The sequence below is a fragment of the Paenibacillus sp. Soil724D2 genome (assembly GCF_001427935.1).
Lineage (GTDB): Bacteria > Bacillota > Bacilli > Paenibacillales > NBRC-103111 > Paenibacillus_E.
Window position 1 is genome coordinate 1 of record NZ_LMRY01000024.1, and the last position, 57,671, is coordinate 57,671.

The following is a 57,671-nucleotide window of genomic DNA, read 5'->3' on the forward strand; positions in this document are numbered from 1 at the left end:
CCCTTGTAGACGACGAGGTTGATAGGTTCGAGGTGGAAGTGCAGCAATGCATGCAGCTGACGAATACTAATCGGTCGAGGGCTTAACCTAATATAGGGATCTTTAATCGTAGATTAAAGTCTCTCAGCTTGAAACCTAAAATTCTAACTTTACGCAAGTTTCGTATCTAGTTTTCAGGGTGCAAGACAGCCTGAACAGTTTTTCGATGTTTCCTGGCAGAAGCATCCCGTTTGGTGATGATGGCGGAGGGGACCCACGCGTTCCCATCTCGAACACGACCGTTAAGCCCTCCAGCGTCGATGGTACTTGAACCGCAGGGTTCTGGGNGTTTGGTGATGATGGCGGAGGGGACCCACGCGTTCCCATCTCGAACACGACCGTTAAGCCCTCCAGCGTCGATGGTACTTGAACCGCAGGGTTCTGGGAGAGTAGAACGTTGCCAAGCACACGAAAAAACCTTACAAGGAGAAATCCTAGTAAGGTTTTTTTCTATTTGTACCGATCGAGTAAGGCTAGAATAACTAAATCTCATTTGTCTAGCAAACTCCGGAATAGGAGTCCCTAAAGGCTTCTATTCCATTGCTTTTTGGCAAAATTAAGCAAATAGCATACGCTAAAGGCTTCTATTTTCAAAGAAATAGCGGGATTCAAACGGTTATCAACAAAATAGAAGCTCCTAAAGACCGCTATTCCACTATCGATCACTTTTTACAACAAATAAGAGCCCCTATAAGCTCTTATTCCATTTCAAGAACACTACTGCATGTAGCAAGACGTGTCCTTACCTGTGATCTTAATCAATCCAGCTTTGCGGTAAGGGCGAAATCGGAAAAGCATCCACAGCCGCGGCATGAGCATCCAAACATGAAAAATCGTAAGATGGATTAACCATTTGTCAGGTATCCAAGGGTAAAGAAGTGTAATCATAGCAAGGCCAATCCAAAATAAAGTCAGCTGTATTCTGGATACCAGTCGTATGGAGGCATTTCCCTCTGGTAAGAATCCACACCAAAAGAGCCCCCAACGGTAAGACCAGCCCCTCATAGCCATTCCAATTGTGAACTGAAAATAGATCCGGATGAGCAAAGAGTGAAAGATAAGAAGAAGCGGATAGCTGACTAAGAGCGGCAGCCAGTTTGTAGGGTCAAATTTGTAAAAAACCGCTAGTACCAGCAGCATAAAATAAACAATTATTTTATACAAGGAATGATATATTCGCTTCATTAGAGTATAGCTGTAAATGGTAGATTGTTTGGAAAGATTTGCTTCCTGTTTAGTAGACATGCTGATGACCTCCGCAAGGCGGTTAACCTGATATAAGTCTATATCGGCACATGACTTCCAAAATATGAGTGTTTAGCTAGTTTAGGAGAATTGCGATTCGGATATACTAATAGTAAAAGATCGTGGGGTGATCATATGGAGGAGAACCGAATAGGGGTATGTATGATTTGCGAGCAGCAGCGGGTTGGCGGAATTCATATTATTATGGCCTTTATCTGCGATGAGTGCAGCAGTGAAATGGTCAAAACGAATGTAAATGATCAGAAATATCCATTTTTCGTGAGGCAGATGAAGAAAGCTTTCTATATAGGCAATTCAAAACAATACATGAATTAATGGGAGAAGCTTCTTATGGAAGCTTTTTTTGTTTTTTTAGCGTCAATCCACTACTATAAGGGTATAAAATAGAAAGCTCAAGGAGCTCAAGGAGTCATGTCAACATGAGCAGCCAACATTCAAAACAGGCACGTACGCCGCTTTTTGAAGCAATGGTCGCCCATCACGATAAGAACCCTGCAAGTTTTCATGTACCTGGTCATAAATCCGGACAAGGCTTGCTAGATGAAGGGACAGGCTTCCTTAAGACGGTGATGTCTGTCGATTTTACAGAAATTACAGGTCTAGATGATTTACATAATGCAGAGGGTGTTATTCGTGAGGCCGAGCAGCTAGCGGCAGATTGCTTTGGCGCAGAGGAAACGTATTTTCTGATTGGTGGGAGTACGGTTGGTAATTTGGCCATGATTTCAGCTGTATGTGAGAAAGATGATATCATCCTTGTGCAGAGGAATGTACATAAGTCGGTCATTCATGGGCTTATGCTGGCCGGTGCCAAGGCGGTGTTCATAGCTCCTGCTATACATCCGGAAACAGGTGTGGCCACAAGTCTATATATCGAAGATGTAAAGCAAGCGCTTGTGTTGTATCCAGAGGCTAAGGGGATTTTTCTAACAAACCCGAATTATTACGGCATAGGTGTTAATCTCAAGCCTTTCGCTGAATTGATGCATGAACATGGGAAGCTGCTGCTGGTGGATGAAGCGCACGGTGCGCACTATGGATTTCATCATGAGATGCCAGCTTCCGCTTTATCGCAAGGGGCTGATGCTGTGGTACAATCCACACACAAGATGCTTACTGCAATGACCATGGGGGCTATGCTGCACGTCCAAGGACCTCGGATAGACCGAAGGGCTATTCAACGGCTGCTTGCTATGCTGCAGAGCTCAAGTCCCTCTTATCCAATTATGGCGTCACTAGATTTGGCGAGAAAGCGAATGCATACGGAAGGCAGAGACTGGCTAGAACAGGGACTTGTTGTTGTAAAAGAGTTCAGGTCGCTGCTTGATGAACTTACCGCATTCGGTTATCACCCACGAGAGTTTTCGGGAAATCAGAGTCAAGAGGTTCAAACTGAAGATCCATTTAAAATAGCGATCTATGATGGGACGAATACGATTTCTGGAACCGAACTCAAAGAAAGGTTGGAAGCCCAAGGCTGCTTTGTCGAAATGACGGATGGGCGTCAAGTGCTTCTTGTATTCACACCAGCTTCCACCAGAGCGGATATGTTAAGAGTTGTCCAAGCGTTAACTAACATTTGTTTAGACGTTCCTATACAAAAGAAGGAACTTCAAGCGCCAATCTCGAATATACTTAAATTACCCTACTATACTCCAATCTCTTCTCCTGTTGCCTTTGATATGAGAGATATCTCCAAAGCATCACGAGACAGCGCGTTTAGTCAGGTAAGTGTTCAGGGAGCGGTCGGGAAGCGTTCTGCGGATATGGTAATCCCTTATCCACCGGGAATTCCCTATTTATACCCTGGCGAAATCATTTCGGCTTCTGTGGCCGAAGCCTTATTGCAATTGGCCGCAAACGGAATCAAGTTTCAAGGAACCGAATTTGGGCAGACACAAAAGCTAAAGATATACACATAAACCATTCTATGATCTGGTAAAGCAGCATGCAGGAGGAAGCGTGAACGGAATATTTATAACGTTTGAAGGGCCGGACGGCGCTGGGAAAACAACACAGCTGAAGAAATTGGCTGAGGAGCTTAAGAAACAAGGACATGACGTCCTCGTTACGAGAGAACCGGGCGGAACGGCAATCAGTGATCAAATCCGCAGTATTATTCTTGACCCTGTGAACAAGGAGATGGTGGATCAAGCGGAAGTTTTGCTTTACGCATCATCCAGAGCACAGCATGTGCATCAGTTAATTCTTCCGGCACTCGCAGCTGGCCGAATAGTGCTATGTGATCGCTTCATTGATGCAAGTGTTGCTTATCAAGCTTACGGGCTTGGCGTAGATGTAGATATGGTAAAAGCCATCTCGCGTTATGCCAGTTCAGGACTGCAAGCAACCCGGACATACATCTTAGATGTGCCAGTGGAAGTAAGCTTGGCAAGACTTCACCATAGAGCATCGGGCACGGGCGTGAATGCCCAACAATTGGATCGCATTGAACAGAAAAACGTAGATTATCACAGCCGGGTACGGGAAGGTTTTCATCAGATTGCAGCTGATCATCCTGAACGGGTGCGAGTTGTTAATGCAAACCGTAGCGAAGATGAGATTGCAAAAGATATACGGACGGATTGTAATCAATTGCTGGAGGAACATATTTCCTGTTAAAGCAGAAAATCCATTCTTAGTTTATAATAAAAGGGAGGAATCACCCATGAAACTAGTCGTTGCCGTTGTACAAGATAAGGACAGTAACCGTCTCTCTAATGCTTTAATAAAAGAAGGGTTTCGCGCCACGAAGCTGGCAAGTACCGGTGGATTTTTACGTGCGGGAAACACGACTTTTATGATTGGTACGGAAGATGAGAGGGTGCAAGAGGTCATGCAGGTTATTCGCACCAATTGCAAAATTCGGGAACAGCTTGTTACACCGGTTTCTCCAATGGGAGGAACGACGGATTCCTATATTCCATTCCCTGTGGAAGTTCAAGTGGGTGGAGCCGCGGTTTTCGTATTGCCGGTAGAGCGCTTCGAGCATTACTAATCAGACATACACAAGGATGGATGCGTCTTGAAAATTAATCCGGGGTGGCAGCCCATCGGTAAGAACGTCAAAGTGAATGAGAACGTCCCGCCGCCACAGATGGCCCCCCGGAATTTCTCTGACATTATGCAGCAGCAGGATGAGAAATTTACGCAGGAGCAATTATCCAAGATGGTGCAGCAAATTACGCTGCAGGGCGATCGTCTGTCGCGGGCAATGACGGTGAGAGAGCTTCTGCAGTACAAACTGCTGATTAAACAGTTTCTAGAAGAAACCGCTCGCCGTGGTGTCAATTTAAGAGATACGAAGGGCTGGGATCGCCGCGGCCGTTCGAAGCGATATAAGCTTTTGGAAGAAATCGATCTAGAACTGCTTTCATTAGCAGATGAATTGCTGGAAAATGAGCAAGGTCGAATTGAAATTTTGCATAAAATCGGAGAAATCCGAGGGATGCTGATTAACTTACTATTTTAAAATATAAGAAAATAGTTGTTTAACGGTATATGATGTTAATATTTCTGGGTAAACACACTCGTCCTGGAAGGACAGTGTAGCCGTTTATCCTCGGGATGGAGCGTATTTCTAATGTCCTTTCAAGCCATACCGGGGCAAGCAGCGGCTAAGCAGCTTCTGCAGAACGGGCTGCGGCAAGACAAGCTGTCTCATGCGTATATATTTAGTGGGCCTGTAGGAACTGGACGCTCGGAGATGGCCATAGCTTTGGCTAAAGCTATCTACTGCCAGCACGGGACTGAAGAGGCATGCGGTGAATGTTTGGAATGTCGTAAGGTTGAGCATCGTAATCATCCGGATCTACACATCGTTACACCAGATGGAGCTTCGATTAAGATCGAGCAGATTCGTGAGCTGCAAAAGGAGTTTGCTTACCGCGCTACAGCCTCCGGAACCAAAATTTATATCCTGTATCATGCAGATAAAATGACGGTACAGGCTGCTAATAGTTTGTTGAAGTTTCTAGAAGAGCCGACCTCTCGTGTGGTCGCGATTCTCATAACTGAGAATGGCAATGCGCTGCTGCCGACGATTCAATCGCGGGCGCAGTGGATTAATTTCACGCCAATGCCGCGTGAGCAAATGGTCTTGACGCTTTTGCAAGAGGGTCATGCCGCATCGCTTGTTCAGCCCGCCGCACATTTAACGGCAGGATTGCAAGCGGCTAGGGATTTAATAGCTGCGAATTGGTTTGCAGAAATGAGAACCGTAGTGTTACAATTAGCTAAGGAGACGCTCACACGTTTCCCTACTTCCATGATTACGGTACAGCAACGGATTGTGAAAACGGAGCTAGCGGATCATATGTCGAGTCTTTTCGACTTGTTGATTCTCTGGTTTAAAGATATGGTGCAGTTGCGCCTGGAGCGCAGAGATAAGCTTGTTTATAATGATCAGCTGGACTGGATGAGCTCCCTCGCGTTCAGCCGGGATGTCTCAGTATGGGTGCGTATGATGGAGCAAGCCGTAGATTTACAAAAACGACTGCGTTTCAACGCCAATTCTCAGCTGGTTATAGAGAAAATGCTCGTGGAGATGCAGGGGGTGTAAGATGTATTCGGTAGTTGGCGTCCGCTTTAAGAAGGCGGGTAAAATATATTATTTTGATCCGATTGATTTGCCAATTGAGAAAGAAAGTGCCGTTATTGTTGAAACCGCTCGCGGAGTGGAATACGGCAAAGTTGTCGTTGGAAAGAAGACTGTCAAAGAAAATGACGTCGTTCTTCCTCTCAAAAAGGTGATTCGCATTGCGGATGACTCGGATGCTGATTTGGTTGAAGAAAATAAGAAAGCGGCCAAAGATGCGTTTCAAACATGCCACGAGAAAATTAAAGACCATAGTCTTAAGATGAAGCTCGTGGACGTAGAGTATACCTTTGATCGCAATAAAATTATTTTTTATTTTACGGCAGAAGGGCGCGTTGATTTCCGGGAGCTCGTGAAGGATTTGGCGAGTATTTTCCGGACCAGAATCGAGCTGCGTCAAATTGGTGTACGGGATGAAGCGAAGATGCTTGGAGGTATAGGTCCGTGTGGGCGAATTCTATGCTGTTCCTCGTTCTTAGGTGATTTCGAACCCGTATCCATTAAGATGGCGAAAGACCAGAACTTATCGCTTAACCCAACCAAGATTTCGGGATTATGCGGACGGTTAATGTGTTGTTTGAAATATGAACATGATAACTACGAGAGCGCGAAGGATTCACTGCCAACCGTAGGTAGACAAGTAATCACTTCTTTTGGTAATGGTAAGGTACTCGGATTGAATATCAAAGAACGTACAGCAAAGGTTCAATTGTTTGACCTTGGAAAAGCACTTGATTTACCTTTCGATGATGTAGTTGAACAAGAATAGAGGCAAAGTATCCAAGGAGGCGCTGGCCAGTAAGCATGCATGGCACTAGAGGTGAAAGCGTGGATAAACAAGATATTTTTGGACAAATAGATGGGATCGAAGAACGAATGGGTGCCACTTATGCCGAGTTGGGTGCCTTAAAGAAACAAATTATTAACCTCATCGAAGAAAATAAGAGATTAAGCATAGAAAATCAGCAGCTCCGCAAACTGATCAGACAAGAGGAAACCATTGTCGAGCAGCCAGTTGGAGAGGCGGAGGAACCTCTTCCGTTACCTGGAGCAGGTTATGATAATTTGACTCGCTTGTATAATGAAGGTTTTCATATATGCAATGTATATTATGGACACCTTCGGACCGAGGGAGATTGTTTGTTTTGCTTATCCTTTTTAAATAAATAAGTGATTTTGACCGTAGGGGTGTATGCCTTACGGTTTTTTTCCATAAAGTGCAGACTAGAGAGGAAATGACGGAGAATACGTATGAAGCAAGTACAGTTAAGACCTACCGAACGAATTGATGATTTATTGACGTATGATTTGAAAATTATACAGAGTGATGAAGTGTTCAGCTTTTCGCTAGATGCCGTCCTGTTAGGTCGGTTCTGCAGTGTGGCTCCCAAGGGGCGCATGATTGATTTATGTACGGGCAATGGGGTCATCCCTTTGCTCTTAACAACGCGGACACGAGCTGAGATTTGGGGCGTTGAAATTCAAGAACGGCTCGCGGATATGGCAGTTCGTAATAGCGAGATTAATGGATTGGAAGACCGGCTGCATATGCTCCAGGGAGATCTGAAAACCATTCACGAAACCTTAGGACATGGCCAATTTGATGTCGTTACGGTGAATCCTCCCTATCTGCCTGTGCCTAATGGTGAGCAGAACGCCAATGAGCATTTTGCTGCGGCTCGTCATGAAATATATTGCAACTTAGAAGATGTCATTGCGGCAAGCGCAAAGCTGGTGAAGGCTGGCGGTAAAGTAGCGATGGTCCACAGGGCTACTCGTTTAATTGATATCTGCTGCTTAATGAGGCAGTATCGACTTGAACCGAAGCGCATTCGCTATGTGCACGCACGTGCTGGTGAAGAGGCGATGATGGTGTTGGTCGAGGGAATGAAGGATGGAAAGCCAGAAATCCGTACTTTACCGCCGCTTATTGTTTATGACGACAATCAAGAGTACTGTAGAGAGCTGAAAGAAATTTACTACGGGGGCAGAAGCTCCTTAGAGTTTTCGTAAGAAAACTGGCTTCGTAAGCATAATCATAAAAAAGTGAAGAGGGACATAACAGTGAGCTTGAATGTGCAAAAGAGCTATCGTGAGGATGGGAGCGGCGTAGGCACGCTGTACCTGGTTGCCACACCGATAGGCAACCTAGAAGATATGACCTTCCGTGCGATTCGCACCCTGAAGGAAGTGAGCATGATTGCCGCTGAGGACACGCGGCAAACGCGCAAGCTGCTGACGCACTTCGAGGTCGCTACGCGACTCGTCAGCTATCACGAACACAACAAGCAAGCAAGCGGACCCGAACTCGTCCGCTTGCTGCTTGAAGGGCAGAGCATCGCGCTGGTCAGCGATGCAGGGCTGCCGGCCATCTCCGATCCAGGTTACGACCTGGTGAGGATGGCCGTAGAGCAGAGCGTGCCGGTGGTGCCTATCCCCGGCGCGAATGCGGCTCTGTCGGCGCTGATTGCATCAGGCTTGCCGACAGAGCGTTTCTGCTTCGTCGGTTTTCTCCCCAGGGAGAAAAAGGATCAGACGAAGGTGCTTGAAGGGCTGCAGCATACGCAGGATACGCTGCTGTTCTATGAATCGCCGCACCGTGTAGAGAAAACACTTACCCGCATGGCGGAAGTGTGGGGGGCGGAGCGTCGGGTGTGTCTCGCCCGCGAGCTGACGAAGCGGTACGAAGAGTTCCTGCGGGGCACCATCGCAGAGTGCCTCGCGCATTTAGAGCAGTACCCGCCGCAGGGCGAGTACTGCGTGATCGCCGAAGGCACATCGGAGAAGGCAGCCCGCGAAGCAGCCGATGGCTGGTGGGAGGCGATGACACTGGGCGAGCATGTTGAGCACTACGAGCAAAGCGGGAGCGATCGCAAGGATGCACTGAAGTTGGTCGCGAGCGACCGCGGACTTTCCAAGCGTGATGTGTACAATGCACTACTCGAGCGCTAAAGCGCGCGGGAAGTGCGGCGTTCCCGCCGCACTCGCCGCTATATCGTTCTCCCGGACAAAAAAAGATCTCTAATCCGTGGCCGAAGCCAACAAATTAGAGATTAGAGGAGATATGAAAAAGGTTAGAATTACCAATAGGATAAGTGCTACTTCTATTATATACTACTTTTCTTATTTTGTCACAGGTGTTGGCATTTCTGCTAAACAAATATGACAAACAATTTTTCCTTTGAAGTAGGATACGTTTTCAGCGTTTCCACAGAAGATACAAGCAGGCTCATATTTCTTCAACATGATGCGCTCGCCGTCTACATAAATCTCCAAAGCGTCTTTCTCACCAATTCCCAGCGTGCGGCGCAACTCGATTGGAATAACAACGCGACCCAATTCGTCAACTTTTCTTACAATTCCCGTAGATTTCATCATATATATAAACCCCTTTCGATTTTATCAAAAATTTATCAATATCGTCATGTTTCGACATATCTTCTTGCCTAATGATACCAACGATTCCCAAAATAGTCAACCATATTTTCGTCTATTTGAGGTTATAATTCAAAAAAATTTTTAATATTGTTTCTGTTTAAAATATGATAAAAACCAAGTAGAATAAGGGAATGTAAGCCATATATTACGTGTGACCTCCTTAAAAAGCTCAAAATTAAGAAGATAAAGGGTCTCCAAGTAAGACAGAGAAATTGGAATAAGTATTTCGACATAATGCGACAATTGTGTCGAAGTGACAAAGAGAATTGTCGAAATTATTTAAATTTGCTAAAGAGAGGTTGTGAATGAATGAAGGAAGAGAAGGTTTTTAAAGATCCGGTTCATAAATATATTTACGTGCAGGATAATACGATTTGGGATTTAATTAATACGCGAGAGTTTCAGAGACTGCGCCGCATAAGGCAGTTAGGAACTTCTTATTTAACTTTTCATGGTGCTGAGCATAGTAGATTCTCTCATTCACTAGGTGTCTATGAAATCACTCGGAAAATTATTTCACAATTCGAACGCAATCACTATGAGGATTGGCCTCAAGAGGAACGTCTGCTCTGCCTTTGTGCGGCCTTGCTCCATGATCTGGGTCACGGACCCTTCTCGCACTCCATTGAAAAAGCTTTCGGAACGAGACATGAAGACTGGTCATGCAGAATTGTCCTTGGAGATACGGAAGTGAATAAAATCCTCAGTCGAGTGTCACCCGATTTTCCGAAAAAAGTGGCAGGGGTTATTTGTAAATCGTATAGTGAAGAAATTGTGGTTAGCCTTGTATCCAGCCAGTTGGATGCAGATCGCATGGACTATTTACTGCGCGACGCCTATTTCACTGGTGTAAATTATGGCACGTTTGATCTGGAGCGGATTCTTCGTGTTATTAGGCCCTATAAGGGGCATATTGTTGTTAAAGAAAGCGGAATGCATGCCGTAGAAGACTATTTAATGTCTCGCTATCAAATGTATTGGCAGGTGTATTTCCATCCCGTGACACGTAGTGCGGAAATTTTGCTGCACAAAGTTTTTGCGCGGGCTAAACATTTATACGAAGAAAATTATACGTTTGGTTTTATGGTTGAGCCTATTTTGCATCTGATTCAGAATAAAATTACGCTGGAAGATTATTTACTATTGGATGAGTCTGTTATGCAGACGATGCTAACTTTCTGGAGTAATGAGAAAGATCCTATTTTAGGTGATATGTGTAAACGGTTTTTGGATCGTAAGTTGTACAAATACAGCACCTTTGATGAATCTAATCAACGTCAGATTAAGCTGATGGAAAAAGTGATGGCCGAGGTCGGATTCGATCCTACCTATTACATGGAAATTGACTTTCCATCGAATCAATCCTATGACGTGTATAGACCGGGGGAAACGGACGATAACTTGCCGATTTTTCTGCTGGATCATAAGGAGACCTTAACGGAGATTACGCATCGATCTGAGATTGTTCAGTCCATCAGTGGATTCCAAATGGGTAAGCATCATGTGTATTATCCGGAGGAGCTGTTGGAACGGTTGAACGCAACCAATTATCCTGATTTATGGGCACTGCTTGGCGAGCAAGATTAACTAGAAAAATAAGTGAAGCAGAATATTACAACTTAAGGGAGAACGAAGATGCTAACGGATTCACACACACATTTAAATGCTGAACAATTTAATGAAGATCAAGATGAAGTGATTGGGCGAGCGCTGGACGCCGGAGTGACAAGAATAGTGAATGTAGGCTTCAACCGGGAGACCATACCCAGTTCGATTGCCCTCGCTGAGAGGTACGATTTCATTTATTCTACCGTAGGTTGGCATCCTGTTGATGCAATTGATATGATGCCTGGCGACTTAGAATGGATTGAAGAGCTGTGCAAGCATGAGAAAGTTGTTGCCATCGGAGAAATTGGACTAGATTACTATTGGGATAAGTCACCGAAGGATGTACAGCAGCGGGTATTCCGGGAGCAAATTCGTCTAGCGCGTAAATTAGGGATGCCCATTGTCGTACATAATCGAGATGCCCATCATGATATTTTGCACATTTTAAAAGAAGAGAAGGCCGAGGAAGTGGGGGGAATCATGCACTGCTTCTCTGGAAGCTGGGAGACAGCGAAGCAGTGTCTGGATATGAATTTTCATATTTCTTTTGGAGGTCCAGTTACATTTAAGAACGCTAGGCAACCGAAGGAAGTACTGGCGCAAGTTCCGCTAGATCGTATATTAATTGAGACCGATGCTCCTTACTTGACCCCCCATCCTTTCCGCGGCAAGCGAAATGAAACCGGTTATGTTCGCTTGGTAGCTGAGATGGCCGCGGAAATTCGAGGTATGACTTTGGAAGAGATTGCGGAAATAACAACAAACAATGCCATTCGATTGCTAGGTCTCAAGTAAGGCATTTTTCTCGAACCTACGGCGAAGTACAATACCGCAGCTGAAAGAAATGAAGATGAGACTGATGAGTGGAACGAGCAGATAGATGGGTGAAGAGCGAATCATAAGAGGAATCGTCAAGATACATAGCTCAAGCAACAAGACTGACCAAATGATAATGGCCAATGAGCCGGCCTTCGAATTCTGATTGAGTGGGTACATCTCGAGCCAGAACGTATAGCGGTGGGCGCGTTCGAGCGACGATAACTGAACAAGGGAAATCACAAGTGAAATCATGAAGATTAAACTCCTTGCAGTACCGCTGCTTGAAACGGCTATAGCGAGCACCCCTAACAAGGTGATACGCAGTACGATAGCGAACAGCTCCGTACGCTGCAATGTCTTCATATATAGATATAAATAGGAAGCATCTTGTCTAAAAGGTATGAACCGTGTAAGCCCGCTGATCCAACTTCGGCGGGCTATTCGCGTTCCCATTTGAGGCACATCCACGAACCAGCTGAAAAAGGCATAAAGCCGAGCTTGCTGCTGACTTTCCTTGGTGATCAAGTAGTCCCAGCCGATGACGTATTTAGATACGAAATGAACAGCTGCTAACCATACGAAAATGAGAAGCAGCGCCGCGCCGCTTGCCCATAAAATGCTGGTTAGAAATTGCAGCGATATGAGAGCAGTTGTTGCAATCCAGCGAAAGCTAACCGAAGCTAATCTGGCACGCTCGTGAGCAAATCGGCTCTCCTGCCAGCTAGCTAATAAATTAGCTAGCTTTAATAGAAGAAGTAGTGCAAGCATTAATAAGAAATGCTGCTCTGAAGCGCCCAGACAGTGATGATAAAGCGGCCATAAAATAACCCAAGCAATAAATGTCCAAAAAGCTTGCAATGTCAAACTGTACATGAATCCGCTTCGGAAATAAGCGCCCATTTGATGTTCGATCCGTAACAAAAACATGCGGTCTGCTTTCCTTACCAATGTACGAATGGGGCTTGAAGATAGAATCGGAACGAGCAGCAGAAGCACGATCCACAGATAAGGATAATCTGTCGGAAGACGCTGTAGTATTTTTGCATAATAATAGGAAGAAATGATGACAAGAAACAACACGAGACCGATGAAATTACTACGCGCTGCGTATTGCCAATAGCCCATGGATTCCTTCATATAATGTTCGAATCTTTGCTGCCATAAGGTATGGGTGTTGATGTCCATATTTCTCATAACTAATCCCCTTGTACGAGCTTATAGAAAATGTCGTCTAGTGACGCTCCCGGAAGTTCGGTTTGCCCGCGTAATTCGACTAAATCACCCTGCGCAACCATGCGACCTCGATGAAGGACAACGTAGTTATCGCAATATTTTTCAATGGTTGACAAAATATGCGATGAGATGAGGAATGATGCTCCTTTATGTTTCATTTTGACCATTAATTCTAATAAGGAACGGATCGCTAAAGGGTCAAGGCCGAGAAAGGGTTCATCGATAATATATAACGAGGGTTCGATCAGAAATGCGTTCATAATCATGACTTTCTGTTTCATTCCTTTGGATAAATGGCTGGCGAAGCTGTTCAGCTTGTCCTTCATTTGAAACTGCTCCAAAAGGGAGCTAGATCGAGCCAAATAGTCGTCCTTCGACAAACCGTAGGCCATAGCGGTTAGCTCAAGGTGTTCTCGGATCGTAAGCTCTTCGTAGAGCTCAGGACTTTCGGGTACATAAGCGTAAGTTGCGCGATAGGACAAAGGATTTTCAGCTAAAGTGAGTCCGTTGATTCGAATCGATCCTTTTTGCGGTTGAAGAAGGCCGAGAATGTTTTTGATTGTCGTACTTTTACCCGCACCATTAAGTCCGATGAGTCCCATCATTTCACCTTGACGGATAGAAAAGGTTAGGTCATGAAGAACAGGTTTTTTTGGTAAATATCCCCCGTATAAAGAGTCAACTTGTAGAATGGAGCCCATCTCATTGCCTCCCTGATTAGCAAATTATTGGTATTTATGAATCACTTTCCTATACGATCATTATAAACAAATTTGTAATTTAAGCCTAGTTTAGGGGTGGAAAGTTGAAAAGAGTTAGTATACGTACGTGAAAGTGAGATATAAGTAGATATAAAGCTGTTTTATTGTTCATTTAAGCGAATTTTAGTTGATTTAGCCCTTTTTAGTAGGTGTTAATCCCTTTACAGGTTAAGATTAACAGCGTAATATACTTTTCATAATAACTTAATAACCAATTTGCCATTTTTCCATTCGCTGAGTTCCATTTATGGGAACGGGGGAACCACTGTAAGCTGAAGAAGCATGCTTCTTGAGTGAACAGAGTGAGTAACAGGGGTGAATCTTTGAGTATACTTCGTATGCTCTTAGTAGGGCGACTCTCACGTCCGAATCCGTCAGCTAACCTCGTAAGCGTAAGAGAGGTAACGATTGTCGTGCGTGCTATTTGTGTATTTTATTATACCAACTAAGCCAGCGAGAAGAGTCCTCTTCTTGCTGGCTTTTTGTCTTCATAAAGGGCTATACACATTTCGGACGACTAAAAATTGCCCGGAATTCATATGAATGTTGAATAGGCAAACTGGTGTGGGACGACCAGAAGGCAGCGGTATAGCACCGTACTGCTGATGGCGAACACGTTAAGTTAAACTAAAAAACCTTAGTCGCGTCAAATCTAATCATGCTGTAACCTGGCGGCGAGGCTTTGAAGGAGGACCGAAGAAGTGGGCAGTATCTCTATTAGCGAGACCCATGTAAAACGATCATCCAGCATGTCCTTCGCATTGCGATGGAAGCATGAAAACTTGCGTTTGATTTTAAGTCTAGCCATAATTTCAATCGCAATGACTTTCATGTTTTTGGTGTTGTTGTACGGTACGGCTACCAAGAGCGTATCCGTGGTTGTGAATGGACAAGAAACTGTTGTGCAAACGAAGCAATGGGTCCTGCAACGCCTACTGGATGAACAAGCCATAAAGATTGGTGAACACGATGAAATTTCTACTGCACCAACGACAACAATCAAGGGTGGAGACAAAATTGTCATCGAACATGCCTCACCGATTCAATTGACTGCTGATGGAAAGACCACCACTGTTTACACAACTGCAAGAACGGTAGAAAGTGCATTGCAACGTTTACATATTGCACTTGGGGAGCACGATCGTTTATCTCCCGAACCGACAGCCGCTCTGAGCTCAGGCGATGAAATCAAAATCGTCCGTGTGAAAAAAGAGACGGAGGAAGTAACTGAGCCGATTGCGTTCGATACGGAAAAGAAGAGCGACGCATCGCTGCTCAAAGGCAAAGAGCAAGTCGTCCAAGAAGGTAAAGAGGGCGTACTCTTGAAGAAGAAAGAAAAGACTTTCGAAGATGGTGTTTTAGTCGCGGAAGCAGTTGTGGGTGAAGAAGTACAAACAGAAAGTATTAATAAAGTCGTGTCCGTGGGCACGAAAAACCCTGTTGTTGTTCTCTCGTCTTCATCACCTAGTGTGGATGAGGTTTCGAAGAATGGTGTAACATTTGGGTACAAACAAATCCTGAAGAATGTGAAGTTGACTGCCTATTCGGCAGACGTGGCATCTACAGGTAAATCCGAAGGAACTCCTGGTTTCGGTAAAACCTATACAGGAACTACCGTGACAGAAGGCAGAACAATAGCTGTTGATCCTAAAGTTATCCCCCTAGGATGGTGGGTTTACATCGAGGGCATTGGCTTCCGCCGGGCTGAAGACATTGGCAGCGGTGTGAAAGGTCAAATGATTGATGTCTTCTTTGAAGATCATGGTTATGCCAATAAATTCGGAACGAAGCAAGGGTACACCGTGTATGTGGTAGGACCGAAAAAGCCATCTGAAAATTAACGTGTAAACGTCAGTTTCAGCGGGAAGAATGTCATATATACGTTGCCAAGTAACAACTTGGGCGAAAGAAGAGGGGACCCCTCTTCTTTTTCTGCGTTGAATATGAAAGTATAAGCTCTATACTTTAGCTCAACCTTGACAAACGCGCTCGTCCCAGAAGGACGACGGAGTCGTTTATCCTTGGTACTGGGAAGGGAACTGCTTATGATCAAAGAAGTAATTGTCGTCGAAGGCAAGGACGATACAGCTGCTATTCGCCGAGCGGTAGAGGCGGATACGATTGAAACAGGCGGCTCTGCAATTGGACAAGCCGTACTAAAGCGTATTGCACTTGCGCAGCAGCGAAGAGGCGTTATTATATTCACGGATCCGGACCACGCAGGTGAACGGATTCGGAAGATTGTAGCAGCCAAGGTGCCTGGCTGCAAGCATGCCTTCATTACGCAGGAGCAGGCCGAGTACAAGGGGGATATCGGCGTCGAGAATGCGACGCCTGAAACGATCCGTCAGGCCCTACAGAGCCTTCGCACGGAATATGATGGTGCGGTTTCACAGCTGACCATGGAGGATCTCATGGCCGCAGGTTTGATTGTTCATGCTGAGGCGGCTTCTCGCCGGCTGATTGTGGGTAAAGCATTAGGAATTGGCTATTGCAATGGCAAGCAGTTTTATAAGCGCTGTGCAATGTTTCAAATCTCGCGTGAGGAATTTGAGGCGGCTTTGGAGCATTTGGAAGTTGATAAGTAAAGAGTTGAAAACAATGCGTAAGTATTCACTTGTCACCACGTATTGAGGGTTTACAAAGGCGTTGATTAGAAAACGATAAATATCGTAGAGTCGTTTAGCAACTTTATGAACGTAGATGGACTCCAGTAGTTGCCATTGTTGTAGTTTCTACAACATCGCATTCCAATTGGCTATATCAAAGTTGAAGTGGTAGTTCTTACAATATTTTTGACCCATTTTTGGAAAAAAGTCTGGATTTAGTCCCAAGGGTTATATATATTAAGCAAGATGTAATAGTAAAGACGGAATTTGAGCAGCAATTGTTGCACTTCGAGACTGTTGATTCATTGTGCTCTACTCACAACTGGTAGGTATAACTCCAAAATTAGATTTTAGAGTCATTCAGCTTTTGTAAGGGTAGATGGAGTGGTTGCGAATGTTGTATTTTCTACAACAATTCACACGTACAAAGGCTATTTTCAACTTGAAGTTGTAGTTTGTACAACATTTTGAACCCATTTGGTGCGATATGGCCTGTATAGGACCAAATTGTTGTACATGATACAACAACAAAAGGAGAAAGGCGAGATTTAGGCAACAATTGTTGCACTTTCTACAACATCATTCAACCGCCAATATGGATTTATTTGTCCAGCAACCTCAATTGAGCATAGATGACGAATGATCCCGATTTAAGAATGTAGAGCGAGTGAATTGACAGTCTCCTTCCTGCAACATTATCCAACTGAAAGTATGTATTTATCAGTAAACTCTCATGAGATTATATGACTATGCATACCGAACTTCCAGTAAGATTCCATTGTAGAAATAAATTTCATGAGATTTGGCGCAGGGTTTGAAGGCGCATATGAAAGATAATGAATATGAAATTCAGAACCTATAGATAATGAGGTCTATATCATGAATATACCCAACAATGAAGTGATTGTAACAGCAGATGACGTAGCTACACCGAGTAAAACGAAACAAATTATTAAGAGAAATGGTCTGGTGCTCAAAAAGAGCTTGGGTCAAAACTTTTTGATTGACCAAAATATCCTAAGCAAGATTGTCATGGCTGCTGAGCTCGGGCCAAACAAGGCTGCGCTTGAGATCGGCCCCGGCATTGGGGCGCTCACGCAGCAGCTGGCCAAGCTCGCTGGCCGTGTCTTGGCCGTCGAGATCGATCAGCGTCTGCTGCCCATTCTGGCCGAGACGCTGGAGCCCTATCCCCACGCTACAGTCGTCCATGGGGACATTTTGAAGACCGACCTGCCGGAATTGTTCCGGCAGCACTTCGAGGGCATGGACGGCGTCAGTGTCGTCGCCAACCTGCCCTACTACATCACGACACCGATCATCATGAAGCTTCTCGAAGAGAAGCTTCCCTTGGAGAACATCGTCGTGATGATTCAAAAAGAGGTGGCCGACCGCATGGCGGCTCGCCCGGGCACCAAAGATTACGGCAGCCTCAGCATTGCCGTGCAGTTCCACTGCGAGCCGGAGCTTGTCACAATCGTGCCGCGCACCGTCTTCGTGCCGCAGCCGAACGTCGACTCCGCCGTGATCCGGCTGCGTGTGCGCAAAACCCCGCCGGTCGAGGTGGCGGACGTGGACTTCTTCTTCGCCGTTGTTCAGGCGTCCTTCGTCCAGCGGCGCAAAACCCTTTACAACAACCTAGCAGCGCGGTTCTTCACCAAAGAAAATAAGCCTGAGCTGGAAGCTCTGCTGCTCGGCATTAACATAGAGCCTTCGCGTCGCGGCGAAACGCTCAGTATGGAAGAATTCGCGCGCTTGTCGTCGGCTCTTCTCGCGCACGGCTGCAAATAACCCGCACCAAATGCCTAGTCCCGCCATAGGATACCCCTAGGAGGGGATTGTGCTATGAGGCAAGGAGACTTTGTTACCCGTAAATCCTATGGCGGCGACGTCATGTTTAAGATTGAGCGCATAGAGCAGCTGAAGGCTATCCTGCGCGGTGTGGATTATAGGCTGCTCGCGGATGCGCCTTTAGTGGATTTGACCATTTCAAATCCGACGGATGTCATGGATCATCCGCGATCGAGTTCACCCGAATTTCGGGAGTCGCTCCGGCGTCTGGCGGTATCCCAGTTGCAGCTGCAAGAGAAAAACCAACTCTCAATAAACCATAAACAAAATACCGATAAAAGCTACTTCGAAGTGCCTGGCAAAGTGCTGCACCTTGATGGTGATCCTACTTACTTACGTAAAAGTATGCAAATCTATGGGGAATTGCGTGTGCCTGCCGAGGGGTTTTATATTCCTGAAGCACAAATGGCGGATGCTCTTCACAGGCTGCTTCCACAAATTAAGCCGGACATTGTTGTTATTACCGGTCATGACGGAATACTTAAGCAGCGCAAGGGTGGAGGTCCAAGCAACCTTTCCAGCTATAAGAATTCACAAAACTTCGTAAACGCTGTACAGATCGCCAGACAGTATGAGCGTAATCGGGACTCCATGATTATTGTGGCTGGTGCTTGTCAGTCTCATTTTGAGGCCTTACTGAGGGCTGGAGCTAATTTTGCGAGTTCTCCTGCTCGTATCCTCATTCATGCCTTAGATCCGCTTTGTATCGCGGCTAAACTGTCATATACTTCCGTGAAGGAAACCATTTCCATGCTTGATATCGTTGACTTGACGGTGACAGGCTTAGAAGGATTAGGTGGGGTTGAGACGAGAGGCAGCTATCGCATGGGGGTTCCGGGTATTCAACATACGGAAGATCATGCTTAAATATTCCTATGATACATGTAAAAAACAACATGGACCGACAAAACATAGGGTATACAATATCAACACTTACCTGTCATTCGACTCCTTGGAGAGGGCTGACTGGGTAAGTGTTCTTTTTTTAGTGGAAAAGTGTGAATAATTTGCGAACTTTGGAGACAACCTGTAAGAGGGAGATTTCGAAAATTCAGCAAAAATGCCGTTGACAACAGGAATGTGGTGCTGATATAATATTTGACCTCGTTTGACATGCCTGTCTGAATGGGTTATAATTAACTAGGAAAGAGGTGGTAGTTGACAATGGCAAAAAATGCGCTGTTGGAGATCAAACGCAGTTTGGAGCCCCACGTTGGGCAGAAGATCATGTTAAGAGCGAATGGTGGCCGTCGAAAGACTGTCGAGCGTTCTGGTGTTTTAGAAGAAACCTACCCTTCTGTGTTTATTGTGAAATTAGATCAAGAATCCCACGCCTTTAAACGAGTGTCGTACAGCTACGCCGATATCCTTACTGAATCCGTTGAAGTTACCGTGTGTAATGACGATGGACAGGTTCGTATCACCTACATCCAACATTAGCTTAATGCATTCCTATATGAGCAGACCCAGAGGGTCTGTTTTTGCATTTGAATGGACCTTATCGGGTTGGGCATACTATAGCAAAACTCCAAGGAGGTTCCAATTATGAGTCGCAGAAGAGGGATCATGTCCGAAAGCTTTAAATATGAATTAGCCAAAGATCTAGGGTTTTATGATGTGGTGCAGCGTGAGGGTTGGGAGGGCATCCGAACGAAGGATGCAGGGAACATGGTGAAGCGTGCGATCCAAATTGCTCAGGAACAGCTGGTGAAACAGTATAACCCTGCGGCTTCTACCGTCAACCAGACGCAATCAGCGAACAGTCAGCAAAGTAACATTCAACCTAACTATAGTCAGCCTACCTTCAATCAAACTAACTACAGTCAAACTAACTACAGTCAAACTTCTTCCAATCCGTCTAACTACAATCCGTCGAATTATAATCAGTCCAACTATCAATCTGTATCTTCCCAACAACCCTATTCGCAGCCTCAATCAAGCTTTAATCAGAACGTATACAGTGGAACGCAGCAAACGCAATCTTCCTATACACCTGCTGCCTACACACCGAATACGACCAATGTAAATACCTATAGATCTTCTAATCCAATACAACCTAATGCAGCGGTTTTCAATCAAATAATTACTGGATCGCAGGAAGAAACGCAAGCGGGACAGCGTCCCTTCTACAGCTAAAGCGAATGCTTTAGCTTTTTTTTTGCGCTTTTGTTATAATATTTTAACGGCAAACGAGCAAAAGAAGGTGATCTGATGAAGATTTTTGAAAAAGCACCGGCTAAAATCAATTTATCCCTTGATGTTTTACATAAAAGATCGGACGGTTACCATGAAGTTGAGATGGTCATGACAATGGTAGATCTAGCAGATCGGATCGAAATGCAGGAGCTTTCGCGGGACACCATCATCATTTCCAGTCAGGCGGGTTATATTCCGCTCGATGAGAAGAACTTAGCCTTTCAGGCGGCACGCCTTATCAAAGATCGATACGACGTCAAACAGGGTGTGTACATCCACTTGGACAAGCAGATCCCCGTAGCAGCGGGTCTAGCAGGGGGCAGCAGCGATGCGGCAGCTACACTTAGAGGTTTGAATCGGCTCTGGAACTTAAACATCCCTATGGAAGAGCTGCAGGTGCTTGGAGCGGAGCTTGGCTCGGATGTACCCTTTTGTGTAACGGGAGGGACGGCTGTCGCTAGAGGACGTGGAGAGAAGCTGGAAGCGATCGTTTCGCCGCCTCAGTGCTGGGTCGTACTTGCGAAGCCGCCTATCAATGTGTCCACATCGGAGATTTACGGGAAGCTGAATGCTCGGGAGATTAAGCATCATCCTTCGACGGAAGGTGTGCTAAACGCGATTCGGGAGAAGCGATTCGATCAGCTTTGCGGAAGCCTCGGCAATGTGCTTGAGGAAGTGACGCTGGACCTTTATCCTGAGGTGAGACATCTCAAAGAATGCATGCAGAGGCTTGGTGCGGATGGTGTGTTGATGTCGGGCAGCGGGCCGACGGTATTCGGTCTTGTATCCAAGGAAGCGAAAGTGCCCCGCATTTATAACGGACTGCGTGGATTTTGTAAGGACGTTTACGCAGTGCGGATGTTGACGTAGATGAAGTAGGACGGTTGCAGGGCCCGCGAAGGGCTCTTTTTCATTGAATAGAAGGTGGACTATGATTCCAGCCACTCCATAAACTGTGTCAGATTGATGTTAAGTTGATGTTAATATAATTTTCATGAGAAGCTTGAATAAATACGTATAAAAATGGTATATTTTCATTATAATATTCGGATTTTTGGGGGTAGTGCGATGAAAAAGTTGAAAAGGAGCGCTAGGCTGGTGGAAATGACGCAATATTTGTTATTCCGCCCCCATTCGTTAATCCCTTTAACGACTTTTGCCGAGCGTTACAACTCTGCTAAATCCTCCATTAGTGAAGATTTAGCGATCATCAAGGAAGTATTTGAAGAAGAAGGACTAGGCGAGCTGAATACGCTTGCTGGGGCTGCTGGAGGTGTGAAGTTTTCACCAAAAGTGCCTAAGGAAGTATCACTGAAATTTATACAGAACCTTTGTTTACAACTGCAGCAGCCAGAACGGATTCTTCCAGGCGGTTATTTGTATATGTCAGATATTATGGGGCAGCCCCAATATTTGAATGAAATTGGCAAGACATTTGCATCCGCTTTCGCTGGTCGTGATATTGATGTAATTATGACCGTAGAAACGAAAGGCATTCCACTCGCTTATGCGACGGCAACTTATATGAATCTGCCTGTTGTGATTGTCCGCAGGGACAGTCGTGTGACGGAAGGGTCAGCGGTTAGCATCAACTATGTTTCAGGTTCCAACAAGCGGATCCAGACGATGTCACTCGCTAGGCGTGCTTTGAAAGAAGAGTCAAAGGTGCTTATCATTGATGATTTCATGCATGTTGGAGGTACCATCCACGGTATGATGGATTTGTTAGCGGAATTCAAAGCCTCGGTTCAAGGGGTTGGTGTATTCATGGAGTCTTGTGAGGTTGAAGAGCATTTGGTCGATCACTACGTATCGCTTGCTCGTTTATACGGCGTAGATTCCAAGACGAAACAAATCACGGTAGAGCCAGGCAACTATTTTGACAGTAAAAAAGGAGATTCGTAAAACGATGGAATTTATTTCAACAACAGCAGCACCTGCTGCTATCGGACCTTACTCGCAAGCAGTAAAGCTTGGTAACATTCTCTTTACTTCTGGACAAATTCCACTTGGCTTGGATGGACAGATTGTACAGGGTGGAATCAAGGAACAAGCCCATCAAGTGTTCGCGAATTTGAAGGGAGTGCTTGAAGCAGCAGGTTCATCATTTGATCAAGTTGTGAAAGCGACGGTTTTTTTGAAGGATATGAATCAGTTTGCAGAGCTGAATGAAATTTATGGTTCGTACTTCGGTGACCACAAACCGGCTAGATCTACTGTCGAAGTGGCCAGATTACCCCGCGATGTTTTTGTCGAAATCGAGTTAATTGCTGTGATTTCTGTCGAAATTTAACAGTAACATTAAGATTGTATAAAATTATCGAAAATTTCAAAAAAAGAAGAAGGAATTTGCACGACGATGTGGAATATTACACCCAAGTCTCAGAGATGGAAAAAGGTGGTGAACACAAGTGCAAATTACAGATGTAAGACTCCGCCGGGTCAACTCCGAGGGGAGGATGAAGGCGATTGCTTCCATTACCATTGATAACGAGTTCGTCGTTCATGACATACGTGTCATCGACGGTAATAATGGGATGTTCGTGGCTATGCCAAGCAAACGAACACCGGATGGTGAATTCCGTGATATCGCTCATCCGATTTCTTCCACAACACGTGAGAAAATTCAAGCGGCTGTACTAGCTGAATACGATCGCGCGGCTGTAGAAGAAGAGGTAATTGAAGAAGGCGCATAATTCAGATTATTGAGAGAGCCCTTGGGCTCTCTTTTCTTTTGGGTGGTATTGATGCTATATTTGGTTGAAGAACTCATCAATTATACATATAGTAGTGTGTAACTATTTATATTAAAGGGGTTGAATGTTAGTTGAAACTCATGGGGATCGTACTGGCCGCAGGACAAGGTAAACGCATGAAATCGAAGCTATACAAGGTGCTTCATCCGGTTGTAGGTAAGCCAATGGTGGAACACGTTGTGGACACGCTGCAGCATATAGAAGTAACAAAAACACTCGTCATTGTTGGATTCGGGGCCGAAGCCGTGAAGGGACATCTGGGAGATCGAGTGGAGTACGCTTTACAGGAGCAGCAGTTGGGAACGGGTCATGCTGTTCTTCAAGCGAAGGATGCTCTTGGCGAAGAGGAAGGGATGACTGTTGTCATTTGCGGTGATACACCGTTGATTTCGGAAGCCACCTTGATGAGCACCATTGAGCTGCATGAGCTGTCTGGAGCGTCTGCGACAATTCTTACAGCCAAACTCGATGAGCCGCATGGTTATGGACGCATTATTCGCGGTGAAGACGGCCGAGTAGCACGGATTGTCGAGCAGAAGGACTGCAGCAGCGAGGAAGCAGCAGTTCAGGAGATCAACACAGGCACTTATATTTTCGATAATCGGAAACTGTTCAAGGCCTTAGCGTCGGTTACGAACAATAATACGCAAAATGAATACTATCTGACTGATGTCATTGGGATTATGACAGGCGGAGGAGAAGTTGTTCAAGGCTATTGCATGGAGGACAGCGCAGAATCGATCGGTGTGAACGATCGTGTGGCACTTGCTGAAGCCGAGCGGTTATTCAAAGCGCGTATTAACCGTGAGCACATGCTGAACGGGGTTACGATTGTAGATCCATTGAATACGTATATTGAGAAAGATGTTACCATCGGCATGGATACGGTACTGCTGCCGGGTACTATTTTACGGGGTCGTACGGTTATTGGGGAACAATGTACAATTGGACCGCAAACGGAAATTATCGACTCGACGATTAGGGATGAGGTTACGATTAAACAATCCGTCCTTCAGGATGCCTATGTGGATAATGAGGCCAGTGTGGGGCCGTTTGCTTATTTGAGACCTGGCGCTAATATTGGGAAGCAAGTGAAAATTGGCGACTTTGTTGAGATTAAGAACGCGACACTAGGTGAGGGATCGAAAGTTTCTCATTTAAGCTATGTAGGGGATGCTGTTGTTGGTACGAATGTAAACATCGGCTGCGGCGCCATTACCGTGAACTATGACGGATTCAATAAGAGTTTAACGGAAATTGGCGATGATGCCTTTGTGGGCAGTAATGTGAATTTGATTGCTCCTGTGAAAATCGGCAAGGGCGCATATGTTGTTGCAGGTTCAACAATTACACATTCCGTAGATGATGGGGATCTAGCAATTGCCCGGGAGAGACAATCGAACAAGTCTGGCTATGCCGATAAAATTAGAGCGCGGGCTAAAGCGAAGAAGGAAAATAAACAAAACAAAGAGTAATTCACAACATAGGAACGGTAAATCTCACTTTGTGAGGATGAAATTGGATGGAACTTCTTGAGGTTGGGTAGGCTATGAACTAGCTGTTATCCACTTGGCACTGCTTATTCAAGCGAGGTGCTGAGCAAAACCCTTAGGAGGTTCTTTTTCTTATGGCATTTTCATTAAAAGCGGAATCCCGCAAAGAAACAACGAAATCAGATATTAAACAACTGCGTATCCAAGGTAGAATACCTGCAGTTGTATATGGCCAAAAGGTGGGCTCTGCGGTCATTACGGTTGATCAAAAAGAATTACTAGCGCTGTTGCGCCAAAATCCTCATGCTATTATTGATTTGGATATGCCAGACGGAAGTGGCAAGCAACCCGTGATGATCCACGAGATCCAGCGTGACAAACTTAAACGAGAGCGGCTGCTACATATCGATTTTCATCAAATTAATATGGATGAGCCTGTTAAAACGATTGTTAGCTTGGAATTCATTGGTGAGGCTGAAGGGGCCAAAGAAGGCGGCATTGTTCAAATTCAGATGCATGAGCTGGAGATTCGATGCTTGCCCAATCAGATCCCAAGTTCGATCAAGGTGGACATTTCGAACATCGGACTCGGAGATAACTTATTAGTAAACCAACTCACTATCCCTGCGGGAATTGAAGTGAAGTCTGAGTCTAATGATTTAATTCTCACGATTCTTGCGCCTCAGAAAGAGACTGCTGTAGAAGAGCCAGCAAATAATGAAGAGAAGGTTGGACAAGCGGAAACATCGAACGAGGCTGCGACTGAAGGCCAGCCGGTATAGATCAAACGAACGACAAGGAACCCTCACATCTATGTAGAGGGTGTCCTTTATTACTGTGTTGTAAGCGCTTAATATCCGGGCCGCGAAAGAAAAACGTGAGTATTTCGGTTGTAGAATGTATTATTTACTTTGATAAAATACAAGGTGTAGATTTCAATGAAGCCTATATCCTTATGTACATTTTGATAGTATACTTGGACGGGAATACAGGATTCAGCATGATCTTGAAAATGAAGATCGGTTGTAAGCTGTTGACCATTTAAATACATATGACTGATTCACCCACAGCTTTAAATTTGATGGTTCGTTCTCATATAGGTAAACAATAACCTCTAGATGATGGTTCCGCAAAGGATTTTTTAGTTTAACTTTAGGAGGATTTAGAAAAAAATGAAATGTTTTATTGGACTGGGTAATCCGGGAAAACAATATGAGATGAATCGACACAATGTTGGTTTCATGGCCATTGACCGTTTTGCTGCCAAATGGGGTATTACTTCTTTTCAAAATAAAAGTAAGGGTCTTCTAGGCGAAGGTGTGGTCAATGGAACGAAGGTATATTTACTTAAACCGATGACTTATATGAATCTTTCGGGCGAATCCATGCGAGCGTTCTTGGACTTTTATAAAGCAAAACTGGAAGACGTTATGATTGTTTATGATGATATGGATACATCATTCGGTCAAATTCGACTCCGTTATCAAGGCAGCCCTGGCGGTCATAATGGAATTAAATCTATTATTCAGCATGCTGGTACTCAAAGCTTCAACCGAATTCGAGTGGGTGTGAACAGGCCAGCGCCCGGCTATAATATTGCCGATTATGTCTTATCTAACTTTTCCAAGGACGAGATGAAATCGATAGATGAGGTACTGGACCTCACTTGCGAAGCCATGCTGTTCAGTCTGAGTGAGTCATTCGAAAAGACGATGGCGAAGTTCAATAAATAAGTGAAGTCATCTGCTTCAGACTCATTGTATGCAAGTTCGCTATTCGAAAATGACAATGGCACATTCGGCTAATTTCTCTGAAGAATGGTCATACTAGGATGTAATCGAATAGTCGAAGGAGGCATACATATATGATTAAGTATATTTGCAGACATTGTCATACCTTTGTTGGGGAAATTAATCAGGAATCGATCACGGAGCAGCAGTTAGGCTTCCATTTCTTGACCCCCGATGAGCGTAGAGATATAATATCGTATAACACGAATGGAGATGTTACGGTAAGGGTCGTTTGTGACTACTGTCGTGAGGCGCTAGATGCAAACCCAGAACTGTCCCTGCTGGCAAGTCCGTTGCAGTAAAATTGATGAAGATAAAGAGTTAATAGCCGAGGCAAGTGTGCCGAGGCTTCTTTTTGTGAGGGGAGTGTACTTGTTTGCAAGCTTTAATTCAAGCTTTTTCTACGGATAGCGACTTTCAAACGATCGTGACAGGCCTCAGGTCCGAAATGAAAGAGCAGCTCGTTGCCGGACTCACCGGTTCCTCCAGGCAGGTAATGATTGCCACTCTTGCGCGAGAGTTAGCGCGCCCGCTGTTCATTGTTACTCACAATATGTTCGCCGCTCAGAAAATAGCGGAGGATTTACTAGAATGTCTATCACCAGATGAAGTGCTGCTCTACCCATCTCAAGAACTTCTGACGACAGAAGAAGCGGCTTCCAGCCCTGAGATGCTAGCGCAGCGTATTGACGTTCTCACCAAGTTAGCTGGCGGTTTCCGTGGAGTTGTGATTGCGCCTTTTGCTGGGGTGCGTCGATTGCTTCCGCTCAAGCAAGTATTCGAGGAATCCCGCGTTACGATCAACGTAGGGGATACCGTGCAATTGGATGAGCTCCTAGGCGCTTTATCCAGTCTGGGTTACGAGCGCGTGGAGCGGGTTGAGACCAAAGGTGAAATGAGCGTACGCGGCGGAATTCTGGATTTATTTCCGCTAACGTCGGAGAACGCCATTCGGATTGAGCTGTTCGATGTCGAAGTTGATTCTATTCGTACTTTTGATGTAAGTGACCAGCGTTCAATTGATAAATTAAACGCGATAACGATTCCCCCTTGCCGCGAGATTCAAGCGGATAGAAAGCGGTTACAATCGGCCGCGCAGCATGCTTATGAGCTGCTTCAAGCGCAGCTGGAGAAAATGACGGACCGATCAGCCAAAGACAAACTGCTCGAAGGCATCGGACATGATATTGAACTGCTTCGTGAAGGGCAGACGTTCCCTGGTATTTATAAATATATTTCGCTTTTATATACGGAAAGACAGACCCTCATGGACTACATGCCTAAGGATACTGTGCTTATCATCGACGAACCTGCCCGATTGCTGGAGACAGCAAAGCAGCTGGAACGTGACGAGGCTGAGTGGATGATGCATGCGCTGACAGAGGGGAAGAGCTTGCCGGCTTTTGTGCTGTCCAAATCGTATGAAACTCTGCTGCATCGCAGACCTTTCCCGACATTATATGTATCGCTATTCCTGCGCCAAGTTGCTGGGATTCAACCGCAAAATATCGTTAACTTCGTTTGCCGCGTCATGCAAAACTTCCATGGACAAATGAATCTCCTCAAAGCGGAGATGGAACGCTGGAAGAAAAATGGAAGCAATGTCATTTTGCTGGCAAACGGGGAGGACCGTGCTGAACGTGTCCGGCGGGTGCTTCAGGATTACCAAATTGACGTCCCCGAAATTGTTGATGGGAATCTGCAGACAGGGTTTGAAATGCCTTCGATCCATTTGGTCGTCATCACGGAAGGCGAGATATTCACACAGAAACAGCGTAAAGCACGTAAGGTCGAGAAGAAGCTGGAGAACGCTGAGCGTATCAAAAGCTATCAAGAGCTTAAGGTTGGCGATTATGTTGTTCACGTAAATCATGGGATCGGGAAGTATGTTGGGATCGGCACCTTGGAAGTGGGCGGTATCCACAAGGATTACCTCCACATCATGTATGCTGGCGGCGACAAACTGTCCGTACCGATTGACCAGATTGATTTGATCCAGAAATATGTAGGTTCCGAAGAGAAGGAACCGAAGGTTTATAAGCTCGGAGGCGCTGACTGGGCTAGAGTGAAGAGCAAGGCGCGGGCATCCGTTAAGGATATTGCCGATGAGCTGATCAAGCTCTATGCAGAGCGCCAAGCGGCAACTGGCTACGGATTTAGTAAAGACAGCTCCTATCAAAACGAATTTGAAGCGATGTTCCCTTACGATGAAACGCGGGATCAGCTCCGCGCGATCGAAGAAATTAAGGGAGACATGGAGAAAGCGCGTCCGATGGATCGTTTGCTTTGCGGCGACGTGGGCTATGGGAAGACGGAAGTTGCGGTACGCGCGGCCTTCAAGGCAGCGATTGACGGCAAGCAGGTTGCTGTATTGGTGCCGACGACGATTTTGGCACAGCAGCATTACGAAACATTCCGTGAACGGTTCTCAGGCTATCCTTTTAACGTAAAAGTACTAAGTCGTTTCCGCTCCAAGAAGGAGCAGACCGAAGTTATGAAAGGCGTCAAGAAAGGGACGGTTGACGTTGTTATTGGTACTCACCGGCTATTGTCTCAGGACGTGCAGTTCAAAGATCTTGGTTTACTGATCGTCGATGAGGAACAGCGTTTTGGCGTGTCCCACAAAGAAAAGCTGAAACGTCTCAAGACGAATGTGGACGTGCTAACCCTGACGGCAACACCGATTCCGAGAACTTTACACATGTCCATGTTAGGTGTTCGTGATTTATCGGTCATCGAGACTCCGCCGGAAAATCGTTTCCCTGTCCAGACTTATGTGGTCGAGTACGGACCAACGTTGGTTCGAGAGGCGATTGAGCGGGAATTAGCGCGTGAAGGTCAAGTATATTATTTATATAACCGTGTACAAGGTATTACCCAAATCGCTGATCAGATCTCCATGATGATTCCGGATGCCCGCGTTACTGTGGCACATGGACAAATGGGCGAGCAGGAGCTGGAGAAGACGATCCTTGATTTCCTCGATGGGGAATACGATGTGCTGGTAAGCACTAGTATTATCGAGACGGGTGTCGATATTCCGAATGTCAACACACTGATTGTTCACGATGCGGATAAAATGGGGCTGTCCCAGCTCTATCAGCTGCGTGGACGAGTAGGACGTTCTAATCGCGTAGCGTATGCTTATTTCACGTATCAGCGTGATAAAGTGCTTACGGAAGTGGCGGAGAAACGCCTTCAAGCGATTAAAGAGTTTACAGAACTTGGATCAGGCTTTAAAATTGCGATGAGGGATTTATCTATTCGTGGTGCTGGTAATTTGCTTGGCGCAGAGCAGCATGGTTTCATTGCATCTGTCGGATTTGATTTATACTCCCAAATGCTAGCAGAAGAAATTGCAAAGCTGAAACTAGAAATAGATGGGGAAGCGGTCATTCCGGAACCGGAGTGGAATACTTCCATCGATATACAATTGGATGCGTACTTACCATCCGACTACATCTACGACAGCATGCAAAAAATCGAAATCTACAAAAAAGTGGCCGCCATTCGAACGTTGGAAGAAGCCGCGGATCTGCATGATGAGCTTGTTGATCGTTTCGGCGATCTGCCGCAGGCCGTGTTCAACTTACTGTCAGTGGCTCGTTTGAAAGCATACGGTTCGGAGTACCGGATAGAAACGATCAGCCAAAAAGGGGATGATTACCTAATCAAGGTGCATATTGACCAGAATGGCAGGCTGGAAGGACAAAAGCTAATCGCATTGTCCAAAGGCTTTGATGGTCGAATCAAGTTGAACGCGGACCCGCAGCTTCATATCGTTATTCGATGTAAAGGCATGAAACCAGAAGCTTCCATCGAATTGGTGGAGAAGTTTCTGGTACAATATAAGGATGTTCTGAAAACGAAAGGGGAATTACAGGATGTTGCCAAATGATACTAGTAAACAACGACGTTTTTCGAAAAAATGGATTTTAAGCATGGTAGCATTGCTCCTTGCATTTTCAGTGCTAAGTGCATGTGGAAGTAAAAAGGAAGGTGCAGCAACAGCTTCACCTTCACCTGCCTCTACTGCAGCGGCCACAGGTAACCCGAGTGACGTGATTGCTACGTATAAAGAGGGCGGTAAAATTACACGAGGCGAGTTTAACTCTTTCATCAGTGTGAACAAAATGTTCTCACCGCAGCTGGCGCAATTCATGACAGACCCTGCTTTTCAACAAGATATGTTGAAGCAAATGGTTACTTTCCGTGTTCTGTCTGCCAAAGCGGATGATAAAGTGAAAGCTGATGCTGACAAACAAGTGACGGAGCAAATGAAAGCCATCACGGATTACTTCGGTAAGCAAGAAGGCGGAATGGACAAGCAGTTAAAAGACAATGGTATCGAGCTTAAGGATATCGAGTCATTAATGAAAATGAGCTTCTACACCATGGGCAGCATGGAGAGTAAAATAACAGATCAAGCTGTTCAGGATTCCTACAAAGAACAAGCAGCTACTCATGCCTTTGATATTGCAACAGTTAGCCATATTCTGATCTCTTTGAAGGATGCAGCTACACAAAAAGATTTGCGTACCAAAGATGAAGCTTTGGCAAGAGCCAAAGAGGTAAAAGGGAAACTGGATAAAGGCGGCGATTTCGCAGCACTTGCGAAAGAATATTCCGACGATCCAGGCTCCAAAGAGGCTGGCGGTACGTATAAAGATGCGGACATCAATCAATGGGTGCCTGAATTCAAACAAGCAGCTAGTACGCTTCCTTTGAACACGATCAGTGATCCTGTTGAATCCTCTTTCGGTTACCACGTCATGAAAGTAGAGTCCAGAAGCACAAAGCCACTGGATGATACGCTCAAAACACAAATCAAATCTCAGCTTGCGGAGAAATCCCTATCTGAATTTGCGGAGAAAGAATATCCGAACTTGATTCAAACCAACAATCTGCCGAAACCAGAAGCGAGCCCGGCTCCAGCTGCAAGTCCGGCAGCAAGCCCGGCGGCAAGTCCAGCTGCAAAGTAAGAACTTACCAGGATGTCCGATAACGGGCATCCTGTTTTTATTTGTTATTTTTGGACATGATAAGCGCAGCAGGATGCAAAGCTAAATAAAGTAAATTCCGTAGTAAAAGCGTCTGCATAGAAGAATGGGAAGTGAAGAATACTATGGATAGAATTCGAGTTCCCACCAAATCCCGATCTAGCATACAAGATTTCATGCTCCTGTCGTATCTAATTACTGAGCGGAAAGTGAGGCATCTAGAGGTATGAAAGCAACTGGAATTGTCCGTCGGATAGATGATTTAGGGAGAGTTGTTATTCCCAAGGAAATACGACGCACACTACGCATTCGCGAAGGTGACCCTTTGGAAATTTTCGTGGATCGAGATGGTGAAGTGATTCTTAAGAAGTATTCACCGATTGGTGAACTTGGTGATTTTGCCAAGGAGTATGCGGAATCGTTATTTGAAAGTACGAATCATGTCGCCCTGATCTCAGATCGAGATAACATTATTGCGATGGCTGGGGGGTCCAAAAAAGACTATTTCGAAAAGTCGGTTGGATCGATCGTTGAATCCTGTATGGAAAATCGCAAAGCGATTCTGGAAAGCGGAAGTGGTCAATTTGAGCTTATCAAAGATACAAATGAAACATTTTCTTCTTTCGTAGCCGCTCCGATTGTAGCCGGTGGCGACCCTATTGGGTGTGTCATTTTGCTCTCCAAAGATGAGAATGTGAAAATGGGGAATATGGAAGTTAAGATGGTAGAGACAGCGGCTGGATTTTTGGCAAAGCAGATGGAGCAATGAAAGAAAAATAAGACATAAAGGCTTCCTTACCGAGATGCCCCCGCATCTGTAAGTGAAGCTTTTTTTGTCTGCTATGACTGATTTCGTTATAATATGTCTATATGCGTGAAGTCAAGGTAGAGGAGAAGTAAGATGGGGGACACCGACAAGGGGCATCAAGGTTATAAAGAGGGGCTCCAGAGGAATGTCGGTAAACAAGGTGCCAAGCTGTTAAGAGGTGCCGCTCTACTTGGGGCTGCCGCTATTCTCTCTAAACTATTGGGAACTCTGCAGAAGATTCCGCTGCAAAATGTAGCCGGTGATACGGCTTTTGGTATTTATAATGCGGTTTATCCGCTATATATTCTAATTTTGTTCGCGGCTACAGCCGGATTTCCGGTAGCTGTATCCAAGTTCGTAGCCGAACGAGCTATGGATGGTGATCATCAAGGGGCTAGACGTATTGTCCGTGTCTCAACAGCCATATTGTTGGGCTCCGGTTTTGTAGTGTTTGTTCTGTTGTACTTCGGAGCTAATGAGATTGCCAGTTGGATCGGTATTAGCCAGACAGAAAGGGCGATCCGAAGCGTATCCTTCGCACTGCTGCTATCCCCGATGCTCGCTGTCCTGCGCGGTTATTTCCAAGGGTATCAGAATATGGTGCCGACGGCTGTTTCACAAGTGATTGAACAGCTAATAAGGGTGATTACCATGGTTGCGCTGCTGCTCTATATGGTGGCATTAGCTTATGACGAGGAATGGATTGCTGCTGGGGCTACATTTGGCTCCGTGACAGGTGCTGCTGCTGGGTTGATCGTGATGTATGTTTATTGGCGGAAGGCGATGAGACAGGAGCGGGGATGGGAACGGGAGCAGGAGCAGGAGCAGGGAGTGAATGAAGAGGACTGGAGGCAGTCTGAGGATATAGAGGGACAGAGGCAGGATGTAATAAGTGAAGGTGACGGGCTGCTGTCGAAAGAACGGAATTGGCAGGAGTCAGATAATGGAAAGCGATTAGAGGACGGACTGTATCCTGACATGAACAGGCAATGGCCAAATGATGGAAAGCGAAAGGGAGGCATGATGCCGTCAAAGGAACTCTCCTCCTGGGAGTGGGCGAAACGCATTACGGCGTATGCGATTCCTGTTTGTTTGGGGGCTATCGTGGTTCCTTTGCTCACGCTTGTCGACACGTTTACCATGCCGCGACTTCTTGAGGCTGCGCAAGGAAGCGAGGGGGAGGCTATGCGGCAGTTCGGGCTGTATAACCGGGGGCTTCCTCTCGTTCAGCTCGTTGTCATGATCGCTTCCTCTATGTCCGCAGTACTTGTTCCAGCTCTTGCAGAAGCCAAGGCAAGAAGGCAGAACGAACTCATCCGCTTTAGGGCTGAGATGGCGATAAGGCTCTCTTGGCTTATTGGGCTTGGAGCCTCATTCGGCCTTGCCTTTGCAGCAGTGCCGATTAACGTGATGCTTTACAAAAGTAATGAGGCCAGCTGGACGATGGCTGTGCTGGCCTTCACGGCCTTGTTTAGTACGTTGAACGCTGTCTCAGCCAGCGTTCTCCAGGGTGCCGGCGCGATCCGCACGCCGGTGAAGGCCCTGCTCGTTGCCATCGTGCTGAAAGCACTCGGCAACGTGGTTTTGATGCCCCGCTGGGGCATCGACGGCGCCGCGCTGAGCGCGGTGATCGCCTATGCCGCTGCGGCGGGGCTGAATCTGGTGCAGCTGCGCCGCTGCACCGGGGCGCGCTTCGCGCTGCGGCCGTACGCTGTCAGTCCCACGCTTGCCGTGGGGCTGATGGGCGGCTGCCTCGCAGCGCTGCAGCTGCTGGCCATGCCCGCTGCGGCGGCATGGCACGTGCCTGAGCGATTGAGCGCTAGCGCAATCGCCTTGGTGTGTGTAGTCGGCGGCGCAGCCGTCTACGCGCTCGCGCTGCTGCGCAGCGGCAGCATCAGCCGCGAGGAGCTGCGGCTGATGCCGGAGCTGGACCGGAAGCTGGCGCCGGTCCTGGAGAAGCTATGGCCGGCGAAGGCATCCGCCGCCCCCCGCGACCGAGGCTAGAGATTGCCAATGGCCATGAGTGATTGCCAATCTTTTTCTATATTGAGGTGTCTTAAATCGAAAATCCATCGTCATATATGCTCACTTGAGGTTGCTGGATGAATTGAAGAATGAATTCATTCTCAGTTGAAGATGTTGTAGAAATTGCAACAATATCTGCCTAGATCCCGCCTCTTTCCCTCCGATGTTGCATAATGTACAACAATTTAGGACCTATACAGGCTATTTCGCAACAAATGGGTCCGAAATGTTGTACAAACTACAACTTGAACATGCCCAATGGCCTTTGGGAGTGGGAATTGTTGCAGAAAATACAACATTGGTAACCACGGATGCTCATTTACATGTACTAGCATGACTTTATAACCGAAAACTGGAGTTCACAACTTTGACTGACATGTAGAAGCCCCAGCAAACGGTTTAAGTGTCCTCATGCTTCCTCCCTGCAAATGTTCAAATAGTTTTTTCATACATATCGCAGTTAACCAACAATCAGGAGGTGTTTCCTAATGTCAACAACCAACCCGCAAATAACCGTCCTCGGACTCGGAACGGGAGACGAAGACCAGCTCACACTAGGTGTCTGGAAAAAGCTGCAGCTGGCCGCCAAGGAGCAAGCGGTGCTTTACCTGCGAACGAAAGATCATCCGATGGTTCAGATGCTGGATACGAATCAGATTCCTTACCAAACGTTCGACGAGAATTACTTAGCGCACCAAAGATTCGAACAAGTGTACGAATCGATCGCAGAGGCGCTCATTCAGTCAGCCAAGACGCAAGCTTTCGAGGTTATTTATGCAGTGCCAGGCCATCCGATGGTGGCGGAATACACGGTGCAGCTTCTGAAACAACGCTGTCCGTCCGAGGGCATCTCGCTCCAAATCATCGGTGGGGAGAGCTTTCTGGATCAAGCGTTTCTACGTTTCGGTTTTGATCCGATTGATGGATTTCAATTGCTTGACGCGACCAGCCTGAGCCGTTATACTCTTAATCCGCAGCTTCATACGGTTATTGGGCAAGTGTATGATAGTCTTACGGCATCAGATCTTAAGATTAGCCTCATGGATGCTTATTCGGATGATTACCGTGTTGTCGTTGGTCATTCCTTGGGTGTGGCAGGTGAGGAACAGGTTATCGAGGTCCCCCTGCATGAGCTCGATCATGTAAAGGGGTACGGCAATCTTTCCCTTGTCTGGGTGCCGAAGAGTGAAAAGGATGAAGATTATTACCGCACTTTTGGCCGATTGCATGAAATTGTTCAAATCCTGCGCAGCCCAGAAGGCTGCCCATGGGATCGTGAGCAGACGCATGCCAGCCTGCGCAAAAATCTCATCGAAGAAGCGTACGAGGTTCTTGAAACAATTGACGAGGACGATCCCGAGCACATGTGTGAGGAACTCGGCGATCTCCTTTTACAAGTGATGCTGCATGCGCAGATGGAAGAGGAAATTGGCACGTTCACCGTTTATGATGTCATCGCTACGTTGAATGAGAAACTCATCCGCCGTCACCCTCATGTATTCGGTGAGAACAAGGCTGAGGATGCCGACGAAGCTCTTGTGAACTGGAATGCCATGAAGGCGGAGGAGAAGCGTAAGAAGGGCATTGATGTCACGAAGCAATCTGTACTTGACGGGGTGCCGCGCGAGCTGCCAGGCCTCATGAAGGCGCTGAAGCTTCAGAAGAAGGCAGCGACAGTTGGTTTTGACTGGTCAGAGCTAGAAGATGTCCTGAATAAGGTGGAAGAAGAGCTAACCGAGCTTCGCGAAGCCATCGCTGATTCATCCGAAGCAGGGGCTCAAGATCGGCTCGAGGAGCTGGGCGACGTCCTTTTCTCCATCGTCAATGTCGCTAGATTCCTGAAGGTTGATCCGGAAGAGGCGATCGCACAGACGAACCGCAAATTCGTCCAAAGATTTTCATATATCGAAGATCAACTACGTTTAAGAGGGCTTTCTTTTGAACAAACTGAATTATCAGAGATGGAAAGTTTATGGCAGGAAGCAAAAAAAGTTGCAAAACTTCGGCAGGGATAGAAGGATTTTGCCGAAAAAAGCAGAATACTAAATTTGGTGTAAGGTTGAATATGGAAATATAAGATAGGGATCTTTGAACAAAGTTCAAAGTCTCTCAGCTTTGCAAAATGGCTACATAGTAGAAGACTAGATCTTCAAACATTTTTGGGAGGTAAAGAAACCACATGAACAAAACAGATTTGATCAACAACATTGCAGAAAAAAGCGGACTTACTAAGAAAGACGTTGAAGTTGTACTTAACGGATTCCTTGGTGAAGTAACGGACGCTCTTTCATCCGGAGATAAAGTTCAATTAATCGGTTTCGGAACTTTCGAAACTCGCAAACGTTCTGGTCGTACAGGCCGTAACCCGCAAACAGGCAACCCAATCGTGATCGCGGAATCCAATGTTCCTGCTTTCAAAGCAGGCAACAAGCTTAAAGACGCTGTAAAATAATGCGTATCGATAAGTTTCTCAAAGTATCTCGTCTCATCAAACGTCGCACCGTAGCGAAGGATGTGTCCGATCAAGGGCGTGTCTGGATTAACGGTAGAGACGCCAAAGCGAGTACACACGTGAAAGTCGGAGATGAGCTCTCTATTCAATTCGGTCAGAAAAAAGTGACGATTCGAGTGGAAGTTCTGTCAGAGTCAACCCGCAAGGAAGACGCTGCTCAGATGTACACGCTGCTTAAGGAAGAAGCTTTTCAATCCGAATAATCCTGCAAGTTGTGAAATAGCCTGAGATTCCTGAATAGGGGTCTTGGGCTATTTTTTATATTTAAATAACGGGTTTTGCATGGTTCTAAAAGAGGACATCCTCCCATATCGTAGTGGTAGATGAAGGAGGGGTACAGGCCATGATTGAACCCGTGAAAAACACGAATAAGCGGCAAGAAATTAAAATGCTGAATCGCAAGCTCTTGGAGATCTCCGGAGTTTTGAACGTAGAAAGCTTTGACAGTGAAGAGTTCCTCCTTGAAACGGAAATGGGCTACTTGATGATTAAAGGACAGAATTTGCACATCAAGAACTTAAGTTTGGAACAAGGGTTGGTCGCCATAGAAGGAATCATTCACGAATTAGCTTATGTGGATGGAAATACCCAGGAGAAATCCAAGGGGTTCCTTGGTAAGTTATTCAAGTGACCCTAAATGTTCAGTTCCATACGATCTTCATGATGTTTCTGAGCGGAATCGCCATAGGTGCGATCTTCGATGTGTTTCGTGTGCTCTCTGGCAAGCTGAGACTGCCGCGATGGACGATTCCGTTCATTGATATGGTTTATTGGATTGTGGCGACAATCCTCGTGTTCCGCCTGCTCATTTACAGTAATGAAGGACAAGTTCGTGTATTTATTTTTCTAGGGATGGGGATCGGTATATGTTTTTATTTCGCATTCCTCAGCACTTGGGTTATCCGGATTACGCTGCTTCTCATTCGAATTACGATTGCTATCTACCGTTTCATTGCTAAAACTGTCGAAATTATCCTGATTAAACCGATTATTGGCTTATATCGTCTAACTGTGATTATTTTGGGCTTTTTACTAGCTGTAGCTATATTCCTTTATAGAATTGTGCTACAATTGCTTTATCCTGTGTGGAGATTACTCATTTGGATGACTCGGCCTGTGCATAAATATTTTGTTATCCCTGTTTGGTTGAAGAAACTTAAGGGTAATATCATATTGATCTTACGCAGGTTATTCTCAAAGTAGGAGGCATTCCTATTCATGCATGCTAAAGCAACCGTTCCATCCAAGCGCAGCAACAGTGTAGGCTCGAAACGAAGACTGCGTTTTCTAATGATTTTTGTCCTATGTTTTATGAGCTGGGCTGTTGTGAACATCTGGGGGCAGTTCGCTAAGCTGCAAGAGAAGAGTAGTGTCGTAGCGAATATGGAGCAACAGCTTGTTGAGGCCAAGAAACTCAAAGAGCAAACAACGAAAGAAATCGCTCGACTTCATAATGACGAGTATTTGGATCAAATTATTCGTCGAGATTTTCATTATAGTAAAACCGGAGAGACGCCACTAAGTGTCTCAAAGTCGCAATAAAAATCAACAAGAAGAAGAGGCTGTTGCCGTGTTGACCGTGGTTTCTGCATCGGTTATAATCGGCGTAGCCAGTGTTTTCAACATTTTAAGGGAGGAACATTTTACTTTATGGCAATTGAAGTTGGCACCAAGTTAGAGGGTAGAGTGACGGGGATTACTCACTTTGGAGCATTCGTCGAGCTTGCTGAAGGAGTTACCGGTCTTGTTCACATTTCGGAGATCGCGGACAACTATGTGAAAGACGTTAATGACCATTTAAAGCTGGATGACAAAGTATTGGTCAAAGTGATTAACGTGGACAAGGATGGCAAGATCGGACTGTCGATCAAGCAGACGGTTGACAAGCCAGTTGAGGAAAGACCAGCTCGTCCTGAACGTACAGGTGGCAGCAGCTATCAAGGACGTCCAAGTGGAGATCGTCCAGGAGGCTACCAAGGTGGTCGTCCAAGTAGCGGCGGAGAACGTAGTGGTCCTCCAAGCGGTGGTCCCGGTGGTGGTGGCGGTCGTCCAGGTGGCGGCGGTGGCTTCAATCGAGGCGGTGGCGGTGGTGGTCGCGGCGGCTTTAACAAGCAGCAAGGCGGAGCTAGACCGTTTTCGTTCGAAGATAAAGTATCTCGGTTCCTTAAAGATAGTGAAGAGCGGATTTCGTCTTTGAAAAAGAACACCGAGTCCAAACGCGGTGGCCGAGGCGGAAGAAGAGATTAATAGATGCGGTAACGAACCACATTCGCTTAGGCGGGTGTGGTTTTTTTTATCCAAGCGTCAAATCGTTAAAATAACGTAAAGAACAATCGACATGGAATTACGGGTATCTCCCCCATACGCAGGGCGAAAGTTCGAGGCAATCAGACTTTTGGAAACGTTTTCGATACGGTAAAACGAGACTAGGCAAGGGCTGAGGCGTGGTGACAAGGCGAACGCGGCTTGTCGGAAATTTCTTTGAATCTATCAACTCATTCTGACAAACTTTCTGCTAGATTGTCTCTATACTAGAGAAACAAATAAGGAATGAATGGATGGTGTTCGAAAACATGCAGAGAAGAAGCTTAGGCACAGTGATTGGTGGCGGTTGGTCGGGATTGTGGCAGAAAGCGAAAACAGGCGCACATAGCGCTGCCGTGGAAAATCGATTCGTACAAGCCTTTGTAGCTAAGAAGTGGTCTTTACTGCTCATCGTGATGGCTTTCTTACTCGGTCGTGCGATGATTTTGGAACAGCTATCTCCGTTTGCGCTTGCGTTCATTGCTGTCATTTATTTTACAAGGAGAGATATTTTACACTGGGTAGGTGTCGCTGCATTTGCTGGAAGCCTATTCTCGCTGAGTTCGAATACCGGTTATCTAGTTACGGAGATCATCGTTTTCTTACTTATCCAAAAAGCTTTGGAGAAATTTGAACGCTCCGATATTTCCTTAGCACCGCTTCTTGTATTCAGCTCGACCTTGCTGGTTCAGCTCTTTGCAGAGCTTGTAGTCTCAAACTTAAGCTGGTATACGCTAATGATGGTTTCCGTTGAGGCACTGCTAAGTCTAGTGCTGACGCTAATTTTTATTCAAGCAATTCCTGTATTTACGCTTACCCGCAAGAACTACCATTTGAAGCATGAGGAAATTATATGTCTGATTATCTTGTTAGCTTCTGTGATGACAGGAACGGTGAGCTGGGTTGTGGGTCCAATCACCGTAGAACATGTGCTTTCTCGTTATTTAATACTATTATTTGCGCTGGTGGGAGGAGCGCCATTCGGAGCCTCGGTAGGTGTCATAACAGGATTAATCCTAAGTCTTGCGAATAGTAATGCGGTTTATCAAATGAGTTTACTGGCTTTCTCGGGGATGTTAGCAGGGCTTCTCAAGGATGGTAATCGATTGGCTGTTGCATTCGGAATGCTGCTCGGGTCATCGATACTTGCTTTCTATATGGGATCCGGGGCAGATGTGATCAACTCAACATGGGAGTCGCTTGCAGCTGTTGCACTCTTTCTGTTAACACCGCGGAGTTTGATTCTGACTCTTGCTAAATATGTGCCCGGCACGCAGGAGAATCTGAAATCCCAACAGGACTATGCGAAGCGGGTTCGGGATGTTACAGCAGGACGTGTGGAACAGTTCTCTGAAGTGTTCCGCCAGCTGGCGCGCAGCTTTAAGCAGTTGACGACGGATGATGCGGTGAGCCGCAAGGAGGAGGATGTTGGTCATTTCATGAATGCGGTTGCGCAGAAGGCTTGTGATTCCTGCTGGAAAAAGAGCCAGTGCTGGGATCAAAAATTTTACCAAACCTATACGTATATGACCGATATGATGACCCAAATTGAGATGAAGGAGAGTATGACGAAGAAGAATATTCCACCAGAGTGGAGGAAGGTATGTATACGCACGGATCAAGTGCTGGATGTGATGAAGCAGCAGTATAGCTTGTACAAGAATGATTTGCATTGGAAAAAGCAGATTATGGATAGCCGACATCTCGTAGCGGATCAGCTTTCGGGCGTGTCCCAAGTCATGGAGGACTTGGCCAAGGAGATTAAACGGGAAGGACAGGAGCTGTTCCTTCAAGAAGAGCAAATTCGTAATGCCCTGGAGGAGCTGGGCTTATCCATCCATACCATCGATATCATTTCCTTGGATGAAGGAAATATCGAGATTGAGATCATTCATCAATACACGAAGGGCTTCGATGAATGTCGGAAAATCATTGCGCCGCTCTTGAGCGAAATTATCGGCGAGAACGTCGCCGTCATGCGCGAGGAAATGCATGAGCGCGGCGAGGGCTACAGCACGGTCGTATTCGGCTCCGCCAAGGAATACGAGGTTGAGACCGGGGTCGCCGGCGCAGCCAAAGGCGGCGACCTCTTCTCGGGCGACAGCTTCTCCACGGTGGAGCTGGGCAATGGCAAGTATGCCGTGGCGCTAAGCGACGGCATGGGCAACGGCGAGCGCGCGCGTGCGGAGAGCCAGACGGCTCTGAGCATCCTCCAGCAGCTGCTGCAGTCAGGGATGGACGAGAAGCTGGCGATCAAGTCGCTGAACTCGGTGTTGATGCTGCGCTCTTCGGATGAGATGTACGCGACCGTAGATATGGCCTTGATCGACATGTACAGTGCAAACACAACGTTCATGAAGATTGGCTCTACCCCTAGCTTCATTAAGCGCGGAACGGAAGTGATTTCAATATCGGCGAATAACCTGCCAGTCGGCATCCTGAGTGAGATAGATGTTGATTTGGTCTCGATTCCGCTCCAATCGGGTGATATCCTTGTCATGATGACAGATGGGATCTACGATGCACCGGGACATGCGGTAAATAAAGAGATGTGGATGAAGCGGATGATACAGGAAATTGATACGACGATGCCGCAGGATTTTGCGGACTGCTTATTAGAAAGAATTTTCCGCCACCATCATGGCGAAATTCAAGATGATATGACCGTCGTTGTGGCACGAGTCGAGAAGAGGCAGCCTGAGTGGGCTACATTCCGCTGGCCAGGAATTACGCGAATGGAGCGTCCTAAGACGGTTAGCTAATGGAGGAATAGAAGCCATAACAGCTCATTTGCTGTTATGGCTTTTTATGTGCCGTTATTCCCTTAGGAGCATAGCGAGTGATGCTATTTCGAAACTAGTAAATTAATGCTCAATAAAGGTTGCGCTCAGAATTAGAAGCATGCTTAACTTATTAATATGTCTGGGTTGGCTGATGCTAAGCTTCCCTGGAGTGTCATTGAGAACCAAGAGAAAGGTGGCACCACTGATGATTAGAAAAGAGCTATCTCTGTTATTTATCGTTCTTGGGATTATCATTTTTCTCTATCCAACGTTAAACGATCGTTATGAGAGCTATCAGCAGAACAAAATTTTGAAACAATGGCAGGAAAATCTGCAGGATATGGATCAAACAGGCACTGTCCTCGAGGAGGAGGCAGATCCGGGCTTGGTCGTACCTTCTTCCAGTCCCGCAGCAGTGGAATCTCTGCCGACAAGCAGCCAGCTGAGCAGCCAACCAAGCCCCTTGGCCGTGAAAACGACACCGAAGCCTGTAACATTGCCGCAGAAGAATATAGAGGGTGTCCTCACTATCGATAAAATTGATCTGAAGCTCCCTATTCTAACAGATGCAACCGTGAATAATTTGAAGATTTCCGTCGCCAGCATAGCCAATACAGGCAAAGCAGGCGCTGTTGGTAATTATGCCATTGCGGGTCATCGAAACCTGACCTACGGAAAAAATTTTAATAGATTAGATGAAGTAACCGAAGGGGATTTCATAGAAGTGAATACAGGGAGCAAAACGTATATCTACAAAGTAGTGGACAAACAGTATGTCCTCCCAGAGGATGTTTGGGTGCTGAAGGGCAACGGCAAAGATCGGGAGATTACGCTAATAACTTGCCATCCAATGGAAAATCCGACTCATCGTATTGCGATCAAGGGAATCATGGTGCAGTCGAAGGAATAAAATGTAATATTTTGTCTATTCAGAGAGACAAGCCTATGTTAAGATTGCACTATAGTGATTATAGGGAGTCGGTGCGTTCCTCCGATAAAGGCAAATCTAGCGAAAACTAGAGACGCAAAACTAAAGGGCCTTCCTTAGCCGAACTAAGTTGGCAGCCAGTTACCGAAAGGGGATTTTTTTGTGTTTAAAAAGCCAATTATAAGAACGATCATGGCAACTTTTCTGTTTGCTCTTGCTCCGCAAGGGATATTTGCAGCTTCCAATCCTTCCGTGATTGATAAAGATGCTCTGAATAAAGGGATTATCTCGGTTCATTATTCAAACGATAAGAACTCCAAAGTTCTCGTGCGAATCATGAGAGAAAATGTTAAATATGATTACACCTTCGTAGAAGGGGATCAGTACCCTTTGCAGCTTGGAAACGGCCAGTATAAAGTGCTGATAGGTGAGTCCATTGGGGCTAATAAATATAAAGTTGTAGCGCAAGAACAAATCGATTTAGAAATGGAAGACGAGAATGCCGTATTTCTGCAGTCCATTCCGTTGATCGATTGGAACGATGAATCGAAGGCGGTCGTTGAGGCTAAGCAATTAGTTGGAGATAAAGAAAAAGATATCGACAAAATAAGAGCCATTTATGGATATATCACCACGCATTTTCAGTATGATTACGAGAAGGCCCAAACTGTAGCAGATAGTTATATACCTAATCTGGATACGGTCTATGCAGAGTCCAAGGGAATTTGTTATGACTTTGCAGCTACTTTTGCGGCTATGGCAAGAAGTGAGGGGATTCCAACCCGTCTGGTTATGGGATATGAAAGTCATGCGCCAGATACTTATCATGCGTGGAATCAAGTCTTCCTGAAGGAAAGTAAGGAATGGGTGACGATTGATACGACGTATGACGCTGTTCATATACAAGCCGGTGAAACGATAGATGTCATAAAAAATGATTCTAATTATCAGATATCCAGAATATATTAAGTGAAATGATGAAACCTGATCTCATAACTGAGAACAGGTTTTTTTGTGCTTTCCATGTTGAAAAACAATAAATCCCAATATTTACAATACATCTTGTATCATATATCATTGATAATGATACATTTTGTTTCAAAGTCATAAGAGGTAGCACACATAAATAATCTCTATAAAAAATTGATCCATGAATGGAGGTATGAAATGATGTTGAAGAAAAAGACGAGTGCGTTGCTGATTACTTTATTAATTTTTATGCAGAGTATTTACGGGATTGGCTTTATTACTAAGGCCAGTGCGAACACGATTTCAAACAATATTCTTGACAGCGTGACGATGGCTGTATATGACAGCGCAGGTCAAGTCGTGACCGGCAATGTTTACGAGCCAAACTCCACAATACAGCTTGACTATACGTGGTCTCTGCCTAACGGTCATGGGTACAAAGGTGGTGATACGTATACATTCACACTGCCGCAGCAATTTTTACTATTCAACGATATTCCTGGTGTTTTGGTCATGGGGCAGGACCAGATAGGAACTTTCCATGTTGATCAAGCTAGTCATCAAGCGGTGATCACTTTTAACAACTACATCGAAAGCCATGACAATGTACATGGCACGCTCACGTTCAGAACACATTTAGATACAAGTAAACTTACTGAAAGCACGACGGTAACGATTACCATTCCGATTCAATCTGGTGATCAGATTTTCACTCTTCATCTTAAACCTTCTGTCACTTCCACAATTGAAAAAAGAGGTGTATCTTCTGGATTTAATTCGAAAGATATTCATTGGACCGTGGATGTGAATAAGACGCTGGATTCTGTTCAGAACGCAGTGGTGACGGATCCTATCCCACCGGGTTTATCTGTTCCAGTTACTGTAGCAGTCTATGATCTAGGGGTTCACTTAGATGGAACTGTCGTACAAGGAGCATTAGTGGATGCCAGCAAGTATACAGTAACTAGAACAGGAGCAGATCTTTCTATTCGATTCGCGGAATCTCCTATTCACACGGCTTACCGCATTCAATATACGACGCCAATAACCGATTTTGACAAAGCAACCTTTGTGAATACGGCAACCTTCGGGGGAAGTAATAAAAACCCAGCTCAGACCTCTGCGACAGTCCATGTAACGCGTGGCAGCTCTTTGGATAAAATTGCGGAAAGCTATAGTCCCATTACGCAGATTATTAATTGGGGAATCAAATATAATTATAATGAAAGGACTATTGCCCAATCAGCAGCATTCCTAAAAGATTTATTCAATGATACACAAGAAATAGTTGCAGGATCCCTTCATATCTATCCAGTAACGTTCAATCCAAGTGGCAATGAGACACTGGGAAGTGAATTGCCGAGTGGGGAGTACACCATTACAACGGAAGCAGCTGCTGGCAAGAAAGGATTTAAACTGCAATTTAATCATAATATTTCATCGGCATATAAAATTAATTATCAGACCAAGGCAAGTAGTCCAGTTTTGAAAAATATGATCATAACGAATAGCGTTACGTCCGGCAGCGGAGAAAGTGATTCAGCATCTCGGCCTGTTGAACAGGGGGCTGTTTACAAGTATCCTGGAACCGCAGATTACAACGCCAAAACCGTAGCTTGGAATATTATCATCAATAGAGACAGTCAAGTAATGAAAAATATGGTTGTGACCGATACTTTTTCAAATAAAGGACTGCGTTTTATACCCAGTTCAATAGTCATTAAAAAAGGAAATGTGGTCTTGCCGTCGACGGATTATATCCTCAATAGTGTCGAAGATGAAGGGTTCACAGTGAAATTCAAGAATACGATCTCAGAACCTCTTTCGATTACTTACACAACATATTTTAATATAGATTTGATTAGCCCACCGGGGAATGCAAATTTTATTAATTCAGCTAAGGTGGATTGGGTCGATAGCGCTAATGCAGGAAAGTCGCAAACGGCAATAGCAACATTTATCCCAAGAGATGAAGTGAAGAACAATGGGTTTAAATACGGTGCTTACAACGCTGTTACTAAAGAACTCACATGGACAGTGGGAGTCAACTATAACGGAAAAACTATTACAAATGCTAGTGTTCAAGATACGTTAGAGTCCAATCAAAAGTTTACCAACGATTCGTTAAAAGTATATAAGATGAACATCCCGCCAAATGGTATCCCTTTAGCCCCAACTCCAGCAGATGAAATAGACCTTTCGAAATATAAATACACAGTGGATAGCCAAAACAAGCTAGTTATTCTTTTTCAACAAGCCATTTCAGAACCTTATTACATCGTTTTTAAAACGAGTCTGCAAGGTCAACTGATTAACAGCACGGTTACTAATACGGCTAGAGCATTCAACGGAACTGAGCCAGTTACAAACAATCTCAGCGCGACCCTGCCCATTCCTAAAGGTGGAGAATATGTGACTAAAAGTGGAGGGCAAAGCGGAGATAAAATAAACTGGACAGTCCAAATTAATTATGGTCAATCTACGTTGAACGATGCAAAAATCATCGATATACCGTCAATAAATCAACAATTATTGCCAAATTCATTCCATTTATTTGCAACAACCGTGACTAGTAACGGGAATGTCATGAAGGGATCAGAATTAACGAAGGACGTGGTCTACACACTAGTTATTAAAACGGATACTCAAGGTAAACAAACCTTTGAGCTGAGTTTTGTCAATCCGATAACAACTGCGTACATTTTGGAATATCAATCGTTAATTAGGGCCAGCGATCACGAAACGGTTACCAATAGAATTACACTTAGCGGCACGAACGTGACCACTATTATGAAAGAAACGACCAAGGAAATCGTAGTAGGTGTTTCGGACGGATCTGGCACCGGTAGCGGTGTTCGAGGGTCATTGACGGTTAACAAAATTGACTCTGCAAATAACACCTTAATGCTCAGCGGCGCAATCTTTGAACTGTATCGCAAATCAGGTGATAAGAAGACTTTAATCAACACGTTAACAACAGATGAAACAGGTTCGGTTGTCTTTAATAATCTGCTTGCAGGTGATTATGTAGTGAGTGAAATAACAGCTCCTCTGGGGTACGTATTAAATAGAGAGGATAATCCGATAACCCTTCATCCAGGAGATGAACTTCATATCAATGTGATCAACACGAAGACAACTGAAACACCACCGCCAACGACACCAACACCACCGCCAACGACACCAACACCACCGCCAACGACACCAACACCACCGCCACCAACGTCAACACCAAGTGCAACGCCACCACCACCAACGTCAACACCAAGCCCGACACCAAGTGCACCGCCAACGCCGGCTATAACACCAACACCCAGCGTAACGCCACCACCGCCAACGGTTCCTACACCTTCGACGAATCCGGACATACCGATTGATACTGATAATGATGTACCCTTAGGGGGAATCCCTCCTATCACTAAACCAGAGACCCTCCCAACGACAGGAGAATCTAGCCATCTATACGTGGAAATTGCAGGTATCACTCTAATCCTTCTAGGTCTTATCCTAAGAAGGAGATTCACTAAATAAAACTTCAATCTTGAGACAGTCTGCCATTACCATGGGGCGGGCTGTCTTTTTATTTCGCTTAGTTTACTCGTGATTAGACTCTCTCTTAAATGGAAAAACTAGGAGGAGAACTACTAGAGAGCTAATCTTTTCTTGAGCCAGGGAGGCAAATATCATGATGAAGCAAATTCTTTTAATTACAGACGGATGTTCCAATGTAGGGGTAAGTCCGGTAATAGCAGCAGCACAAGCACATACCGAAGGCGTTACTGTGAATGTCATCGGCGTGATTGACCATGGTGAGCTAGGGGTGTTAGGCACCGAGGAGATTCAAGAGATTGCTGCGGCAGGCGGCGGGATGAGTCGAATCGTGAATTCAGGCCAACTTTCCCAGACGGTTCAGATGATGACGCGCAAAACGGTAACCACAACGATTCAGCATGCAGTAGGCAAGGAGTTACAAAGTATTCTAGGCTTTAATCAATTAGAGCAGTTACCTCCAGATAAGCGCGCGGAAGTGGTTCAAGTGATCGATACCATGAGTGAAACTACTTCACTCCGCGTAGCTCTTTTAATAGATGCCAGTGCTAGTATGAAGCCTAAACATGCAGCTGTGCGTGAAGCGATTCATGATCTGTTGCTTAGTCTTAGAGCCCGCAGCGGCAAGAGTGAGCTGGCTGTTTTCCACTTTCCTTCGACCAAAACGAGAGATCAGGAACTAGAAATGGATCTCAGTTGGACGAATCAACTTGCAAATTTAGACAAGATGTTCTATAAAATAAACATGAAGGGTACAACTCCGACAGGTCCAGCGTTACTGCAAACTTTGCAGTTCATAACGGAGAAGCCTATCTTACCAAAGACCGAGGATGGGATGCTGAGTGACTACGTGGTATGATGACGCCTTCCGTCCAGGGGCAGAAATCCAAGGGAAATGGAACGGCCGGACGTATGTGGTCGAACGTTTATTAGGTGCTGGTTCCAACGGTGTAGTGGCTCTCGTACGAAGAGGAACAGCTAGATTTGCGCTTAAGGCAGGCCATGAGACGGTTGATCATCAATCGGAGATTAATTCCTTGCTTGCTATTTCGCTGACAGAAACCTCGTTCAAGAATTTTTTAATAGATGCCGATGATATGTCAATAAAGGGGAAAGAAGTCTCCTTCTATGTCATGCGATATATTGAGGGAATGACGATTTCTAATTTTATACATAAACGTGGTCAGGATTGGATTTATGTGATTGGTTCTAACCTGCTTCGAAAGTTAACGGAAGTTCATAAGAGCGGCTACGTTTTTGGTGATCTGAAGGTCGAGAATATGATCGTTTCCAATTATGGCGATGTGGATCTCATTGATTTTGGGGGTGTGACTCCTAAAGGCAGAGCAATTAAACAGCTAACTGAAGTGTATGACCGCGGCTTTTGGAATATGGGGGAGCGGGTTGCGGAAGAAAGCTATGATTTATTTTCATTTGCCATTTTACTATTAAAATCGCTCGATCAACGCAAACGCTTCACTGGTTTAGCCAAGACGCTTCCTCAAAACCGAGATCTAGATCAACTCACAGCCATTATGCATGAAAATTCAGTTGCCGCCCATATCGCGCCATTTCTTCATAAAGCCTTGAATAGTGAGTTTAGTTCTTCGCAAGAAGCCTATCAGTACTGGAGAACGTTGGTCTCTGGTAAGAAGATTACGCAGTCAACACTCCAAATGCCATGGCTGAAAATATGCTTCGCCGCTTCCATTTTTATTTTTGGGGCAACACTCTATATGTACTGGTAGCATGATGGGAAGTGCAGGAATAGAAAGGAATACCCGATGGAAATCGATCTTGTTGCCAAGGTAGAACAACGTATTATCGAAGAAAAACTCGTCGAACCAGGAGATGTGGTGGTCGTTGCGGTTTCAGGAGGGCCTGATTCCGTGGGGCTGCTTCATGTCCTTTTTGCCCTTGCTGAGCGTTATAGCTGGAAACTCGTTGTTGCGCATGTGAATCATCAATTCCGCGGTGCGGAATCGGATGCGGAAGCCACTTTCGTAGGGAAGCTTGCAGATGACTTAGGGCTTCCATGCGAAATCGGCGTCATTGATGTGCCAGCATTTATAGAGGAAACATCACTCAATGGGCAAGCCGCGGCACGTGAGAAGCGCTACGAATTTCTACATCAGATCGCAGCGAAATACGGCGCTATACGTATAGCCTTCGCTCATCATGCGGATGATCAAGCCGAAACCGTCTTGATGCGGATTCTGAGAGGGACAGGCCCTTCAGGCCTGGTTGGCATGCCGGAACGCAGGCGCGAAAAAAAAGTGGAACTGATTCGTCCGTTTTTACGTATATACAAAGCAGATATTGTGAATTATTGCGCTCAGCATGAAATGACGTATTGTAAGGATAGCAGCAATGAGCTGCGGAAGTATTTTCGCAATCAGATTCGGCTTGATGTGATGCCGATGCTGAAGCAGTATAATGAACAACTTCCAGAGTCACTGAATCGATTAACAGATTTGATGCGAGCTGAGGATGATTATTTGGCCAAAGAAGCCGAGCAGGTTTTTCACCGAATAACAACTTTCAAGCAAGCTTACTGCCGCATCGAAAGACGTGATTTCACTGAGCTGCACGTTGCTTTACAAAGGCGTTTGATTAAATTAATATTAAACTGTCTTTGTTTGGAAAGAGATCGGTTGGATTTTACACGAATTGAAAGTATGCGTGAGTTGATTTTACAGGATCAGGTTTCTAATCAAGTCCTTCAGGTGGATGAACAGGTTTATATTGTGAGAGAATATGAATCTATTCAATTTCAGACCTTCGCTCCTTCTCCGAAGCCTTATGCTTATGAGGTTGGAGTAGATACAAGCGAGCTGAGCCTGCCGGAAGTGGAAGCCAAACTGATCTGCTCATGGGTGCCGACTAATTCGAAGGAGACAGCTGCTAATTTCTCATCTGCAACGGACGTGTTTTTGGATCTGGATCAACTTAACTTGCCGCTAGTTGTAAGGAGCCGCAGGTCAGGAGATCGGTTTGAGCCGCATGGTTTAAACGGATCCAAAAAAGTAAAGGATATGTTCATTGATGCCAAAATGCCGCTAAGCCGGCGTGATGTCATTCCACTGCTGGTCGATGCTTCCGGGCAAATTCTTTGGATTGCTGGCTTTCGTAGGTCCAAGCACGCTCTGGTTGGACCAGATACAGTACGTGTACTTCATATGAAGCTAGTGCTGAAGTAATATGCGTAAATTTCGTTCTTCTAGAATGTAAATTTATAAGGATTCATAATATAAAACTAGGGGGTTCATCCTTGTACAGCGACATTCAAGAAGTTCTTTACAGTGAAGAACAGATTCAAGGCAAGATCAAAGAATTAGGGGAGAAACTCTCCATTGATTACGAAGGTAAGAACCCATTGGTTATCTGTGTGCTTAAGGGAGCTTTCATTTTCATGGCTGATCTTGTGAAGCAAATCAGAGTACCATTGGAACTCGATTTCATGGCTGTATCCAGCTATGGTCAATCCACGAAATCTTCTGGTGTTGTCAAGATTATTAAAGATCTTGATGTTCCCGTAGAAGGACGTCATATTCTTATCGTGGAGGACATTATCGATAGCGGTTTAACGCTGAGTTATCTGATAGATGTGCTAGAGCGACGCAATGCTAAGACGATTTCGGTCGTTGCGCTGTTTAATAAACCGGCACGCAGAACTGTGGATCTCGAACCTGAATATGCAGGTTATGTGCTTCCAGATGAGTTCGTAGTCGGATATGGTCTGGATTATGCAGAGAAGTATCGCAACCTTCCATTTATCGGCATATTGAAACCAGAGATCTACAGTAGCTAATGTCACTTCCCGCAGACTCATCAGCGCTGTTATGTTGTAGTGCTTTACCGGGATGTGGTAAAATAATAAACGTGTGCCGTTTGAGAGGAGGCTCGGGATGAATCGAATTATCCGGAATACCGGCTTTTATTTACTTATATTTTTGGTTACTGTAGGTATCGTCCATTTCATTAGTACCCAAAACGAGCAAAAGGAGTTAATTACTTACGATAAATTCCGCCAAGCGGTGGTTAACAAAAATGTGGAATCCGTGACCTTGAAGTTTGATGGATACACATATTTGATTAAAGGTAAGTACATTAACCCACCAAGTGGTGCTGATAAGAAGAGCTTCGAGACCCATGCTCCGTTCGAGCCTATGGTCGTTCAGCTGATCGAAGCGAATGGCGTTCCATCGGAAACGTACGAGACTATGGAACGGGATAGCGTTTGGATTAGCTTCCTAACTTCCATCATCCCATTCGTCATTATCTTCATCTTGTTTTTCTTCCTGTTAAATCAGGCTCAAGGTGGCGGCGGCAAAGTGATGAACTTCGGCAAAAGCCGTGCCCGCTTATATAATGAGGAGAAAAAACGCGTCACATTTGAAGACGTGGCAGGTGCAGACGAAGAGAAGCAAGAATTGATCGAAGTTGTGGAATTCCTCAAAGATCCACGGAAATTCGCAGCAGTCGGTGCTAGAATTCCCAAAGGGGTTCTGCTCAATGGTCCTCCGGGAACCGGTAAAACCCTTCTTGCGCGAGCTGTCGCTGGTGAAGCAGGCGTACCATTCTTCAGTATTTCAGGTTCTGACTTCGTTGAGATGTTCGTCGGTGTCGGTGCTTCCCGTGTTCGTGACTTGTTCGAGAACGCGAAGAAAAACTCACCTTGTATCATTTTTATCGATGAGATTGATGCTGTAGGTCGTCAACGTGGCGCTGGTTTAGGCGGCGGACATGACGAGCGTGAACAAACGCTCAATCAATTGTTAGTAGAAATGGACGGCTTTGGCGCGAACGAAGGTATCATTATCGTTGCAGCGACTAACCGCCCAGATATCCTTGACCCAGCCTTGTTGCGTCCAGGTCGTTTCGACCGTCAAATCACGGTAGATCGTCCAGACATCAAAGGCCGCGAAGCTGTACTGAAAGTACATGCCCGCAACAAACCACTTGCCAAAGACGTGAAGCTTGACGCCCTGTCTCGTTACACAACTGGATTCACAGGTGCTGATCTCGAGAATCTATTGAACGAAGCAGCTTTAATTGCTGCCCGTCGTAACCGTAAAGATATTTCGATGGCTGAAGTCGAAGAAGCCTTTGACCGTATTATTGTAGGTACGCAGAAGAAAAGCCGGATTATCAGCGAAGCTGAGAAACGCATTGTTGCTTATCATGAAGCCGGACACGCGATCATTGGTTATTACGCCGAGAATGCTGATATGGTGCACAAAGTTACGATCGTTCCGCGCGGACGCGCTGGCGGTTATGTCATGATGCTGCCCAAAGAAGGCGAAGATCGCATGATGCAGACGAAGAATGAATTGCTGGATAAAGTAACAGGACTCCTAGGAGGCCGTGTTTCCGAAGAACTATTTATCGGAGAAATAGGCACTGGGGCTTATAGTGACTTCCAGAAAGCAACCGGTATTGTTCGTCGCATGATTATGGAATATGGTATGAGCGATAAGCTTGGACCAATGCAGTTCGGCAGCTCGCAAGGCCAAGTGTTCTTAGGCCGCGATATCGGGCATGAGCAAAACTACAGTGATGCGATTGCTTATGAGATTGATCAAGAGATGCAAAACTTTATTCGCACTTGTTATGATCGTGCTCGTGCGATGCTTACGGAGCATGCGGATCAGATTCATCTCGTAGCCAAAACACTGCTTGAGAAAGAAACACTCGATAAAGACGAAATCATCGAGCTTCTAGAGAAAGGCAAATTGAATGCAAGCGCGGATGACGAAGAGGTCAAAGTGAACATTCAAGGGCAAAGCCAATCTAGCGAAAGCAATAAATTGGAGTTAAACAAAGATAAAGATTCCAATTCGGATCATTCCGAAGAGTAACAAGCATTAGCAACTCGTAAATCCGGTGTACACGTCAGGTGTACCCGGATTTTCTGGTTTTTTCGGCATATTTGCGCATTGACAGGGGATGTGAGAATGTGTAAATTAGTTGTAAATCTCTAATTTTATTACGATTAGAACATACTATTGTTAATCCTATTTTTAGATAGACAAGAAGTACATTTTACGTCCCAGACAGGGGAGGAAGCACCATGGAAGCTCTAGCATTAGAACGCAAAGCGGAGCAGAACCGCGAACTCAAGGAACGGTTGCTGCAGCTAAAGAAAGAACGGAATGCTATTATTCTTGCTCATTATTATCAACGTGACGAAGTTCAAGAGGTTGCCGATTTCCGGGGGGATTCCTTTCTGCTTGCGCAGAAGGCAGCGCAAACCGATGCTGATGTGATTGTTTTCTGTGGCGTACATTTCATGGGGGAAAGTGCTAAGATTCTTGCTCCTAACAAAACAGTCATTATTCCTGACGAGCGTGCAGGCTGCCCGATGGCGGATATGGTGAATGTAGAGGGTCTACGCGCTTTGAAACGCCAGCATCCTAATGCTAAAGTTGTTGCTTACATTAATACATCTGCTGATGTGAAATCAGAAACAGATATTTGCTGTACTTCGGCAAATGCCATCAATGTTATTAATTCCGTCGATTCAGATGAGATCATCTGGGTGCCGGATAAAAATTTGGGCGACTATGTATCAAAATTCACAAGCAAAAAAGTGATCATCTGGGAAGGCTATTGCAATACGCATGATATGCTAACTGTTAAAGATGTGGAAGAAATGAGAGCCCAATACCCGAATGCTCAGTTTGTTGTTCATCCAGAATGTCGTCCAGAAGTTGTTAAACTGGGAGATTTCGTAGGTAGTACGACAGCGATTATCAAATATTGCAAAGAGTCTGATTGCAAAGAGTTTATCGTTGGAACGGAAGATGGAACGGGCTATCAGCTTCGTCTGGACAGTCCTGATAAACAGTTCCATTTTGCAACCAAATACTTGGTATGCCCGAATATGAAAGTAAACAATTTGAAGAAAATTGTGAAATGTCTTGAAACGATGCAACCAGAGATTTATGTGCCAGAAGATGTAGCCAATAAAGCAAGATTGTCCTTAGAGCGCATGTTACAAGTAAAGTAGCATGCGCTACTCTCTTGTTTAATAGGCAGGGTACCCTCGCGAAGCATTCCTATATTCGAGTAATCCATCGGATCCCGTTTGCTTTGCGAGTAATTAATGGTGAAGAACAGGTGAAACGGCATGATTCCTAGATACCTCGTAGATGTAGATTTAGATTCCATTCCTCATGTACATACAGATGTTATTGTGATTGGCGCGGGCATTGCAGGTTTATTCACTGCTCTTCGCGCTAGTGAAAATAAGAAAGTGCTGATGATTACGAAGAAATCGCTCCTCGACAGTAACACGCGCTATGCGCAAGGCGGAATTGCTGCTGTTATATCGGACGAGGATTCGCCGGAATATCATATGCAGGATACCCTAATAGCAGGTGCTGGTTTATGTTCGCCTGAGGCTGTTGACGTTCTCGTTCATGAAGGCCCCAACGGCGTTCAGGATCTCATTCGGATGGGTACCCAGTTCGATCTCGAGAACGGGGAGTTTGCTTTGACCAAAGAGGGGGCGCATAGCCAACGCCGCATTTTGCATGCGCATGGCGACGCCACAGGCGCTGAAATTGTACGAGCTCTTTCGGAACGCACGAAGCAAGATCCGAACATTGAGATCTGGGACGATCACTTCGTGATCGACCTGATCACCCAGGATGGCGAATGCTACGGCGCTCTTGTGCAGAAACCAAGCGGTCAGCGCGTATTTGTGCGTGGAAATGCTACGATCCTTTGCTCCGGTGGTGCGGGACAGCTGTTCCGCTACACAACGAATCCTGACATCGCCACAGGCGATGGAATAGCGATTGCTCACCGCGCCGGTGCGCAAATTCAAGACGTGGAATTCATTCAATTCCACCCTACGGCGCTTTGCTACCCTGGTGCTCCGCGCTTCCTGATCTCGGAAGCGGTTCGCGGCGAGGGGGCTTATCTGCGTAACATTAAGGGGGAACGCTTCATGGAGCGTTACCACCCCCAGCTTGAGCTAGCGCCTAGGGATGTCGTGGCCCGTGCCATCGTCGACGAGATGGAGAATTGCAAATCGACCTTCGTCTATATCGATATTACGCACGAATCCGAAGAGTTAATTAAACATCGATTCCCGACGATATATGAATATTGCCTCAATTACGGCCTAGATATGAGCACCGACTGGATTCCGGTTGCTCCCGCAGCTCATTATATGATGGGCGGTGTCAAGACAGATCTACACGGAGAAACGATCGTCCGCCGTCTTTTCGCTTGCGGGGAAGTGTCCTCTACAGGTGTACATGGCGCTAATCGATTAGCCAGTAACTCCTTATCTGAAGCTATTGTGTTCGGTAGAAGAATCATCGAACGGATACAGGAGCTCGCGCCTTTGGAAGGTAACATTCAAATACGCGCTGAATCCAAAGCGTCAAGAACGGAAATTCCGAATCAAGCCGTTGTCGAGAAAAAGCTTAAGCTGCAAAAGGTTATGCTGCGTTACGCGGGACTGAAACGTTCAGCCAAAGGCTTGCAAAAAGGGTATGACGAATTGGCAAGACAACTCTCTATCTTCGGTTCTTTGATGACGAAACGTGAAGATTATGAGTTTGCAAATTTACTTAACTGTGCGCTTCTAACGACAACAGCGGCTCTAGCGCGGGAGGAAAGTCGTGGCGGTCATTACCGGGAAGATTTCCCTGAACGGGATGATCAAGCATGGAAGAAGCATATTGTTTTTAAGCGCGGGGAAGATAGCATTGAGGAGTGGATTTAATATGCTGGATTTAAATATGGAACTCATTCGTAAACATATTCGGCTTTGGCTGGAAGAGGATATTGGAACCGGCGATGTCACAACTCTGACAACGATCCCTTTGGAACATGCGTCCAAAGGGATTATCCACGTCAAAGAAGACGGAATAGTCTGTGGACTCCGAATCGCCCAGGAAGTTTTTGCTGTGGTCGATGCTTCTCTTCGTTTTGAAACTAAAGTAGTTGAAGGATCGTCTGTTTATAAAGGGACCATACTAGCTGAAGTGGAAGGCAATACGCGCAGTATTCTGCTAGGTGAAAGATTAAGCCTTAATTTGATGCAGCGATTATCTGGAATTGCAACCAAGACGCGTGAGTTTGTCGATGCTTTAGAAGGTGTGCCGACTAGGCTTGTCGATACACGGAAGACGACTCCGGGACACAGACTGCTTGAGAAGTATGCTGTACGCGTTGGTGGAGGTCATAATCACCGATTTGGACTCTACGATGCTGTAATGATTAAAGATAATCATATTAAAGGTTCAGGCGGCATTACACAAGCTATACAAGCGGCTCGACAACAGATCCCCCACACGATGAAGATTGAGGTGGAGGTCGAGAATTTTGACCAGTTGCACGAAGCATTAGCGGCTGGTGCGGATATCATCATGCTCGATAATATGATTCCTGCGAAGATGAAAGAAGCAGTTTCCATAATTAAAAGTAAAGCACCGCATATTGTAGTAGAGGGCTCAGGTTCTGTGACACCTCAGACTATTAAAGCGATGGCGGAAACGGGCGTTGATGTGATTTCTGTTGGGCGCTTAACGTATTCGGTTGCAGCGCTGGATATCTCATTAGATCTGAATGAGCAGAAGGAGACGGCACTATGATTCTCGTTATCGATGTTGGGAATACGAACATTGTGCTCGGTCTTTATCAAGAGCGAACGCTCCTTCATCACTGGCGGGTTAGTACGAACCGTTCAGCGACAGTCGATGAGTATGGGATGCAGCTGCATAGCCTGTTTCAACACTCGGGCATCTCATTTACGCAGGTGGAAGGTGTCATTGTCTCCTCCGTTGTTCCTCCGCTTATGAATGTAATGGAAAACCTTTGCTTACACTATTTGAAAAGGACGCCATTCATCGTTGGTCCTGGCATTAAGACAGGCTTGAACGTGCGTGTAGACAATCCCAAAGAGGTCGGTGCTGATCGCATTGTAAATGCTGTCGCGGCTCTTGAGTTGTACGGGGCGCCTTGTATCATTGTTGATTTCGGGACGGCTACCACATACGACTACATCGATCCTTCCCAGCAGCTTGTTGGCTGCGCGATTGCACCAGGAATCGGGATATCAACGGAAGCCTTATATCAGAAGGCGGCGAAGCTGCCGCGCATCGAGCTGGTTAAACCGAAGAGCGTCGTCGGTCGTAATACCGTAGCGGCGATGCAGGCAGGGATTATTTTCGGCTATGTAGGCCAAGTTGATGGGATTGTCGAACGTGTTATTCAAGAATTTAATGTCAATCCAACAGTAATTGCTACGGGTGGTCTTGCGGAGTTGATTTCCAGTGAGTCTCGTACCATTCAGATCGTCAATCCACTGCTTACTTTGC

53 protein-coding genes, 2 rRNA genes, 1 pseudogene, 2 riboswitches and 1 other annotated feature (1 of these 59 running past the window's edge) are annotated in these 57,671 nt (G+C 45.6%); of the genes and pseudogenes, 52 read left to right on the forward strand and 4 right to left on the reverse strand.

Features of this window, described 5'->3' with window-relative positions; all coding sequences use genetic code 11:
* A 23S ribosomal RNA gene (locus ASG85_RS20765) occupies positions 1-90 on the forward strand; the annotation flags it as partial.
* Between the two features lie 139 nt (positions 91-229).
* Positions 230-311, forward strand: a sequence feature (5S ribosomal RNA rRNA prediction is too short).
* 17 nt (positions 312-328) lie between these two features.
* Positions 329-445, forward strand: a 5S ribosomal RNA gene (rrf, locus tag ASG85_RS20770).
* A 311-nt stretch (positions 446-756) separates the two neighbouring features.
* Here rrf and ASG85_RS20775 read toward each other — a convergent pair.
* The gene (locus tag ASG85_RS20775) at positions 757-1,284 is read right to left on the reverse strand and encodes a hypothetical protein (RefSeq protein WP_057303803.1); all 528 of its coding nucleotides are present in this window, start codon (positions 1,282-1,284) and stop codon (positions 757-759) included.
* Between the two features lie 135 nt (positions 1,285-1,419).
* Here ASG85_RS20775 and ASG85_RS20780 point away from each other — a divergent pair, with 135 nt between their 5' ends.
* From ASG85_RS20780 to rsmI, 10 genes are all read left to right on the forward strand, one after another.
* Positions 1,420-1,620, forward strand: coding sequence for a sigma factor G inhibitor Gin (locus ASG85_RS20780; RefSeq protein WP_057303804.1), 201 nt, complete (start codon positions 1,420-1,422; stop codon positions 1,618-1,620).
* Between the two features lie 104 nt (positions 1,621-1,724).
* Positions 1,725-3,227: an aminotransferase class I/II-fold pyridoxal phosphate-dependent enzyme gene (locus ASG85_RS20785; RefSeq protein WP_060647654.1), complete on the forward strand. Its 1,503-nt coding sequence runs from the start codon at positions 1,725-1,727 to the stop codon at positions 3,225-3,227.
* A 40-nt stretch (positions 3,228-3,267) separates the two neighbouring features.
* Positions 3,268-3,927, forward strand: a complete 660-nt coding sequence (gene tmk / locus ASG85_RS20790) for a dTMP kinase (RefSeq protein WP_057303806.1) — start codon at positions 3,268-3,270, stop codon at positions 3,925-3,927.
* A 46-nt stretch (positions 3,928-3,973) separates the two neighbouring features.
* On the forward strand, positions 3,974-4,303 hold the full coding sequence (locus ASG85_RS20795) for a cyclic-di-AMP receptor (protein ID WP_029198490.1): 330 nt from the start codon (positions 3,974-3,976) through the stop codon (positions 4,301-4,303).
* Positions 4,304-4,330: 27 nt separating this feature from the next.
* Complete coding sequence (locus tag ASG85_RS20800; protein ID WP_029198491.1) at positions 4,331-4,777, forward strand: YaaR family protein; 447 nt, start codon at positions 4,331-4,333, stop codon at positions 4,775-4,777.
* A gap of 111 nt (positions 4,778-4,888) precedes the next feature.
* On the forward strand, positions 4,889-5,866 hold the full coding sequence (holB, locus tag ASG85_RS20805) for a DNA polymerase III subunit delta' (RefSeq protein ID WP_060647655.1): 978 nt from the start codon (positions 4,889-4,891) through the stop codon (positions 5,864-5,866).
* 1 nt (position 5,867) lies between these two features.
* A complete protein-coding gene (locus tag ASG85_RS20810; RefSeq protein ID WP_029198493.1) occupies positions 5,868-6,671 on the forward strand; it encodes a stage 0 sporulation family protein in 804 nt (267 codons plus the stop codon).
* Positions 6,672-6,730: 59 nt separating this feature from the next.
* Complete coding sequence (yabA, locus tag ASG85_RS20815) at positions 6,731-7,072, forward strand: DNA replication initiation control protein YabA (RefSeq protein WP_029198494.1); 342 nt, start codon at positions 6,731-6,733, stop codon at positions 7,070-7,072.
* 81 nt (positions 7,073-7,153) lie between these two features.
* A complete protein-coding gene (locus ASG85_RS20820; RefSeq protein ID WP_057303808.1) occupies positions 7,154-7,915 on the forward strand; it encodes a tRNA1(Val) (adenine(37)-N6)-methyltransferase in 762 nt (253 codons plus the stop codon).
* Between the two features lie 51 nt (positions 7,916-7,966).
* Positions 7,967-8,854 carry a 16S rRNA (cytidine(1402)-2'-O)-methyltransferase gene (rsmI, locus tag ASG85_RS20825; RefSeq protein ID WP_057303809.1) on the forward strand — a complete coding sequence of 296 codons (888 nt, stop codon included), beginning with the start codon at positions 7,967-7,969 and terminating at the stop codon, positions 8,852-8,854.
* A 171-nt stretch (positions 8,855-9,025) separates the two neighbouring features.
* Here the strand turns inward: rsmI and ASG85_RS20830 are convergent, their stop codons facing one another.
* Positions 9,026-9,280, reverse strand: coding sequence for an AbrB/MazE/SpoVT family DNA-binding domain-containing protein (locus ASG85_RS20830; RefSeq protein ID WP_028557356.1), 255 nt, complete (start codon positions 9,278-9,280; stop codon positions 9,026-9,028).
* A gap of 369 nt (positions 9,281-9,649) precedes the next feature.
* Between ASG85_RS20830 and ASG85_RS20835 the strand changes: the two genes are divergently transcribed.
* Both ASG85_RS20835 and ASG85_RS20840 read left to right on the forward strand, forming a co-directional pair.
* Complete coding sequence (locus tag ASG85_RS20835) at positions 9,650-10,927, forward strand: HD domain-containing protein (RefSeq protein WP_057303810.1); 1,278 nt, start codon at positions 9,650-9,652, stop codon at positions 10,925-10,927.
* Between the two features lie 48 nt (positions 10,928-10,975).
* Positions 10,976-11,743 carry a TatD family hydrolase gene (locus ASG85_RS20840; RefSeq protein WP_060647656.1) on the forward strand — a complete coding sequence of 256 codons (768 nt, stop codon included), beginning with the start codon at positions 10,976-10,978 and terminating at the stop codon, positions 11,741-11,743.
* On the opposite strand, the gene ASG85_RS20845 is transcribed toward ASG85_RS20840, so the two are convergent.
* Together ASG85_RS20845 and ASG85_RS20850 are read right to left on the reverse strand one after the other, a co-directional pair.
* Positions 11,729-12,961, reverse strand: a complete 1,233-nt coding sequence (locus tag ASG85_RS20845; RefSeq protein ID WP_057303812.1) for an ABC transporter permease — start codon at positions 12,959-12,961, stop codon at positions 11,729-11,731. The two genes, ASG85_RS20840 and ASG85_RS20845, sit on opposite strands and share 15 nt — an antisense overlap.
* Before the next feature lie 2 nt (positions 12,962-12,963).
* On the reverse strand, positions 12,964-13,701 hold the full coding sequence (locus tag ASG85_RS20850; protein ID WP_060647657.1) for an ABC transporter ATP-binding protein: 738 nt from the start codon (positions 13,699-13,701) through the stop codon (positions 12,964-12,966).
* Between the two features lie 282 nt (positions 13,702-13,983).
* Positions 13,984-14,169, forward strand: a riboswitch (cyclic di-AMP (ydaO/yuaA leader).
* Positions 14,170-14,462: 293 nt separating this feature from the next.
* Between ASG85_RS20850 and ASG85_RS20855 the strand changes: the two genes are divergently transcribed.
* From ASG85_RS20855 to ASG85_RS21045, 38 genes and pseudogenes are all read left to right on the forward strand, one after another.
* The gene (locus ASG85_RS20855) at positions 14,463-15,602 is read left to right on the forward strand and encodes a 3D domain-containing protein (RefSeq protein WP_057303814.1); all 1,140 of its coding nucleotides are present in this window, start codon (positions 14,463-14,465) and stop codon (positions 15,600-15,602) included.
* Positions 15,603-15,806: 204 nt separating this feature from the next.
* Positions 15,807-16,349 (forward strand): ribonuclease M5, encoded by a 543-nt coding sequence (gene rnmV, locus ASG85_RS20860; protein WP_057303815.1) that lies wholly within the window; start codon positions 15,807-15,809, stop codon positions 16,347-16,349.
* A 900-nt stretch (positions 16,350-17,249) separates the two neighbouring features.
* The gene (gene rsmA, locus ASG85_RS20865; RefSeq protein ID WP_057303816.1) at positions 17,250-18,158 is read left to right on the forward strand and encodes a 16S rRNA (adenine(1518)-N(6)/adenine(1519)-N(6))-dimethyltransferase RsmA; all 909 of its coding nucleotides are present in this window, start codon (positions 17,250-17,252) and stop codon (positions 18,156-18,158) included.
* A gap of 54 nt (positions 18,159-18,212) precedes the next feature.
* A complete protein-coding gene (yabG, locus tag ASG85_RS20870; protein ID WP_057303817.1) occupies positions 18,213-19,085 on the forward strand; it encodes a sporulation peptidase YabG in 873 nt (290 codons plus the stop codon).
* A 297-nt stretch (positions 19,086-19,382) separates the two neighbouring features.
* On the forward strand, positions 19,383-19,658 hold the full coding sequence (veg, locus tag ASG85_RS20875; RefSeq protein ID WP_028557365.1) for a biofilm formation stimulator Veg: 276 nt from the start codon (positions 19,383-19,385) through the stop codon (positions 19,656-19,658).
* A gap of 105 nt (positions 19,659-19,763) precedes the next feature.
* A pseudogene (locus ASG85_RS20880) lies at positions 19,764-19,934 on the forward strand (small, acid-soluble spore protein, alpha/beta type); the annotation flags it as partial.
* A 495-nt stretch (positions 19,935-20,429) separates the two neighbouring features.
* Positions 20,430-21,284 carry a 4-(cytidine 5'-diphospho)-2-C-methyl-D-erythritol kinase gene (gene ispE, locus ASG85_RS20885; protein WP_057303819.1) on the forward strand — a complete coding sequence of 285 codons (855 nt, stop codon included), beginning with the start codon at positions 20,430-20,432 and terminating at the stop codon, positions 21,282-21,284.
* A 198-nt stretch (positions 21,285-21,482) separates the two neighbouring features.
* The gene (purR, locus tag ASG85_RS20890) at positions 21,483-22,319 is read left to right on the forward strand and encodes a pur operon repressor (protein WP_029198001.1); all 837 of its coding nucleotides are present in this window, start codon (positions 21,483-21,485) and stop codon (positions 22,317-22,319) included.
* A gap of 4 nt (positions 22,320-22,323) precedes the next feature.
* Positions 22,324-22,707, forward strand: coding sequence for a RidA family protein (locus tag ASG85_RS20895; RefSeq protein ID WP_060647658.1), 384 nt, complete (start codon positions 22,324-22,326; stop codon positions 22,705-22,707).
* Positions 22,708-22,825: 118 nt separating this feature from the next.
* The gene (gene spoVG, locus ASG85_RS20900; RefSeq protein ID WP_028557369.1) at positions 22,826-23,110 is read left to right on the forward strand and encodes a septation regulator SpoVG; all 285 of its coding nucleotides are present in this window, start codon (positions 22,826-22,828) and stop codon (positions 23,108-23,110) included.
* 131 nt (positions 23,111-23,241) lie between these two features.
* Entirely contained in the window at positions 23,242-24,645 is a 1,404-nt protein-coding gene (gene glmU / locus ASG85_RS20905) for a bifunctional UDP-N-acetylglucosamine diphosphorylase/glucosamine-1-phosphate N-acetyltransferase GlmU (RefSeq protein ID WP_057303820.1), read from the forward strand.
* Positions 24,646-24,797: 152 nt separating this feature from the next.
* Positions 24,798-25,445 (forward strand): 50S ribosomal protein L25, encoded by a 648-nt coding sequence (locus tag ASG85_RS20910; RefSeq protein ID WP_057303821.1) that lies wholly within the window; start codon positions 24,798-24,800, stop codon positions 25,443-25,445.
* 390 nt (positions 25,446-25,835) lie between these two features.
* The gene (gene pth, locus ASG85_RS20920) at positions 25,836-26,396 is read left to right on the forward strand and encodes an aminoacyl-tRNA hydrolase (protein ID WP_057303823.1); all 561 of its coding nucleotides are present in this window, start codon (positions 25,836-25,838) and stop codon (positions 26,394-26,396) included.
* A gap of 131 nt (positions 26,397-26,527) precedes the next feature.
* Entirely contained in the window at positions 26,528-26,755 is a 228-nt protein-coding gene (locus tag ASG85_RS20925) for an anti-sigma-F factor Fin family protein (protein ID WP_057303824.1), read from the forward strand.
* Positions 26,756-26,829: 74 nt separating this feature from the next.
* Positions 26,830-30,351: a transcription-repair coupling factor gene (mfd, locus tag ASG85_RS20930; protein WP_057303825.1), complete on the forward strand. Its 3,522-nt coding sequence runs from the start codon at positions 26,830-26,832 to the stop codon at positions 30,349-30,351.
* Complete coding sequence (locus tag ASG85_RS20935) at positions 30,338-31,435, forward strand: peptidylprolyl isomerase (RefSeq protein ID WP_060647659.1); 1,098 nt, start codon at positions 30,338-30,340, stop codon at positions 31,433-31,435. Before mfd ends, ASG85_RS20935 begins: the two co-directional genes overlap by 14 nt.
* 244 nt (positions 31,436-31,679) lie before the next feature.
* On the forward strand, positions 31,680-32,222 hold the full coding sequence (gene spoVT / locus ASG85_RS20940) for a stage V sporulation protein T (RefSeq protein ID WP_057303827.1): 543 nt from the start codon (positions 31,680-31,682) through the stop codon (positions 32,220-32,222).
* Between the two features lie 132 nt (positions 32,223-32,354).
* Positions 32,355-34,265 (forward strand): polysaccharide biosynthesis protein, encoded by a 1,911-nt coding sequence (locus tag ASG85_RS38640; RefSeq protein WP_060647660.1) that lies wholly within the window; start codon positions 32,355-32,357, stop codon positions 34,263-34,265.
* 509 nt (positions 34,266-34,774) lie between these two features.
* Complete coding sequence (gene mazG / locus ASG85_RS20950; protein ID WP_057303829.1) at positions 34,775-36,301, forward strand: nucleoside triphosphate pyrophosphohydrolase; 1,527 nt, start codon at positions 34,775-34,777, stop codon at positions 36,299-36,301.
* 164 nt (positions 36,302-36,465) lie between these two features.
* Complete coding sequence (locus ASG85_RS20955) at positions 36,466-36,738, forward strand: HU family DNA-binding protein (RefSeq protein WP_029197991.1); 273 nt, start codon at positions 36,466-36,468, stop codon at positions 36,736-36,738.
* Positions 36,738-37,001 (forward strand): RNA-binding S4 domain-containing protein, encoded by a 264-nt coding sequence (locus tag ASG85_RS20960; protein WP_029197990.1) that lies wholly within the window; start codon positions 36,738-36,740, stop codon positions 36,999-37,001. The genes ASG85_RS20955 and ASG85_RS20960 overlap by 1 nt, the downstream gene beginning before the upstream one ends.
* Before the next feature lie 140 nt (positions 37,002-37,141).
* Complete coding sequence (yabP, locus tag ASG85_RS20965; protein WP_029197777.1) at positions 37,142-37,429, forward strand: sporulation protein YabP; 288 nt, start codon at positions 37,142-37,144, stop codon at positions 37,427-37,429.
* Complete coding sequence (yabQ, locus tag ASG85_RS20970; RefSeq protein WP_060647661.1) at positions 37,426-38,001, forward strand: spore cortex biosynthesis protein YabQ; 576 nt, start codon at positions 37,426-37,428, stop codon at positions 37,999-38,001. Before yabP ends, yabQ begins: the two co-directional genes overlap by 4 nt.
* A gap of 15 nt (positions 38,002-38,016) precedes the next feature.
* A complete protein-coding gene (locus ASG85_RS20975; protein ID WP_060647662.1) occupies positions 38,017-38,340 on the forward strand; it encodes an FtsB family cell division protein in 324 nt (107 codons plus the stop codon).
* Between the two features lie 108 nt (positions 38,341-38,448).
* Entirely contained in the window at positions 38,449-39,045 is a 597-nt protein-coding gene (locus ASG85_RS20980) for a S1 domain-containing RNA-binding protein (protein WP_056833811.1), read from the forward strand.
* A 326-nt stretch (positions 39,046-39,371) separates the two neighbouring features.
* Entirely contained in the window at positions 39,372-41,864 is a 2,493-nt protein-coding gene (gene spoIIE / locus ASG85_RS20985) for a stage II sporulation protein E (protein WP_057303852.1), read from the forward strand.
* Positions 41,865-42,090: 226 nt separating this feature from the next.
* Complete coding sequence (locus ASG85_RS20990) at positions 42,091-42,795, forward strand: class D sortase (RefSeq protein WP_060647663.1); 705 nt, start codon at positions 42,091-42,093, stop codon at positions 42,793-42,795.
* Between the two features lie 79 nt (positions 42,796-42,874).
* Positions 42,875-42,962: riboswitch (cyclic di-GMP riboswitch) on the forward strand.
* A 13-nt stretch (positions 42,963-42,975) separates the two neighbouring features.
* Positions 42,976-43,782, forward strand: coding sequence for a transglutaminase-like domain-containing protein (locus ASG85_RS20995; RefSeq protein ID WP_060647664.1), 807 nt, complete (start codon positions 42,976-42,978; stop codon positions 43,780-43,782).
* A 198-nt stretch (positions 43,783-43,980) separates the two neighbouring features.
* Positions 43,981-47,313, forward strand: coding sequence for a collagen binding domain-containing protein (locus ASG85_RS21000; RefSeq protein ID WP_082588170.1), 3,333 nt, complete (start codon positions 43,981-43,983; stop codon positions 47,311-47,313).
* Positions 47,314-47,470: 157 nt separating this feature from the next.
* Positions 47,471-48,190: a vWA domain-containing protein gene (locus ASG85_RS21005; protein WP_057303853.1), complete on the forward strand. Its 720-nt coding sequence runs from the start codon at positions 47,471-47,473 to the stop codon at positions 48,188-48,190.
* Positions 48,174-49,079 carry a protein kinase domain-containing protein gene (locus ASG85_RS21010; RefSeq protein WP_060647666.1) on the forward strand — a complete coding sequence of 302 codons (906 nt, stop codon included), beginning with the start codon at positions 48,174-48,176 and terminating at the stop codon, positions 49,077-49,079. The genes ASG85_RS21005 and ASG85_RS21010 overlap by 17 nt, the downstream gene beginning before the upstream one ends.
* A gap of 36 nt (positions 49,080-49,115) precedes the next feature.
* The gene (gene tilS, locus ASG85_RS21015) at positions 49,116-50,531 is read left to right on the forward strand and encodes a tRNA lysidine(34) synthetase TilS (protein ID WP_060647667.1); all 1,416 of its coding nucleotides are present in this window, start codon (positions 49,116-49,118) and stop codon (positions 50,529-50,531) included.
* 71 nt (positions 50,532-50,602) lie between these two features.
* Entirely contained in the window at positions 50,603-51,142 is a 540-nt protein-coding gene (hpt, locus tag ASG85_RS21020) for a hypoxanthine phosphoribosyltransferase (RefSeq protein WP_029197788.1), read from the forward strand.
* Between the two features lie 97 nt (positions 51,143-51,239).
* Positions 51,240-53,192: an ATP-dependent zinc metalloprotease FtsH gene (ftsH, locus tag ASG85_RS21025; RefSeq protein ID WP_057303837.1), complete on the forward strand. Its 1,953-nt coding sequence runs from the start codon at positions 51,240-51,242 to the stop codon at positions 53,190-53,192.
* Between the two features lie 212 nt (positions 53,193-53,404).
* On the forward strand, positions 53,405-54,343 hold the full coding sequence (gene nadA, locus ASG85_RS21030) for a quinolinate synthase NadA (RefSeq protein WP_057303838.1): 939 nt from the start codon (positions 53,405-53,407) through the stop codon (positions 54,341-54,343).
* Between the two features lie 120 nt (positions 54,344-54,463).
* Positions 54,464-56,074 carry an L-aspartate oxidase gene (nadB, locus tag ASG85_RS21035; RefSeq protein ID WP_057303839.1) on the forward strand — a complete coding sequence of 537 codons (1,611 nt, stop codon included), beginning with the start codon at positions 54,464-54,466 and terminating at the stop codon, positions 56,072-56,074.
* A gap of 1 nt (position 56,075) precedes the next feature.
* Positions 56,076-56,945: a carboxylating nicotinate-nucleotide diphosphorylase gene (nadC, locus tag ASG85_RS21040; protein WP_057303840.1), complete on the forward strand. Its 870-nt coding sequence runs from the start codon at positions 56,076-56,078 to the stop codon at positions 56,943-56,945.
* Positions 56,942-57,671, forward strand: partial view of a type III pantothenate kinase gene (locus ASG85_RS21045; protein ID WP_047682965.1) — the 5' portion only. 35 nt of this gene lie beyond the right edge of the window; 730 of the gene's 765 nt are visible here — the first part of the coding sequence; its start codon is at positions 56,942-56,944; its stop codon lies beyond the right edge, outside the window. Before nadC ends, ASG85_RS21045 begins: the two co-directional genes overlap by 4 nt.

What these genes read in the sequence shown, in the direction of transcription:
- spoVT (WP_057303827.1), top strand. Translation starts at nt 31,680, where the DNA reads ATGAAAGCAACTGGAATTGTCCGTCGGATAGATGATTTAGGGAGAGTT.
- pth (WP_057303823.1), top strand. Translation starts at nt 25,836, where the DNA reads ATGAAATGTTTTATTGGACTGGGTAATCCGGGAAAACAATATGAGATG.
- ASG85_RS20975 (WP_060647662.1), top strand. Translation starts at nt 38,017, where the DNA reads ATGCATGCTAAAGCAACCGTTCCATCCAAGCGCAGCAACAGTGTAGGC.
- holB (WP_060647655.1), top strand. Translation starts at nt 4,889, where the DNA reads ATGTCCTTTCAAGCCATACCGGGGCAAGCAGCGGCTAAGCAGCTTCTG.
- ASG85_RS20775 (WP_057303803.1), bottom strand. Translation starts at nt 1,284, where the DNA reads ATGTCTACTAAACAGGAAGCAAATCTTTCCAAACAATCTACCATTTAC.
- ASG85_RS20810 (WP_029198493.1), top strand. Translation starts at nt 5,868, where the DNA reads ATGTATTCGGTAGTTGGCGTCCGCTTTAAGAAGGCGGGTAAAATATAT.
- ASG85_RS20835 (WP_057303810.1), top strand. Translation starts at nt 9,650, where the DNA reads ATGAAGGAAGAGAAGGTTTTTAAAGATCCGGTTCATAAATATATTTAC.
- ASG85_RS20935 (WP_060647659.1), top strand. Translation starts at nt 30,338, where the DNA reads ATGTTGCCAAATGATACTAGTAAACAACGACGTTTTTCGAAAAAATGG.
- mazG (WP_057303829.1), top strand. Translation starts at nt 34,775, where the DNA reads ATGTCAACAACCAACCCGCAAATAACCGTCCTCGGACTCGGAACGGGA.
- ASG85_RS20910 (WP_057303821.1), top strand. Translation starts at nt 24,798, where the DNA reads ATGGCATTTTCATTAAAAGCGGAATCCCGCAAAGAAACAACGAAATCA.
- ASG85_RS20960 (WP_029197990.1), top strand. Translation starts at nt 36,738, where the DNA reads ATGCGTATCGATAAGTTTCTCAAAGTATCTCGTCTCATCAAACGTCGC.
- veg (WP_028557365.1), top strand. Translation starts at nt 19,383, where the DNA reads ATGGCAAAAAATGCGCTGTTGGAGATCAAACGCAGTTTGGAGCCCCAC.
- ASG85_RS20780 (WP_057303804.1), top strand. Translation starts at nt 1,420, where the DNA reads ATGGAGGAGAACCGAATAGGGGTATGTATGATTTGCGAGCAGCAGCGG.
- spoIIE (WP_057303852.1), top strand. Translation starts at nt 39,372, where the DNA reads ATGCAGAGAAGAAGCTTAGGCACAGTGATTGGTGGCGGTTGGTCGGGA.
- tilS (WP_060647667.1), top strand. Translation starts at nt 49,116, where the DNA reads ATGGAAATCGATCTTGTTGCCAAGGTAGAACAACGTATTATCGAAGAA.
- ftsH (WP_057303837.1), top strand. Translation starts at nt 51,240, where the DNA reads ATGAATCGAATTATCCGGAATACCGGCTTTTATTTACTTATATTTTTG.
- ASG85_RS20795 (WP_029198490.1), top strand. Translation starts at nt 3,974, where the DNA reads ATGAAACTAGTCGTTGCCGTTGTACAAGATAAGGACAGTAACCGTCTC.
- nadB (WP_057303839.1), top strand. Translation starts at nt 54,464, where the DNA reads ATGATTCCTAGATACCTCGTAGATGTAGATTTAGATTCCATTCCTCAT.
- ispE (WP_057303819.1), top strand. Translation starts at nt 20,430, where the DNA reads ATGAAGATTTTTGAAAAAGCACCGGCTAAAATCAATTTATCCCTTGAT.
- ASG85_RS20845 (WP_057303812.1), bottom strand. Translation starts at nt 12,961, where the DNA reads ATGAGAAATATGGACATCAACACCCATACCTTATGGCAGCAAAGATTC.
- ASG85_RS20830 (WP_028557356.1), bottom strand. Translation starts at nt 9,280, where the DNA reads ATGATGAAATCTACGGGAATTGTAAGAAAAGTTGACGAATTGGGTCGC.
- ASG85_RS20955 (WP_029197991.1), top strand. Translation starts at nt 36,466, where the DNA reads ATGAACAAAACAGATTTGATCAACAACATTGCAGAAAAAAGCGGACTT.
- ASG85_RS20785 (WP_060647654.1), top strand. Translation starts at nt 1,725, where the DNA reads ATGAGCAGCCAACATTCAAAACAGGCACGTACGCCGCTTTTTGAAGCA.
- ASG85_RS20820 (WP_057303808.1), top strand. Translation starts at nt 7,154, where the DNA reads ATGAAGCAAGTACAGTTAAGACCTACCGAACGAATTGATGATTTATTG.
- ASG85_RS21000 (WP_082588170.1), top strand. Translation starts at nt 43,981, where the DNA reads ATGATGTTGAAGAAAAAGACGAGTGCGTTGCTGATTACTTTATTAATT.
- ASG85_RS20895 (WP_060647658.1), top strand. Translation starts at nt 22,324, where the DNA reads ATGGAATTTATTTCAACAACAGCAGCACCTGCTGCTATCGGACCTTAC.
- ASG85_RS20925 (WP_057303824.1), top strand. Translation starts at nt 26,528, where the DNA reads ATGATTAAGTATATTTGCAGACATTGTCATACCTTTGTTGGGGAAATT.
- ASG85_RS38640 (WP_060647660.1), top strand. Translation starts at nt 32,355, where the DNA reads ATGGGGGACACCGACAAGGGGCATCAAGGTTATAAAGAGGGGCTCCAG.
- ASG85_RS21005 (WP_057303853.1), top strand. Translation starts at nt 47,471, where the DNA reads ATGAAGCAAATTCTTTTAATTACAGACGGATGTTCCAATGTAGGGGTA.
- purR (WP_029198001.1), top strand. Translation starts at nt 21,483, where the DNA reads ATGAAAAAGTTGAAAAGGAGCGCTAGGCTGGTGGAAATGACGCAATAT.
- ASG85_RS20840 (WP_060647656.1), top strand. Translation starts at nt 10,976, where the DNA reads ATGCTAACGGATTCACACACACATTTAAATGCTGAACAATTTAATGAA.
- rsmA (WP_057303816.1), top strand. Translation starts at nt 17,250, where the DNA reads ATGAATATACCCAACAATGAAGTGATTGTAACAGCAGATGACGTAGCT.
- yabP (WP_029197777.1), top strand. Translation starts at nt 37,142, where the DNA reads ATGATTGAACCCGTGAAAAACACGAATAAGCGGCAAGAAATTAAAATG.
- rnmV (WP_057303815.1), top strand. Translation starts at nt 15,807, where the DNA reads ATGATCAAAGAAGTAATTGTCGTCGAAGGCAAGGACGATACAGCTGCT.
- nadC (WP_057303840.1), top strand. Translation starts at nt 56,076, where the DNA reads ATGCTGGATTTAAATATGGAACTCATTCGTAAACATATTCGGCTTTGG.
- ASG85_RS20980 (WP_056833811.1), top strand. Translation starts at nt 38,449, where the DNA reads ATGGCAATTGAAGTTGGCACCAAGTTAGAGGGTAGAGTGACGGGGATT.
- ASG85_RS20850 (WP_060647657.1), bottom strand. Translation starts at nt 13,701, where the DNA reads ATGGGCTCCATTCTACAAGTTGACTCTTTATACGGGGGATATTTACCA.
- ASG85_RS20990 (WP_060647663.1), top strand. Translation starts at nt 42,091, where the DNA reads ATGATTAGAAAAGAGCTATCTCTGTTATTTATCGTTCTTGGGATTATC.
- nadA (WP_057303838.1), top strand. Translation starts at nt 53,405, where the DNA reads ATGGAAGCTCTAGCATTAGAACGCAAAGCGGAGCAGAACCGCGAACTC.
- yabG (WP_057303817.1), top strand. Translation starts at nt 18,213, where the DNA reads ATGAGGCAAGGAGACTTTGTTACCCGTAAATCCTATGGCGGCGACGTC.